Annotated in this window: 41 protein-coding genes (1 of these 41 running past the window's edge); 17 read left to right on the top strand and 24 right to left on the bottom strand. The window is 36.9% G+C overall.

The window, feature by feature from the left end:
- Positions 1-1,214 carry the 3' portion of a CHASE2 domain-containing protein gene (locus tag BC008_RS18430; protein WP_058183726.1) on the top strand. It extends 1,327 nt beyond the left edge of the window, so only the last 1,214 of its 2,541 coding nucleotides appear in the window; its start codon lies beyond the left edge, outside the window; the stop codon is at positions 1,212-1,214.
- A gap of 172 nt (positions 1,215-1,386) precedes the next feature.
- On the top strand, positions 1,387-2,238 hold the full coding sequence (locus BC008_RS18425; RefSeq protein WP_058183727.1) for a DUF928 domain-containing protein: 852 nt from the start codon (positions 1,387-1,389) through the stop codon (positions 2,236-2,238).
- 129 nt (positions 2,239-2,367) lie between these two features.
- On the opposite strand, the gene BC008_RS18420 is transcribed toward BC008_RS18425, so the two are convergent.
- From BC008_RS18420 to BC008_RS18385, 8 genes are all read right to left on the bottom strand, one after another.
- Positions 2,368-5,148 carry a CHAT domain-containing protein gene (locus BC008_RS18420; protein WP_027842940.1) on the bottom strand — a complete coding sequence of 927 codons (2,781 nt, stop codon included), beginning with the start codon at positions 5,146-5,148 and terminating at the stop codon, positions 2,368-2,370.
- A gap of 105 nt (positions 5,149-5,253) precedes the next feature.
- The gene (locus BC008_RS18415) at positions 5,254-7,515 is read right to left on the bottom strand and encodes a two-partner secretion domain-containing protein (RefSeq protein WP_036265242.1); all 2,262 of its coding nucleotides are present in this window, start codon (positions 7,513-7,515) and stop codon (positions 5,254-5,256) included.
- A 344-nt stretch (positions 7,516-7,859) separates the two neighbouring features.
- Complete coding sequence (locus BC008_RS18410) at positions 7,860-8,129, bottom strand: hypothetical protein (RefSeq protein ID WP_027842939.1); 270 nt, start codon at positions 8,127-8,129, stop codon at positions 7,860-7,862.
- Between the two features lie 786 nt (positions 8,130-8,915).
- Complete coding sequence (locus BC008_RS18405; protein WP_027842938.1) at positions 8,916-9,314, bottom strand: ubiquinol-cytochrome c reductase iron-sulfur subunit N-terminal domain-containing protein; 399 nt, start codon at positions 9,312-9,314, stop codon at positions 8,916-8,918.
- A 538-nt stretch (positions 9,315-9,852) separates the two neighbouring features.
- Complete coding sequence (locus BC008_RS18400) at positions 9,853-10,173, bottom strand: hypothetical protein (protein ID WP_153009611.1); 321 nt, start codon at positions 10,171-10,173, stop codon at positions 9,853-9,855.
- Positions 10,174-11,409 (bottom strand): DUF445 domain-containing protein, encoded by a 1,236-nt coding sequence (locus tag BC008_RS18395; protein WP_027842937.1) that lies wholly within the window; start codon positions 11,407-11,409, stop codon positions 10,174-10,176. It abuts the gene before it with no gap.
- A gap of 520 nt (positions 11,410-11,929) precedes the next feature.
- On the bottom strand, positions 11,930-12,619 hold the full coding sequence (gene ubiE, locus BC008_RS18390; protein ID WP_027846780.1) for a bifunctional demethylmenaquinone methyltransferase/2-methoxy-6-polyprenyl-1,4-benzoquinol methylase UbiE: 690 nt from the start codon (positions 12,617-12,619) through the stop codon (positions 11,930-11,932).
- Positions 12,620-12,660: 41 nt separating this feature from the next.
- Entirely contained in the window at positions 12,661-13,605 is a 945-nt protein-coding gene (locus BC008_RS18385) for a response regulator (protein WP_027846779.1), read from the bottom strand.
- 327 nt (positions 13,606-13,932) lie between these two features.
- On the opposite strand from BC008_RS18385, the gene BC008_RS18380 reads away from it, so the two are divergent.
- The 3 genes from BC008_RS18380 to BC008_RS18375 all read left to right on the top strand — a co-directional run bounded on the left by BC008_RS18380 (position 13,933) and on the right by BC008_RS18375 (position 15,569).
- Positions 13,933-15,030: a RuBisCO accumulation factor 1 gene (locus BC008_RS18380; RefSeq protein WP_027846778.1), complete on the top strand. Its 1,098-nt coding sequence runs from the start codon at positions 13,933-13,935 to the stop codon at positions 15,028-15,030.
- Positions 15,023-15,193, top strand: a complete 171-nt coding sequence (locus BC008_RS49555) for a hypothetical protein (protein WP_161938127.1) — start codon at positions 15,023-15,025, stop codon at positions 15,191-15,193. The genes BC008_RS18380 and BC008_RS49555 overlap by 8 nt, the downstream gene beginning before the upstream one ends.
- A 160-nt stretch (positions 15,194-15,353) precedes the next feature.
- Positions 15,354-15,569 carry a hypothetical protein gene (locus BC008_RS18375; protein WP_058183729.1) on the top strand — a complete coding sequence of 72 codons (216 nt, stop codon included), beginning with the start codon at positions 15,354-15,356 and terminating at the stop codon, positions 15,567-15,569.
- 651 nt (positions 15,570-16,220) lie between these two features.
- Here BC008_RS18375 and BC008_RS18370 read toward each other — a convergent pair.
- The 6 genes from BC008_RS18370 to BC008_RS18345 all read right to left on the bottom strand — a co-directional run bounded on the left by BC008_RS18370 (position 16,221) and on the right by BC008_RS18345 (position 20,298).
- Positions 16,221-16,589: a hypothetical protein gene (locus BC008_RS18370; protein ID WP_027846754.1), complete on the bottom strand. Its 369-nt coding sequence runs from the start codon at positions 16,587-16,589 to the stop codon at positions 16,221-16,223.
- 220 nt (positions 16,590-16,809) lie between these two features.
- Positions 16,810-17,811: an LLM class flavin-dependent oxidoreductase gene (locus tag BC008_RS18365; protein WP_027846753.1), complete on the bottom strand. Its 1,002-nt coding sequence runs from the start codon at positions 17,809-17,811 to the stop codon at positions 16,810-16,812.
- A 20-nt stretch (positions 17,812-17,831) separates the two neighbouring features.
- On the bottom strand, positions 17,832-18,167 hold the full coding sequence (locus BC008_RS18360) for a hypothetical protein (RefSeq protein WP_027846752.1): 336 nt from the start codon (positions 18,165-18,167) through the stop codon (positions 17,832-17,834).
- Between the two features lie 1,072 nt (positions 18,168-19,239).
- A complete protein-coding gene (locus tag BC008_RS18355) occupies positions 19,240-19,551 on the bottom strand; it encodes a hypothetical protein (protein WP_027845394.1) in 312 nt (103 codons plus the stop codon).
- A 2-nt stretch (positions 19,552-19,553) separates the two neighbouring features.
- Positions 19,554-19,844 carry a hypothetical protein gene (locus BC008_RS18350; protein WP_036267299.1) on the bottom strand — a complete coding sequence of 97 codons (291 nt, stop codon included), beginning with the start codon at positions 19,842-19,844 and terminating at the stop codon, positions 19,554-19,556.
- Between the two features lie 121 nt (positions 19,845-19,965).
- Entirely contained in the window at positions 19,966-20,298 is a 333-nt protein-coding gene (locus tag BC008_RS18345; protein WP_153009612.1) for a hypothetical protein, read from the bottom strand.
- A 1,026-nt stretch (positions 20,299-21,324) separates the two neighbouring features.
- Between BC008_RS18345 and cysK the strand changes: the two genes are divergently transcribed.
- Positions 21,325-22,284, top strand: coding sequence for a cysteine synthase A (cysK, locus tag BC008_RS18340; RefSeq protein WP_027845392.1), 960 nt, complete (start codon positions 21,325-21,327; stop codon positions 22,282-22,284).
- Here cysK and BC008_RS49550 read toward each other — a convergent pair.
- Together BC008_RS49550 and BC008_RS18330 are read right to left on the bottom strand one after the other, a co-directional pair.
- Positions 22,281-22,442, bottom strand: coding sequence for a hypothetical protein (locus tag BC008_RS49550; protein WP_161938128.1), 162 nt, complete (start codon positions 22,440-22,442; stop codon positions 22,281-22,283). The two genes, cysK and BC008_RS49550, sit on opposite strands and share 4 nt — an antisense overlap.
- Before the next feature lie 144 nt (positions 22,443-22,586).
- Positions 22,587-23,327, bottom strand: coding sequence for a TSUP family transporter (locus tag BC008_RS18330; protein WP_027845391.1), 741 nt, complete (start codon positions 23,325-23,327; stop codon positions 22,587-22,589).
- 830 nt (positions 23,328-24,157) lie between these two features.
- Here BC008_RS18330 and BC008_RS18325 point away from each other — a divergent pair.
- From BC008_RS18325 to BC008_RS18315, 3 genes are all read left to right on the top strand, one after another.
- On the top strand, positions 24,158-24,526 hold the full coding sequence (locus BC008_RS18325) for a group I truncated hemoglobin (protein ID WP_027845390.1): 369 nt from the start codon (positions 24,158-24,160) through the stop codon (positions 24,524-24,526).
- Positions 24,527-25,117: 591 nt separating this feature from the next.
- Positions 25,118-26,725 carry a DUF2079 domain-containing protein gene (locus tag BC008_RS18320; protein WP_027845389.1) on the top strand — a complete coding sequence of 536 codons (1,608 nt, stop codon included), beginning with the start codon at positions 25,118-25,120 and terminating at the stop codon, positions 26,723-26,725.
- A 906-nt stretch (positions 26,726-27,631) separates the two neighbouring features.
- Positions 27,632-28,822 carry a glycosyltransferase family 4 protein gene (locus tag BC008_RS18315; protein ID WP_027845388.1) on the top strand — a complete coding sequence of 397 codons (1,191 nt, stop codon included), beginning with the start codon at positions 27,632-27,634 and terminating at the stop codon, positions 28,820-28,822.
- 334 nt (positions 28,823-29,156) lie between these two features.
- Here BC008_RS18315 and BC008_RS18310 read toward each other — a convergent pair whose 3' ends face one another.
- From BC008_RS18310 to BC008_RS18300, 3 genes are all read right to left on the bottom strand, one after another.
- A complete protein-coding gene (locus BC008_RS18310) occupies positions 29,157-30,422 on the bottom strand; it encodes an RNA-guided endonuclease InsQ/TnpB family protein (RefSeq protein ID WP_058183732.1) in 1,266 nt (421 codons plus the stop codon).
- A gap of 407 nt (positions 30,423-30,829) precedes the next feature.
- The gene (locus BC008_RS18305; protein WP_235595887.1) at positions 30,830-34,255 is read right to left on the bottom strand and encodes a hybrid sensor histidine kinase/response regulator; all 3,426 of its coding nucleotides are present in this window, start codon (positions 34,253-34,255) and stop codon (positions 30,830-30,832) included.
- A 641-nt stretch (positions 34,256-34,896) separates the two neighbouring features.
- Complete coding sequence (locus BC008_RS18300) at positions 34,897-35,667, bottom strand: hypothetical protein (RefSeq protein WP_027845786.1); 771 nt, start codon at positions 35,665-35,667, stop codon at positions 34,897-34,899.
- A 340-nt stretch (positions 35,668-36,007) separates the two neighbouring features.
- On the opposite strand from BC008_RS18300, the gene BC008_RS18290 reads away from it, so the two are divergent.
- The 4 genes from BC008_RS18290 to BC008_RS18275 all read left to right on the top strand — a co-directional run bounded on the left by BC008_RS18290 (position 36,008) and on the right by BC008_RS18275 (position 42,535).
- The gene (locus BC008_RS18290; RefSeq protein ID WP_058183734.1) at positions 36,008-36,262 is read left to right on the top strand and encodes a hypothetical protein; all 255 of its coding nucleotides are present in this window, start codon (positions 36,008-36,010) and stop codon (positions 36,260-36,262) included.
- A gap of 16 nt (positions 36,263-36,278) precedes the next feature.
- Positions 36,279-37,556 (top strand): murein transglycosylase A, encoded by a 1,278-nt coding sequence (gene mltA, locus BC008_RS18285; RefSeq protein WP_027845788.1) that lies wholly within the window; start codon positions 36,279-36,281, stop codon positions 37,554-37,556.
- Between the two features lie 357 nt (positions 37,557-37,913).
- A complete protein-coding gene (gene lpxD, locus BC008_RS18280; protein ID WP_027845789.1) occupies positions 37,914-38,963 on the top strand; it encodes a UDP-3-O-(3-hydroxymyristoyl)glucosamine N-acyltransferase in 1,050 nt (349 codons plus the stop codon).
- A gap of 1,016 nt (positions 38,964-39,979) precedes the next feature.
- Positions 39,980-42,535 (top strand): tetratricopeptide repeat protein, encoded by a 2,556-nt coding sequence (locus tag BC008_RS18275; RefSeq protein WP_027844039.1) that lies wholly within the window; start codon positions 39,980-39,982, stop codon positions 42,533-42,535.
- A 204-nt stretch (positions 42,536-42,739) separates the two neighbouring features.
- Here the strand turns inward: BC008_RS18275 and BC008_RS18270 are convergent, their stop codons facing one another.
- Entirely contained in the window at positions 42,740-43,651 is a 912-nt protein-coding gene (locus tag BC008_RS18270) for a CoB--CoM heterodisulfide reductase iron-sulfur subunit B family protein (protein ID WP_027844040.1), read from the bottom strand.
- 253 nt (positions 43,652-43,904) lie between these two features.
- On the opposite strand from BC008_RS18270, the gene acpP reads away from it, so the two are divergent.
- From acpP to tkt, 3 genes are all read left to right on the top strand, one after another.
- Positions 43,905-44,156 carry an acyl carrier protein gene (gene acpP, locus BC008_RS18265; protein ID WP_027844041.1) on the top strand — a complete coding sequence of 84 codons (252 nt, stop codon included), beginning with the start codon at positions 43,905-43,907 and terminating at the stop codon, positions 44,154-44,156.
- Between the two features lie 477 nt (positions 44,157-44,633).
- Positions 44,634-45,884: a beta-ketoacyl-ACP synthase II gene (fabF, locus tag BC008_RS18260; RefSeq protein WP_027844042.1), complete on the top strand. Its 1,251-nt coding sequence runs from the start codon at positions 44,634-44,636 to the stop codon at positions 45,882-45,884.
- A gap of 547 nt (positions 45,885-46,431) precedes the next feature.
- Entirely contained in the window at positions 46,432-48,438 is a 2,007-nt protein-coding gene (tkt, locus tag BC008_RS18255) for a transketolase (RefSeq protein WP_027844043.1), read from the top strand.
- A gap of 245 nt (positions 48,439-48,683) precedes the next feature.
- Here tkt and BC008_RS18250 read toward each other — a convergent pair whose 3' ends face one another.
- The gene (locus BC008_RS18250; RefSeq protein ID WP_027844044.1) at positions 48,684-50,555 is read right to left on the bottom strand and encodes a sensor histidine kinase; all 1,872 of its coding nucleotides are present in this window, start codon (positions 50,553-50,555) and stop codon (positions 48,684-48,686) included.
- 476 nt (positions 50,556-51,031) lie between these two features.
- Between BC008_RS18250 and BC008_RS18245 the strand changes: the two genes are divergently transcribed.
- Positions 51,032-51,892, top strand: a complete 861-nt coding sequence (locus BC008_RS18245) for a phosphate ABC transporter substrate-binding protein (RefSeq protein WP_027844045.1) — start codon at positions 51,032-51,034, stop codon at positions 51,890-51,892.
- A 329-nt stretch (positions 51,893-52,221) separates the two neighbouring features.
- Here BC008_RS18245 and BC008_RS18240 read toward each other — a convergent pair whose 3' ends face one another.
- The 3 genes from BC008_RS18240 to BC008_RS18230 form a co-directional block, all read right to left on the bottom strand.
- Entirely contained in the window at positions 52,222-53,862 is a 1,641-nt protein-coding gene (locus BC008_RS18240) for a DUF1565 domain-containing protein (protein ID WP_027844046.1), read from the bottom strand.
- Positions 53,863-54,211: 349 nt separating this feature from the next.
- Positions 54,212-55,288, bottom strand: a complete 1,077-nt coding sequence (locus tag BC008_RS18235) for a tetratricopeptide repeat protein (protein ID WP_058183736.1) — start codon at positions 55,286-55,288, stop codon at positions 54,212-54,214.
- Between the two features lie 1,465 nt (positions 55,289-56,753).
- Positions 56,754-57,548 (bottom strand): ion transporter, encoded by a 795-nt coding sequence (locus tag BC008_RS18230; RefSeq protein WP_027844047.1) that lies wholly within the window; start codon positions 57,546-57,548, stop codon positions 56,754-56,756.
- Between the last annotated feature and the right edge of the window lie 123 nt (positions 57,549-57,671).

Below are 57,671 nucleotides of genomic sequence, written 5' to 3'. Positions count from 1 at the left end.
GGGTAAACCTACAAACAGCATTAACTATCGGTGTTATGGTAACTGCTTGTCTGACAGGAATCCGAACCCTAGGATTGATGCAAAAATGGGAATTGTCAGCTTTTGATTCCATGACGCGGATGAAACCCGCAGAAGCTCCGGATAAACGCATTCTAGCGATCACACTCACGGAAGCAGATATTCAAAATCAACGGGAAAGACAAAAATCTTCCCTATCAGATCCAGTATTGCAACAATTATTGAAAAAATTAGAACCACATCAACCAAAAGCAATTGGTTTAGATATTTATCGTGATTTTCCCGTAGAAAAAGAATACCCTAATCTAGCAAATAGCTTGAGAAATAATGACAACTTCTTTGCAATTTGTAAAGCTAGCGGTCAAACCCAGCAATCACCCGGGATTGCATCTCCTCCAGAAATTCCCAAACAACGCATAGGCTTTAGTGATGTTGTTGAAGATAGTGATTTTGTTGTTCGTCGTCAGTTAATTTCTCTTACTCCAGAACCTGATTCTTCTTGTAAAACTCAATATTCCTTCAGCCTACAATTGGCAAAAAAATATTTGGAAAGTCAGGGTATTAACCTTCAATTTAACAACAAAGGTTATTTTCAATTTGGTGATGTTGTCTTTGAACCCATTGATGTTCCTACCGGTGGTTACCAAAAATTTGATGCAGCAGGTCATCAAGTATTACTAAATTATCGGGTTTCACCAACGGTTGGTCGACAAATTACCCTCGCACAAGCATTAGAGGGAGATTTCAATTCTGATTGGGTTAAAAACAGCATAGTTCTGATTGGGGTTGAAGCGGAAAGCGTTAGAGATACTTTTTTAACACCCCATGGAGAATTCTCTGGAGTTATGATTCACGCTCATATGGTGAGTCAAATTCTTAGTGCTGTTTTGGATGGACGCTCGTTGTTGTGGGTCTGGTCTGGAGTGGGAGAGGTTTTATGGATCTGTTTTTGGTCTTTGTTGGGAGGGGCGATCGCTTTATATAACGGCTCCCAATTACAAAAATCTATTTTTATCGGTAATGCACTTTTAACTCAGTTTTTAGTTTGTTTTCTTCTATTGCTACAAGGTGGTTGGATACCAATTGTGCCTTCAGTATTATCTTTGTTAATTACTGCCCTTCTAGTCAACACATACACTGAATTTTCCGTTCAAAAGACCCTATTAGGTTGCGCCCATCAACCTGTACGCTATTGATATAAAAATTGATTTGTAAGCATCACAAGAAGTTCAGTTGACCCTATTTTTATTGCAATTAATTTTTATTGCACTTTCTTTATTGCAATTAATTTTTGTTGCACTTTCTTTATTGCAATTAATTTATTGTACTTTTTTATTGCACTTTCTTTATTGCATTGTGTAATCCCTAATGACTAAAACTAGACTTTCTTTTTTACAGATGCTGCTTCCTTGCTTGCTCGCTGTGACAATTATTAATCTCACGCGAACGCCAGCATATTCTAATCAATCAAATAGCAGCAAAATCCGTTTTATTGAACCAACTTTAAACAAAAAACCAGCAAATAGAGGCGCACCAAAAGACCGCAAAGGAGCAGGGACTCGTAGTGAAGAATGTCCTGCAACTAAACTCGATTTTACAGCTTTAGCACCATTGATGCAGATCGGTAAAAAACCAGTTCCAGTTCCCAAAGAAATTGCAGATCCATCTTCAAAATCGGCTTTGGGATTAACTACTTTAGAATATCCAACTTTTTGGTTTTATGTTCCTTATACATCTAATCAAATCAACTCTCTAAAGTTCATGCTGTTGGATGAAGATGATAATCCTATGATAAAAGAACCAATTCGGGTTGATGTACCTCAAAAACCGGGGACTATTGGTATTGAGCTTTCCAAAAGTGCAAAACCTTTAGAAGTCGGAAAGTATTATCATTGGTATTTTTTAGTAGATTGCAATCCCCAAAGTATTTCTGAGGATATAGCTATTGAGGGTTTTGTTAAAAGGATCTCCCTACAACCAGATTTAAAACAAGAATTGGAAGGTGCTACACCACAGCAAAAAGCAAAAATTTATGCTCGAGAAGGTATTTGGCAAGATGCGATCACGATTTTAGCTAAACTTCGTCGTAATAAACCACAGGATACCCCAATATTGAATTATTGGAAAGATTTATTACAATCTGTTGACTTAGATGAGATTGCTAATGAACCAATTCAAGATTGTTGTAGCAATGCGAAACACATTACTAGGAATAAGTAACAAGTAAAAAGTAAGAAGTAATGAGTAATGAGTAAGGATTAATTGGTAACTGTTAACAGTTAACTGATAACTGTTAACTGTTAACTGATAACTGGTAACTGTTAACTGTTAACTGATAACTGATAACTGTCAAAACCAATTTCCTACCAAAACATATGGAGCCCAAAAATATGGGTGTTTCCTATGCTCTAGAAAAACTAATTTTTGGGCTTCACTTAAAGCTTCTGCTTTGCTGATGTTTGGATTTTTGGCTAATTGCCGGTAAAATTCTCCCATCAGTATAGAGGTCGATTCATCGTCAACTCGCCATAGGGAAGCAACTGTACTACGTGCTCCCGAACGTACTGCAATTCCCGCTAGCCCCAAAGCTGCTCGTTTATCTCCCGTTGCTGTCTCACAAGCACTGAGGACGAGCAGTTCAATTGGATTAAGTTTACGAAATCTTTTTCCTTGTGATTCCTCTCTAGTTTGCAGCACTTCTTTTAATTCTTTAGCATCAATTTTCCCATCCCAAGTAAGAATAAAGGTATCTTCAACTTGGGAACTGAATTTACCATGGGTTGCAAGATGAAAAATGGGATAGGAAACAGAAGTAACCTGTTTTTCGATGCTTTTATTGGTAAATGAATCGTTAAGAAGTTTTTGTGAGGGAATTTTAGATTGGATTTTCTCTAATTCTTTAGCGACATGAGGTAAAGCACGAAAACCTTGATGGGGTTCTGTAATTCCACCGGTTAAAGCTTGAAGTTTTTTGTTTTCCTGGGAAGGTGCTACCAATTGCAAACCAGGGGCTAAAGCAAGGCTATATTTTTCTATGAGATAGTGTTCTCCATCATACAAAGCCGCCATGGGGATATTACGCAATAAACCATCCAAGACAAATACTAAATTTTTAATCTGATTTTTTTGTAAGTCTTTTTCTATTGGTTCGATTAACCAGTTGTATACTTCTTGGGAAATTTGCTCGCGATCGCGAAAGGTATAGCGTTGTTGTAATTTTTGACGCAGTAAATTCAGGGTATATTCGACCTCTGTTTGTGGTTGGTTGGTTGTGTAATGGCGAAGTTCTTTAACACGGGATAATTTAACAATTATTTCGATGCGATCGGGCAAAATAATCGGGTAGATGACTGCTGTGGGGATTTTCCCATTATCTACGATTTGATCAATTCTTTTCGGTTCAGCAATGGAACAAGCATCCTGAAAAAAGTTATCAATTTGAGCTAATTGCAATGCTTCAATGACGTCGCGGGCTTGCTTTAAGTTTTTTTGACTGATTTCTTTGACCGAACTAATATCTTTTGAAGATGTAGAAGGTTGTAAAAGTAAGCTTACTAGCTGTCGATATACCGGTTCTACCTCATCCCGAAAATCAAACTGAGTATCCAGATTCAGGGCTATTAAATCGCTGCGTAAGGATTGGAGGGATTCTATCGCTAGGGTATAAGCTTTGATCGCTCCCTGTGAATCTCCTTGCTTCAAAAGTATCCTTCCTAATTGCCATTCCCACTGATATTTAATATCTGACGCATTGATACTCTGAGCAAAACTAAGGGCTGATTCTGTATATTCACGGGCAATTTCCCATTGTTTATTGTATTCATATACTCGAGCGATATTCCCTAAAGCGTAGGATATAGAACGAGCATCTCCAAGTTCCTTGGCTTGTTTCATTGCTTTTGTTAGCAATCGAGCAATATTTTCCAGATCTGGCTGAGTATTTTCCTGGTTGGGGTTTTCTTGCTCTGCAAAACATACTAGGCTTTGGGCAAAATTCACCTTAGCGTAAACTGCACTTGGGCTGGGGTTTAAACTATCAACTTCTGTTTGTAGCGATCGCAATTCTTCTGCTTTTGGTTGTTGCTGTAGCTCTAGTAAAGCCCTCAAATAATTTAATTTTGCCTGTACTTCGCTGAGTTTTGAAGTTGATTTACTGGCACTTTTTTGGTAAGACTTAGCTGACTTTCGATAATAATTTATAGCTTTAGAGTTTTTAGTTTGAGGCTTTTTGGTAATTCCGCCACAATTAAAGGGCGAAGGGTTATCTCCATTTACAGTATTTCTCAACTGACTCCTTCTTCCAAGAAAGAATTCTGTATTACCTAAACTCAATAAAGTTGCGCTTTCTTGTTCGGGGGATCCTAATTTTCGAGCTACTCCCAAACTTTGTTCTAATAGTTCTTGGGAGTCCTCTAAATCTCCATTTGCACGTTTAACATCACCTAAACTACGCAAACCTGCAATTTGAATTTCAGGTTTGTTTTGTTTTTTATGTAAATTTTGTTGGATTTGGTCGAATATTTTTTGCGATCGTCGATAAAAACCTAAGCTTTGTAATGCTGCTATTTCGTTGATTTGGCTCCTAATCTTACCGACTTCATCATTAACTTCACCGTAGATTTTAGCGGCTTGTTTCCAAGATTCAATCGCTTCTTCTGCATTTCCCTGATTTAATTGCAGATTTCCTTGGGTATTAAGAGTCAAAGCAGTCAAAGCTAATTTAATCTTTTTTGCGGGATCGGAATTAAGCTTTAAACCATTGAGCAAGTTAAAGCTATTTTTCACAATCTCAGTTGCTTGGGTTGAATTTCCCTGTTTTTGCTGGGTTAAGGAAAGATAGTTCAACGCCAAAACTTGATTTAAAATATCTCCTTGGGATTGATAGATATTTGCTGCTTGCGTTAATAATTTTGCAGCGAGGGGAAATTTTCCTGACTGATAGAAATTTTTTCCCTGTTGCAGTAATTGTTCTGGGTTTGCTGTTAATTCTGTTTGTTGTACGAGGTTTGTATGTTCGGAGGAAGAAGTTATTTGGGAATTTGCAGGTATCATGTCGATACCCAAACTAAAAAATAATCCCAATAAAACTAACAGAAAAGCTTTTAATCTAAAAGTCCAGGTTCTAACCATAGCGCTGAAGCGCAACTACGAACCATATTATGAGTTATCTGCTGAACACATATCAATTACGAACTACGTTCGTCCGTCAGGACGCGTCTCACTACGAATTACGAATTATTTACAAGACCCCGAACTCCCAAAAATTGGCGGTGTCCCTGCATCAGCAACAAGCACGACTTCTCCCGCTTCGTTGATTATCGCTCTCTGGGCTTGGACTATTTTATTAACGGGTTTATTAACGGTTTCACTAACAATAATATTATTTTCTGTTTTCTCTTCTTTAACCTTACGCTGCGAGGTTTCCCTGGGTACTGGGTTGAGTCGCCAATCTTCCCACAGGTTTTGACGATCTAACACGGTGTTAGGAGAAGGTGGTAAACCGCCCTTTCCAGTAATTGTGAAATTACTCTTACCTCTGAGAGCACAGAAATTCTGGTTAATTAATTGGCTTGCATCAACCACATCGACGTTTACTTTAAGTAGATTTTGGTCGGGTTCTGCATCGGAGTCTTCAATGGTGATGTTTCCACTTTCCTGCTCATTTGCTCCTGTTGCGGTGATATCGCTGGTATTTGAGTTCTCCTCATCTCGGGGTTCGATTCCAAATATACCTTGGGTGTTGAAGATTCTGATATTACCACCACGAAAATTTAGAGAGTCGGCTCTGATATCGCTATTTCCACTGCCAATGATAAAACCATTCTTAGCATTAATTGTGATGTTACCACCAGGGATATTTATTCCAGAAGCGTTGGTGGTAATGCTACTGTTATTACGTAGGATTGAAAGGAGTGAATTGAGGGTGATATTTCCTCCGCCTCCTATGGTGTTAGCGCTGATTTTTCCGTTGTCCAAAAGTATAGAGTCAGCGTCGACTATTAAGGAACCTGCTTCCCCAAAAGCTTCGATATCGCCTAAAATAACATTATCAGGATCTGGTGTTTGACTGTTCAAATTGATTTGAGCCCTATCTCTAACAATCAATTTTTTTGTTGCTATTATCAAGTTTCCAGCATTTCCAGAACCTCGAGTTGAAGTAAGCAAACTGCTAGGAAAAGAACTATATTTTGAGGTTCCAATTAACTCTACAGACTCTGAGGCGTTTATAGTTATGTTTCCTCCTTTACCTGTACCTTGTATACCTTGAGTAACAAAATCAGGTGTTGCTGTGCTGGAGTTTACTAAGATTGCTGAGCCTTCTTGGACACGCAAAATACCAGTATTTATGGTAATATTACCTGCATTTCCAGAACCAAAAGCTCCTGTACTCAGTGTACTGGGACTGATACTACCCCTTGAAGTTTTAAAGCTACCAATTATTTGTACAGACTCGGAAGCATTCACAGTTAAATTTCCCGCTTCGCCTTCTCCTTGAGTAGAAGCATTTGCTCCTGCGCCATTTCGAAGGATTAATTTATTAGCCTCAATTTTTAAGTGTCCACTATCTTTGGTACCAATTGTTATATTTCTTAAAAATACTTCATGACCAGCTATTTCCACTAAATTACCTTTTACCTGAATATTACCTCCACCTTCGCCACTGGTATCCACAATAGAACCAACCGAAGAATTATTAAGATTTCGCCGGATTAGTCGGATATCATGATAACCTTGCACAGTTCCATACCCTAAAACCCAACCTTGGTTTGTCGGATTTAGGTTTACAAAACTGTTTCCAGCGACCGCTCCTAGTTCAATTCTTCCTTCTGATGCTGTTAAGTTTCCGCCCTCTAGGACGATATCACCTCCTATAAGCGCTAAAGTTTTGCCTGTTGGTACCTGTAAGCCAGCGGCTTGACCAAAAGTATTAGTTGCGCCATTAAGACTAGCTTGGGATTGATGGTGGATAGGCGCAGCTGTAGCTCCAAATTGTAAACCAATGGGAACTTTTACTGTTAGCAAAGGTCTAATTTCAGGTTCTGTAGCGCTAAAATTTATATTATCAGCAAATTTAATACTACTGGCTGTACTTCCTACAAATGAACCACCAAGCTTTAAAGAAGCATTAGGACCAAAAACAATACCGTTGGGATTTATTAAAAATAAGTTAGCTGTGCCATTATTACGGATAATACCATCAATATTAGAAATAGACTTTCCTGTTACTCGAGTAATAATATTTTGAATATTTGCAGCATTTTGAAAGCTTGCTGTCACACCAGTAAGTACAGAAAATTCTTCAAAACTGTGGAATAGATTACTTCCAGAAATGGTTCCACCTTCAATAATTCTGTTATTACCTTGTGGTGTCACACGAGAATTATTGGGTAGACTAGTATCCGGGATAATTTGTGCAATTGCATCACTTGGAGAATAAGTGATTGCAGCAACTGTTATGATCCCTAATCCTTTAAACCAGAACCAAAGAGTATTCATCTCAAATATTATACCCTCGTAAGGAAAGTAGAATTAGCAAAACAATGAGGCTCTTCTAGACTGAACATAGTAAATTAGTAGTTTAAAAGAGCTTAAATCCTTAAATGGCAGAGGTTTCAATAAACTTGGGACTTACGCACAATGAACGTATTTCCTTCATTACGAGTGTTAGCTACGAATCTTACGAGATGCCATGATTGCTTCCCTACAATGCGTTACTGTCGAAATGAAAAACCTTCGTTGCATAAGCCCATTGTGTTAAAAAAACAAAACTCGATTTATACCATTAAAAACCTGTGTTTAATGATATAATTTAGATCGTTTGAGTGTATATATTAAACTATCTAAAACCATGGATTGCACTTGATGCACCCGTTAACTAAACAACAACCAAATAACTTAAGTTCTTCACCTATAACTGTCTGCAAACTATCTTTTAGTTCTGATTGATTTATTTCTCTTATTTTATCCAGGTTAAGTACTAACGGAAAACCTACTTCCTGGTCAGATAGTCCATATCTTTTAAAACATTCATTAAACTCAGGTTGGTTTAAGGCTTTTTCCATTAACTGTTGCATTTCTTTTTTGAACTCTTCTAAAACTGTAGAATCCATAATATTTGCTCCTTGAGTTGATTTGATTGGTAAACGTAAAATCGCACCAATTTATATAAAATTGGCTAATAGCAAAAAGGCAAAAATAAAACAATATCCAACTTAAAATAAACCTACTATTAACAAGTAGGATACTTTCTCAATGTAAATATGCGTAAAAGCAAATTACAACTTCAAATACTATTTGAATTAGTTGAATAGATAACCTATGAAAAATAGGTTTCAATTGTTTTTTGTCTCTTCAATAATTAATAGGTATGACCATAATTAACTTATGCACCAATAAGTCATACATTTATCTACCACGAGCAAATTTACTTTACTCGAGATGCATCCAGCCGTTAACCCGATATTCAATGTATTGCTCTTAGCTTTTATATACAAGAGTCCTAGACTACATTTGGTACTTCTAAATAACTGAAATCGCACGATTTAAATTCTGTCATGAAAGTTTGATAAAATCATTTTCACAGGGATTTTAGTACTAGTGTATTGTCACTATAAATTATCAGCTAAGTTTAGATTTAGTTATTGTTTTTAGTATTATCCGTCTGTGATAGAAAATATTAGTTTAAGAGAAAAAATAAGCCAGTGTGGGGGAAATAGTAATTAATATAGTGATATTTGGCGGAATATCATTTCAATAAATATTTATATGCAGGAATTTTTCGTGTACAGAGATGCGAAACTCACCCCGTCATGTCAGTGTGATGGGAAGGGAGTGAGGTTTTATGGGTTTTGGTTGATATAAAAAGTAGACCTTGAGAACGTAAAATAACTATTTGCCTAACAGGGTAGCCATTCAAGATCACCAGTCCTTGAATCAAGATAAATACAACAATCCCCTATTAGTGTTGAAGTATTATTTCCAACAGATGCTACACTACCTTGAATTTTATCTAGTCTAACTGCTACTGGGATTTCCACTACTCCATTTTCTAAATCATATTTTTTCAAAACAGTTGCTAAATCAGGGTTATTCAGCATCTTGCCAATAACTGGTCGGATTTCTTCTTTGAACTGCTCTAATTTTGCATCATCCATAATACTTCCCACCTCTGCTGTTATTTCTGAGGGAGTATCAGCATGAGAAGTATCATTTTGTAAGACTATAGCTGCAGCAACACTACCAGTAGCGACTGCGGTAGTAATAATAAAATCACGCCGTGTCTTGTTTTCTGCCATGATGCACCTTAATTTTTGATACAGAAAGCAAATCTTGAGAAGTTAAAATAATTAAGCATTCTGTTTGCTGTATGTCCTCAAGTTAACATGGCACCAGATTTATTTTGTGATAAAAAATTATTCTTTTTGTAAAGGGATGCAAAGGGAGTTTGCTTAACATCACATTTTGGCTCAATTTTTTTTACGCTTATCCTAGCTTTTCTCACCCTCAAGCCAAACTAGTTAATGTTTATATAGCAATCATATTTGATTTATGAATAGATAAATCCTGTAGAGACGTTGCATGCGACGTCTCTACAGACCCGAAATCATCACTAAAAAACCTTAACTGAACTGTATTGCACTGTAAGCCTTACCTAGTCTGCTTTAGCAGAGTTTGTCTATTAGCCTGGGAATTTATTCCAAGGCGGTTATTGAAACTATTGAAACTGGTGCAAGTTATTAGTAGGTGCTAAACCAAAATCTGTGAGATTGCTTCCCTACACTGCGTTCCGGTCGCAATGACAAAATATATCTTTCAATATTTGGGATCATCCCATCAGTTACAACCAAATTGCTGGGTGCTAAACCAAAATATCTGAGATTGCTTTCCTACACTGCGTTCCGGTCGCAATGACAAATCTTTATCACTTAATTCCTGATTCCTGTAGATAAGGGAAAAATAGATATCCATTGCATCCGTTACTAATCCGCATCCATTACTATCAAATTGCTGGGTGCTAAACCAAAATCTGTGAGATTGCTTTCCTACACTGCGTTCCGGTCGCAATGACAAATCTTTATCACTACTACCTAATCGCCGATCGCCAATCCCCATATGCCGCTTGCGGCGGCACGCAGTGCTATCGCTGATCGCCAATCAAAAATTCCGAAACAGTAATAAAGCAGTTTGCATCGATCCAACCACCAAACCTAAAATTCCCCCCAAAGTGACAATTGCTTGCAACTCATTTTTGACAATTCCCTCGATCGCATTTTCTAAATCAGCAGGAGAAGTTGATTTAACGCGATCGATAATCACTTGGTCTATGGATAAAATCGGAATTGTCTGGATCACAATTTTTTCTAAATCTCTTTCTAAATATCTTTCTAAAACTAAAGCTAACTCTTTGCTGACAACTTCTAAAGAAGAATTAACAACCTCCGAATTACTCAGACGCTTCACCAACAAAACTGCAATATGCTCCCAGTTAAGAGAATCGCTAAACCCCTTTAAAACATCGCTACCACGGGTTTGCAGGTATTGACGAACAGTATCGCGCGTTGTTTTCCGTAATTGACGAACCGTACCTACCGGTAAATTTTGTAAAGATAAATTTTGTAAAAATTCCTTCAGACGTCCTTTCACCTTTAGATCTGCTACTAATTCCTCAATCCGATTATTTGTAGCGTCCTTCTCATCCAAACAATAGGTACGCAAACGAGTCAAACTATTACGCAAACCAAATAAATTTGCAACTACCCAATAAGTACCACTGGTTTTTTCCCGAAAGCTGTCATCAATGGTTTGAATCGTGCGATCCGTCAAAAAATCAACGATCGCCACCCTAATAGTATTTGGAGGTAAAACAACATGAAGCAACCAATCAGCTAGGCGATCAGCTTGTTCCTCACTCAGGGTAAACTCTAACAGAACCTGGTCAAAAATCTGGTTAATTTGGGCTTCCAAAAAATCTTCACGTCGCGCCAAAACCTTTAACAGACGCGGTACAGACTCCCCCAACAAATCCCGTAAAATTCCCGCAACAATTCTGGCTGTTTTTTGTTCCTTATCTAATTGAACTTGATCCAGCGCCATTCTTAACAACCAAAGAATAGCAGCTTGTACCCGTTCCGTTTGTAATAATCGCCGCGCCAGATTTTGAATTTCATCCGGAGTCAGCAGGGAATTCATGATCGTGTTGGAAATATTTTTCGCCAACCGTTCTTGATTGCGGGGAATTAAACCGGGAGTAAAGGGAACCCTTCGACCACCGATATAAATCGCTCGGTAAGGGCGAAACAGCATTTTTATGGCTAAATCGTTAGTGAAATAACCAATAATCCCCCCAGCAACCGGGGGAGTTATATAGAGCCAGATGTTAGACCAATCCACAATATGTCAGGATCTTTTAGAAACGTAAGATGCGCTCAAAAAAAAAGCACAGGAACATACACTATTTTAGGAAAAGTTCTGACGTATCGCTGTAACAGAGTAAGGAGTAAGAAGTAAAAATTAAAAAGTAAAAAGTAAAAAGTAAAAAGTAACTGATAACTTGCTGTAATCCGGCGTGTGTTAAAACGCACTCTCAGCATACCGTGTCCACAAAATATAACTCTTTCCCAGTCTGATTTATCAGACTTATCTATGAGACTGGGAATTTATTCCTAGGTGGTTTATTGGGTCTGTTGAGAATAGTGCAAGCAATCGAGAGTAAGTGACTTATACCAATTCAATAAATGATTGCAACACATTCCTCGGTAGAGAAGTTCAATCGAACGTCTGTAAAAAAATTTATTTGTCGCATTATTTTTCTAAGTTGGTATTACAAAAAATAATTTATTACAGGTTAAAGATAAGGTAAGTTACGCGATCGCTACTCCTTACTCATTACTCATTACTCATTACTCATTACTCACTTCCTCACCACCAAAACCCCCATAAAATCATTTGCGATCGGGTAGTGGACAGCTTGCTCAAAGCCAACTTGAAGAGATAAATTTACCTGCTCCGACCCAATGGGAAAGCGATCCAAACTCGGACTAATATAAGCGTATTCTTCCTTTAAATTCATATTTGTGGCAACATTTACCACAATATTATTGAGATACCATTCCTGAAAACTTCTCATTAAAGGACTCTCGGGACGATGAAAATCCAAAATAGCCGCAGTCGCACCCGGTTTGAGTACCCGATAAATTTCTTTTAAACAAAGACTAATATCCTTTACATTTCTTAAACCATAACCCATGGTCGCAGCATCAAATTGATTATCTTCAAAAGGTAAATCAAGGACATCAGCCTCGATCCAAGCAATTGAAGGCTGAGGATACTGAGATTGGTAACGTTGTTTAGCAATTCCTAGCAACTGCGCAGAAAAATCAACAGCATAGACCTTTCCCGATTTTCCCACCCGGCGCGCCAGACGAAAAGCTAAATCACCGCTACCACAACACAAATCTAAACAAGTATTTCCCCAACTAGCGCGACTCCATTTAACCGTCATTTCCTTCCAGATCCGATGTTGTCCCAAACTCAACCAATCGTTGAGTTGGTCGTAAACAGGAGCAATGCGGTCAAAAATAGAGTGAACTTGATCGTACATGCGATAAAACCTGTGAAAGACGCGATTTACTTGCGTCTACATTATTTACGATCGTGAGCACAACCGAAAACAATCGCTAATAGTTGGGCTGATATATGGATTATTTTGAGTTCCTCGTCTGGTAAAGTGGAGGGCTTTTTCCACTGCAGGGAAAGAACGCCTAAAACTTGGGTTTTATGAATAATTGGAACAATTAAATGAGCTTGGATACCAGTTGTAGCATAATGCTCTACTTGATTGAGTTTTTCATCCTTGGCGATATTCGAGCAAACTTGGATTGTTCCAGTTGCGATCGCTTCTGCAGCCAAGGGATCGGCATCAAGCCAGTTTTTTAAAGTTCCTAATTGGGAGTAGATAGCTTGAGTGGAGAGGAGCTTACCATCTTCTACAAGTTGCAAAATACAACCATCAGCAGCAAAATTTCTTCCGCAAGCCTGGACAATGGGATCGAGGGTTGTATCTACATTAGGTGCAGATTTGGTAATTTCCACCAAACTTTTTAGCAAACCGATTTGAGCATTTGCACGTCGTAATTCTTCCGTTCTTTGTTTGAGTAGATCGTAAGTTTCCGCAGCACGTTGCACCACCGCTTTGAGTTCGTCCGGATCCCAAGGCTTAGTGATATACTTATAAACTTGACCGGCATTAATAGCATCAACTAAGTCTTCAATATCAGTAAAACCAGTGAGAATAATCCGGACAGTATCAGGAAACTGGGGTAATGTTTTACTCAAAAATTCAGTTCCCTTCATCTCTGGCATTCTTTGGTCAGAGATAATAACAGCAACCTCTCCTTCTGTCGCTAAAACATCCAAAGCGCTGATACCACTATCAGCCTTTAAGACCTGAAAATCACGTCTAAAAGTTCGGTAAAGTAGATCGAGATTGTCCGGCTCATCATCTACTACAAGTATTTTTTGTTTTTTTCGTCGTGGTGAAGTCATTAATTGACGACTAATTTGATCGAGTTGGGGGGAATTATCCATAAAGATAAATCTTTATTTATCTATGCTGTTACTGTGATATTCCATACTAGTATAAAGTAATGATTTACATTGATATTAGTGGAATCTGCGGATAACAGCATATTATTTATAGATATTGGTTACATATTTTATAACCGATTTTATAAGCATGTCATTAGTCACTACTTAATTAAAATTTAATATTTGCAATGTACCCGGTAGTAGAAAATGATGTGGATTACACATTTGAGTCCTACAAGCTTTGAGCCTCACAGGTAATCGTAAAACAGCAAAGCTTTAGTAAAACCAAACAACTTGTAAATTGGAAGAAACTTGTAAATTGGTTCTATGACAAATCTACCGCCTAATCCCCAAGATTCAGAGAATTTAACTGAAGCAGAATCTCAACAACTGCTGCAAAAACTGCGGCAAAAACAAGGTAACTGGGTAGAATGGGGCAAAGAAATCGCCAAGTTACAAAAATCAGGTTATAGTCCCCAAATAATTTTTGAGGCAACCGGTTTTGAACCAATTCAACAAAACCAAGTGATTGTTGGCGCACAGGTCTATCATTCTATAGTAAAAGCGAACGCATCAGAAGCAGTACAATCGCACTATTGGGAAAGGGGAAGCGATGTATTGTATGAATTACGTATGCTTACCCAAGAAGAGCGAGCAACAGCGGCTGAATTAACCCATCATCACCAGCTCGATATGGATTCAGCACGGGAAATTGCTAGAGCAATCAAAGATTTTTCTCGTTTACCAAAATTACCGGCTGGTTTTTCCCAACATCCAGGGGATGCAGTTGCTTATCAATGTTGGAAATTAGCTCGTCAGAAATCAGATTTACAAGAACGTTCACGTTTGATTGCTAAAGGTTTAAAATTTGCAGCTTCAGATAGTGCAAGAAAACAAGTAGAACAATTATTAACTGATTTTACCGTTGTTCCAAAGAAACCGGCTCCCCATTTACCTTTGTATCGTCCGGAGTCGGAATCTGACTTACCCCGGTTAGTTGCTGTTGCTGGGGAACTACCTTTATCCCCTTCAGAATTACAAGCAGTTCCCTCATTTAAAGAGGAAGGTGTTTTTGGGATAGTTAAATCTAGTGGTGAACAAACTTGGGTAGCTTTACCAGGTTGGCAAGTTATATTAAATTCTCAAGATCCAGTAGTTATTATTTGTAATAGCGATATACTCCCAACTGATACTCAAACTTCTCCCGAATCAGTATTAGTAGTAATCGATCGCGCCCAAACAGAATGGGATGCTAATAGTTATTTTGCTGTAGAAAATTCTACAGAGGAGAATTCACAAATTGATTTTCAGTGGTTTGAAACACAGCCAGAAGTATCGATACTTGGGCGTATAGTTGTGATTATCCGTCCTAAGAGAATTTTAGATGAAGAAATTACCAAAGATGCTTGGCAAATAGATGAGTAGCGGTCGGAAATTGGGAATTGGGGAGTTGGGGAAAGTGTGGAAAGTGTGGGGAGTGTGGGGAGTGTGGGAGGATGGGGAAGAGAAAATTACTCATTCTTACTCATTACTCATTACTCATTACCCATTACCCATTACCAATTACCCATTACCAATTGCCCATTAATCATAAATAAGTATTTCAAACAACATTATCTACACACTTTGAAACATAAAAATGTTTTCTTCAAGAATAGTTTAAATAAATATAGCTTTACTTTAATATAACTACGTAATTTATGTAAGATAAACTACTACAAACAGCATAATTAAATAACTAAAATAGAATGGAAACCCTGGACAGCAAAGACATCTTCCCAGTCCCACCAGACTGGGTTTTTTTTTCTCAAAATTCTCTCACAAAAGCCTTATGCAGGAGTGAGGAGTTAGAAGTCAGAAGTCAGGAGTTAGAAGTCAGGAGTCAGGAGTCAGGAGTCAGGAGTCAGAAGTCAGGAGTTAGAAGTCAGGAGTTGGAACCCTTAGGCTTAAAACCCCAGAAATGAAAATCTTTTAGATTAAAACCTTGAGATATAAAACCTAACAGTTTAGAACTTTAACATTTAGAACCCTGAAATTTAGAATCCTGAAATTTAGAACCCTGAAACTTAAAACCTTGAAACTTAAAACCCTGAACTTTGAAACCTTGGAAATAACAAACCTTAAACCTAAAGCCTTTAAAATTAAAGCTTTGCAAAACGACACTCACACCTATAATAAATTAAAGCGATTCTAAGCAAATCTCTCCTGAGACATATGGGATGTAACATTAGGTACATCTACTCAACTGAGATAACGAGTAATGCCAGCATAAGCAGGGCGTGTTAGCATTCGTCGCTCGCGGCGCGGTCTAGCGGGACACGTAAGTGTACACAGCGCACAGTAATGAATAAGCTCTGCACATCAAAGTCTGAACCCATCAGCGTATCACCCAACTTCTTACTCTTTACTCGTTACTCTAGAAACTCCTCACGCTCAACAATACTTAGAAATTAACTAGTACATCGCGGCGGAGAGGAGATAAAGCACCTGTTTATAAAAGGTCAAAACTAGAAAAAACAGTATTTTTGAATTTTGACTTATGTCCAGTGGACACTCTATGCTAATGACTTATATCCTACAGACACGCTTCCGCTAATGATTTCCGCACAGGGGTACTAAAGCCAATCTCCATAAAGTGGAATGTCATCCACTTTGATTTCAAATGGTGCTCCTTGACCTTGTGGAGGATAAACTCGGATTTTAGCCTTATTGGTAAATCTTTCAAGACGATTACCCAACTGTGGGATATCGTTGAGTATGTACCAGTAAGTTTCCATGTCTGGACAGTGAATTATCAAAGTCAGAGGTAATAGTTTAATTGCAATTCGCCAACGACAATGAGATAGTAAAACTCGTGTAATGCGATCGCAAGCTTGCAAGAAAAGTTTGGAAGTGAATTCTTCCAATTCTCGACGCAATAGTTGGTCGTTGAGAGACTTACTCTCTGGTGGTAGATCGTCCGGAGAAAGGAAAGATTTTTCCATCTTAATAACCCCTTGGTAGAGTTAAGGACTAGGGATTAGGTATTGGGGATTAGGGATTGGCGTTAGCATAGCGTGACGCGTTAGCAAAGCGTTAGCAAGGTGCAGGGCGTAACGTAAGCACAGACACCTCTGTGTCTATACCGTCATATAGGGATTGGACGAGATATCATTTTCCCAGTCTCCAGTCCCCAGTCCCCAGTCCCCAGTCCCCAATCCCCAATCAAATATAAGTCCGTACCTGTTGGTTATAGCGTTGGAGGCTTTCAAGGTTTTTTTGCAAACTAACAGAACAAGGTTTAAGCAGTAAAGTCTCTAGATCCAGTTGATCTTTAAGCTTCTTAATTTGGTCGCGACAGTGAGAGACATCACCAATAATTGAATTACTAAGTAAATAGTCCTCGTCGTAACAAATATTGTTGCGGTTGAATAACTTGGATTGATTCCTGTTGTTTGGCTGCATTACAGCAGCATTAGCTTGCATTTTTTTGCTGAAGGAGCGAATAAAAGGTAAAGCCTGAGTTAATGCTTCCTCTTGAGTCTCAGCTACAAAGAAGAAACGCGCCAAGATGAATTGTTCCACACCATTAGAATTAATACTGCGATACTTGGCGATGGTTTGCTTTAATCTCTCCAATGCAAATGGAGGTCCCCCCATCAAACCAAAAGAATACTTTGCAGCAAAAGTAATTGCTCGATCGTCTCCGCTAGCTATATAGGTCGGAATTGGTTTTTGTACGGGTTTTGGATGAACCGTTACTCGATCGCATTGATAATATTGCCCATTAAAGGTTACTTCAGTTTCATATAAAAGTTTATGAACCAACGCCATTGCTTCTAATGCTTTGGTACGAGATTCACTCATATCCGTGGCAAAATGTTTATACTGCTCAGGGAAAGGTCCACCTTTAGCAATACCGAGGGCTAATCTTCCTTGAGATAAATTATCAAGGGTAGCGAGATCTTCGGCGACACGAATAGGGTTATGAAACGCTAGCAACACTGCTGCTGAGCCTAACCGGATAGTCGATGTCATCCCCGCCAAATGAGCCAATAGCACCAAAATCGAAGGACTGAGATTAAAGTCATTGAAATGACGTTCTGCAACCCAAGCTTCTTCAAAATCTAGAGTTTGGGCATATTTTACCAGCGACACCTGCTCCTCTATGGCACGACGGGTATCCTGATGATAATTTTCGTAGTTACAGAAAATTCCGGTTTTCATTATTTGCGATCGCCGTTTTTTTAGACTTCAAGCAAATGCAAATCGAACCACAAACGCGGATCTGCATGTTTTAATTTTGACATTGGATCTCGCAAGAGGCGGGAAGAATTTAAAAAAACTACCTGAGCTAATCCCATATTTTCTGCGATTTCTCTGAAAATATTCTTTTTTGTTTCTATATAGGGCAACATTTCCTCACAACAATAAATCCCTATATATCGCAGACGTTTTTTTGGTCTGCCCCAATAACTAGTTATTACTTTCACATAGCAGCCATCTAGTAACTTACCAATTTTTGGATAATACAGATCGACAAGCCTTGTGAATTCTTTGGCTAGGATGTCTTCTTTAATCATTACAAAACATCTTTATGTAGCGCCTATCACAATATTAATATAGCATATTATTATCTTGAATTATCTACAATTAAATATGTTTTTATGCTTATTTTTTTCTAAATTTTTTATTAAATAGTTGCTTCTCAATATTTAATTATTCGCTCACAATAAAAACTAATATATCCTATTATTTATTCTTATTTTATGTTTTATATTTTGATGGATAATGGTCATAGTTTAATGGGAATAATATAATTTTGTATTGATATTTTTTACACTTTGTCAGCAAGCCTATATAAAGAGTATTCTACAAAATAAAAGTTATATTTAAGGCTTTACAGCTTGAGATAAAATAAACACATAGTTTGAAAGATCCTAGATTTATTCAATAAGTTTATTCAATAAGTTTATTCAGAAATAAAAGCAATTTTTTAGAAATATAAAAATAACTTTTATAAATTTTAAAATTGTATAAAATTCCTCCCTCGGGGGAGGTTAGGAGGGGGTTAGTTATTCTTAGGGAGGCTAGAAGGGCGTTAGTTAGGCTAGGAGGGGGTTAGTTATTCTTCCGGGAATTAGGTCACCTCTATCAATGCACCTACCCAAAATTAATATATCTATAATTTTTATAATTTTTAGGACTTACGCATTGACAGAATGAGGAAAATATGAGGTATGTATTTGAGGTATTAAACATCAATTTTCCGATACCTTTTATGCAATTACTTTAATTATGGAATTATTGACAATAGTCTGAAACAACGTATTTTCGTTCATTTAGAGTAGTAAATTTGTACGATGCGTAAGTCCTAATTTTATTATTCTTACCTTCATAGCAGTGACGAGAAATATCACAAATATTTCTTTAATTATTCCGATATAAATATAAAGTAACTAAAAAAAGCTGTGTAGAGAAATTCAGGTACAAGGCTTATTCACAATAAACATGAAGTACTTATTAAAGCTCCAAATATCATTATGCATCGAAGAACTGAAGTATACTTCATTTTCTTGTCTATTCCCTGTTCCCTGTTCTCTATTTCCCAAACTGAAAAATTTGATATCTTACCTAATTTCAAGCCACTGTAAACTATCGCATATTGCGTTCTGCTGCTAACATTTGCGCAATTAATTCAGGTAAGCTTTCAAGGTCTGTATTATTTTCCGTGACAGGTATAGGAGAATTAAATGTATAGCTTGGGTCACATTCTCCATTATCATATACTTGCAAGTGCCATCTGTCTGGCAAACCTTCTATTCCAAGCTCGACAACATACCAACTAACACCCAAAAGACGAGAACTAAATATGGTAAACCATCCCTGATATTTTTCTGGGATACTCCACTCAGACATCAGAAACTCTAATGCTATTTTCGCTGCGTCAGTTGAATTTAATAGCATTACTAATTACCTTTTTTAGAACCTTCAGAAATATCGGGATATAACCCCAGTTCTTTGGAGAGTTCGCGAGCAACATGAATTAAGAATTTTGCTCCTTCTTGGTTACCCTCATGAGCAAATATTGTTGCAACTCTTAGGGCTGTACGAATAAAATCAGCATCAATTAATCCTGAATTAGCTTGCAAGACTTCTGGTTCTTCACCATTAGGAGCCTTAAGTAATTTATCGATTAATTGAAAATATTCGTTCTGACGTTCTGCTGGTATCTGTAGATTGGGATTTTCTTGTGTCATTTTTTTTGGGAGATTATAGTACTATCGGGTCAAAATTTACATGAAGTAATTGACCAGATAAATAATCGTGATTATGACTGATTATCCTATTTCTACATTTTTGAAAATGTACATTAGTAACTTAATAATGACTGTGGTAAATTCTCTCTAATTTTTCAATTATTTTCTGTCGTTCAGTTGCGCGGTATTCTAAATATCCATCAACTAAAAATACTAATACCCCTAAAAAAAGTAGGGAAAATCCAAATACTAATCCTAAAATATTAATAAATTGAGCATATTGCGAGCACATGAATACCTTTTCTAGAAGATTAGTATTACTGCAAAGTAAACTATTACTCGCAATAAGTTTGAGATGTTGTTGCCAAACTACAGAAAATACTAACAATCCTGGCATACATACCACAAAACTGATAAATGCAACCTTGATAGGTTGTAAAATATTACATTTCATTATGAGCTTACCCCAAAGTATTTTTACTCATAGGTTTGATAGTAGCGAGTAATATTATGAGTAATATTTTCCCTTGAAATATAATCTCTGGAAATATACGAATACAACAAGAATTAATTAAATTAAAATACTGCTTCTTGCTGCCCATACTTGCTATTCAATATACAATAATTATATTTTTAAAAAAAATGGTATGTTAGTCAATAACATATATGACTTCTTAGATATAAATAAGCTTTAAACCATGCCTGTAAGGATTTAACTTAACTTTAGAAGAGAATTAAGAAATCCCCCCCGTAAAGGGGGGTAGAGGGGAATCTCTGCGTAAATCCTACCGTTTTTATATCAGCTGCCTGACAATACAATTTTTTACAGTTGGCAGATTAAGATTATTAAATTAATTAAATCTGTACTCAAAGTTTGGAACTCTCACCAAATAACCAGCAAAAAAAACTATCGGGTATGGGTACTAGTAATTTATCGCTATGGAACTAGTCTTTTGGGATAGTGGTTTGAGAATTACTGTACTCAAGTTGAATAGACCTAACTTATGCTATTTAAGTACTTACGACCCTCTTATCTTCGTAAATCACCTGTACTCATTACATGAATTAAAGTTGTGAATGTACACTCTATCATTAGTAAAAATGTCTAAAGTTTTACGAAAAATATTGAACTATGTCAGCTTGTCTGATTCTTTATACAACATCTATTTTTATATTCCGGCCAAATTATAGTATTAAAGATGAAAAATATTGGAAGTAAAAATAGTGTAAATCAAAATATTAAATTCAATACATCTGAGAAGTCTCGCAAATTTTATATGCATTGAAAGTACTTTCTATTTTAGATTAAATGTTAAGAGTTAACTGTTAAGCAATTTAGATGTTCAAAAACTATACGTAATCCTTACTTGTGGATGTTCTATTATTGGTAGAAATTGCTGTAATGTAAAAAATGATATGAAATAAAAATCGTTTGAACATTAGTTAGATTATTAAATCTATAATTTAAGGGGTTCTAAAAATGCGCATTGCTAAAGACGTAACAGAACTAATTGGAAAAACTCCTTTGGTTGAGTTAGGAAAAATTCCTCAAAGTGAAGGATGCGTCGCCAGAATTGTTATTAAACTTGAAGGTATGAATCCTGCAGCTTCCGTCAAAGATAGAATTGCTGCGAGCATGATTAACGCTGCAGAAGCAGAAGGTTTAATCGAACCAGGAAAAAATACTTTAGTCGAACCAACATCTGGAAATACCGGAATTGGACTCGCGATGGTTGCAGCAGCACGAGGTTATCGTTTAATTTTGACAATGCCAGAAAGTATGAGCATGGAAAGACGAGCGATGTTGCGTGCTTATGGAGCAGATTTAGAATTAACACCAGCTAGTGAAGGGATGCGCGGTGCAATTGATAAAGCTAAAGAAATCGCCGAAAAGACGGACAATGCTTTTATTTTGCAACAATTCCGCAACCCTGCAAACCCAAAAATTCATCGTGAAACCACCGCAGAAGAAATTTGGAGCGATACAGACGGCGAAGTAGACTTTCTTGTTGCGGGTGTCGGTACCGGTGGTACAATTACCGGAGTTGCAGAAGTACTCAAAAAACGTAAAAGTACTTTTAAAGTTATTGCAGTTGAACCAACAAATAGCCCAGTGCTTTCCGGTGGACAACCGGGACCACACAAAATTCAAGGTATTGGTGCTGGATTTGTTCCAGAAGTGCTGCGTCAAGATTTGATTGATGAAGTAGTCACTGTTAGTGATGAAGAAGCAATGATTATGGGTAGACGTCTAGCGCGAGAAGAAGGTTTGTTATCTGGTATTTCTTCTGGTGCTGCTTTATGTGCAGCGATTAAAATAGCTCAGCGTCCGGAAAATGCTGGACGTTTGATTGTTGTGGTTCAACCATCCTTTGGGGAGCGTTATCTTAGTACTCCAATGTTTCAAGATTTAGGGAAACAAGTTACCAGGGTCGTTTAATTGGTAATTGGTAATTGGTAATTAATGATTGCTAGTTGGTAATTGAGAATTGCTAATGGGGGAATGGAGAATAGGTAGGTTAAAGAAGAAAATGAATTATTGTAGATAATAAATAAATTTGTTAAATCTTCTTTCGAATCTAAATTTTTCCTTCTCATTCCCCCGATATATGACAGGTTGGTGAAAGTAAAGTAAGCATTCATCAAGCCTAAGAACTAAATAATAAAATACTTCTAAGTTTTGACTTTTTACTTATGTCCTACGGACACGCTATGCTAATGACTTCCGCGCAGCATTAATATTTATTTATAAGGCATTAATCCTAAACCTTTGATTACTAATAGTATGGCGTAGATTAACATAAATCCAGAAAATAAATTTTTATAAAAGTTTTGGGAGGTATTGGTAAACAAAAATTTTCCTAAAGTTAAGTAGATAGTGGCAGCAGCCAGAGAAAGTAATAATATATCAATGGAAAAAACTTCTGGCTGAAATATTGCCAGGACAATGATTTGAATAGTTGCAAAAAATAAATAACAAAAAGCTACACAATTAAGAACTTTTTCTTTACTGGTATACTGACTGCTGGAAAAAACAGAAAGTAATGCTCCACCCATATTAGTAAAACCATGTACGACCCCCATGATAACCAAAAATGGTTTTTGGAATTTCAAAACTACTTCCTGCATCTTTTTTTCAAAGGAAGGTACTGTTCTAAGTAGTAAAGAAAGAATCAGGAAAATCGCAATCCCAAATTCTAGTTTTAGCTTGACCTGCGCGTACAAATAATAACTTAAAGATAGGACAACAAAGGGAAGACAAAATATTATAAAGTTCATTGCCATTTTCCGATCTATGTTGTCGCGGTCTTTAAACAATTGCAAAGAACTGATGGTAATTGATGGAGGTAAAAGAGTGGCTAAAGTAAATGAAAAGTCATTCCCTAATAGCAACATGGTGGGAGTACCAAATACTAGCAATCCCATTCCAAATAAGGATTGAATCGCAGAAAAAACTAATACAACAATTGCTGTTGTAAACATAAAGCGCCTCTTAAAGTTATAGAAATTACAGTTCTATTACCTTTTGACATATGAATCAATTTTTTTTTGATAAAAATGAACGCCAAAATTTCTAGGTAGGATAGTGGCAAACTTCTCCAAACCACTAACTTATAAAGGTGAGACTTTCTGGAGACTTAGTTGTCAAATTAATTAGTGAAACAACGATACTATGTCTATTTTATACTTATTTAGCGATAATTACTGCTTTTTCTTTCCATGCACTTAATTCTATCTATGCAAATAAGTCAAAGTCTATACCTATCAAGAAATAAAAAATATTGATGATGATAGATGACGCATAATTAGCAGATATTTTCTAGCTACCAGAAACATATCTTGTTATTTGCTATATATAAAAAATAAATCTATGAGTAGATTTTTAAAGTATTTGCTAATATTCAGAATTTATGCTGAAAGGTACACGTAAAAATTTAATTTATATTTTTTCGACTGAATCATATTAAAAATGTATTAGTATGATTCATAGAAAGTATTTTAGCTAAAAATTTTCTTTGGAGTATTAGTATCCCCAGTAAGGTAAATAATAGTCAGATGAAGTTTTCAGCCTGTCGATGCTTGAAGTATTTTATCCGCTTAAAATTTTCATAGTACTGAAAAGGTGGAAAATGGCTTTATTTATTATAAATTAGCAAATTTTGCTGTTTTTACTGATTAATTATTTGTGCTTTAGAGTTTCATCATCGAGTTAATAACTGTTAATAAAAAAAACATAGTATACCCAAATAAAAAATAGTAAAATAGATTGATTCGTTTGTGTTTGTTGCGAGTTTGCAAAACTGACTAATAATATGAGTACACTATTTGAGCGAATTGGTGGTGAAGCAGCAGTCGAAGCTACAGTAGATAAATTCTATCTTAAAATTATGGGAGATAAACGAATCAATCATTTTTTTGCTGGGGTAGATATGAAGAAACAGCGGGAAAACCAGGCAGCTTTTCTAATGTTTGCATTTGGTGGTAGTGCCTACTATAGAGGTCGTTCACTACGGACTGCACACCATAAATTAGTCGAACAATGTGGATTGAAAGACGAACATTTTGATTTTGTATTTGAACATCTAGTTGCAACCCTAAAAGAGTTAAGTGTCGCAGAAGAATTAATTCAAGAAGTTGGTAAAAACCTAGAATCAGTTAGAATCTACATACTTAATAGATAAGTATTACTCAACCAGATTTTTTAGAGATATTTGCATTAATTTTAGGATTAAGATAAATTAAATAGCTGAGTAAATAATCAATAATATAACGAGAGTAAAAAAGTAATATTTACTCTTAAATATCACATTTTCACTTGATGATTTGGAGAAAATTCATCAAAAATAAAACTTGCTATAGATTTTCAATTTTATATAAATAAGCTTATAGTTTTATTCTATTGAAGTTGAATTTATTTTGTAAATAATTCACTTCTAAAGAGATATTTTATAAGTTTGATATTTTATAGGTTTGTAAAGATAAGTTTGAAAGCCAAGCTTGCAATTTAGTGACTTTGGTGTGTATAGTCAAAGTCGCCTATTGCTTTAATGTGTATTTTTATCGGATATCGATTCGGATAAATTTTGATTTAACAAAATCTTGAATCTTAAGGTTGAATATTAAATATATTATCCAGTAAGTGCTTGTTTGTTTTTTTGTCTATTTCTCCGCGCGCCAAAATTGTCATACTAAAAACTGTCGCGCTGTTCTATAGTTACTAACGAATGAAATCTGTATAATCCAAGATCGCTATAAAAATGTGAGTGTGAGTGATGTTGTTGAAATGGCAAAAAACACCGGGTTTGAGACTCGCGGTGGTTACAACGATCGCATTTTTCATTATCTGTTTAATTTTGACAGTGCATCGTTATTTCAGTTTTTATGCTTCTTTCGATCAGGGAATTTTTAATCAGGTTTTTTGGAATAATCTTCACGGTCGCTTTTTTCAGAGTTCTCTCTCTTCAAGTCTTTCCACTAATGTTGTCCATGCTGGGGAAATCGCAAAGGTTTACTACCACCGTCTTGGACAACATTTTACCCCAGCTTTATTGATATGGTGGCCAATTTATGCGTTATTTCCCACAGCAGCAACTTTAGCAGTATTACTAGTTGTGTTAATTACTGCTGGGGGTGTGGTTTTATATTTTTTGGCGCGGGAATATTTGGAACCACCATTAGCGGGAATGATTACTGCTAGTTACTATGCTGCAAATGCAGTAATTGGTCCGACCTTGTGTAATTTCCATGATATTAGCCAGATTCCTCTATTTATTTTTAGCCTACTGCTAGCGATGGAAAAGCGTTGTTGGTGGTTATTTTGGCTGCTAGCAATTTTAATTTTGGCTGTGCGGGAAGATGCTGGGGTGAGTTTATTTGGTGTTGGGGTTTACATGGTTTTGAGCAAACGCTTCCCTCGCGCTGGACTAGCTGTTTGCACCCTTAGTTTTGGTTATATGGTATTGCTGACCAATGCAATTATGCCAATATTTTCCGAGGATATTTCCAAACGGTTCATGTTGGAAAGGTTTGGACAGTATACCGACGCTCAAGAAGCATCAACTCTAGATATTATCTGGGGAATGGTTAGTAATCCTTGGCGATTAATTGTAGAACTAGTTACTCCAGTTGACAGAACTATTAGATACTTGCTCGGTCAATGGTTACCCTTAGCTTTTATCCCTGCAATTTCTCCACCTGCTTGGGCGATCGCTGGTTTTCCATTACTAAAACTATTTTTGGGTAAGGGTCAGTCAGTATTAGCAATTACTATTCGTTACGCTTTGAGCGTGGTTCCTGGTTTATTTTATGGTGCAATTATTTGGTGGTCAAAACATCCCAATAAATTTAAACAACCATTGTTTCGTCGTTTTTGGGTTGCTTGTATTTCTTTATCCATATTTTTTAGTTTTACGTCTAACCCCAACCAAACATTTTATTTTGTTATCCCCGACTCAATTAAACCTTGGGTGTACGTATCTTTACCAGAACAATGGCGTCATGTAGCTGCTATGCGTCCTTTGATAGCGCAAATTCCTGCAGAAGCGAGCGTTTCTGCTACAACTTATATTGTTCCTCATCTTTCCAGTCGTCGAGAAATTCTCCGCTTACCCATGCTCAAACTGGAAAACGATGAGCGAAAAGTGATACAGGTTGATTATGCCATAGCCGATATTGGGCGACTGCAGAAATATCAAGTAGCATTTAAAGGCGATCGCCATCAGCTAGAAAGAATAGTTAAACTTATCGATCAAGTAACGACGGATCGGGAATACGGGGTAATTGGTTTTGAAGACGGTGTTATTTTACTGAAAAAAGCTACCGTAGATAACGAGCAAGCACGCGTTGCTTGGAATGATTTTCGCCAAAAACTATCGGTCTGATAACGCAAGTTGCTAGTGCTTTATTCCATTACTTTTGAGGAGTTTGTAGTTGGGCTTTAACCCATTAAAGCCTTAGCATTACGGTGCTAAAGCACTACTACGAACCTTACCTTATCAAGCAAGATTAATGCGATCAAGTATTAGTAAAATCTTGTAAAGACTTACCATACTAAGTCTCTATAAAATTTTGCAACTAAACAAAGCCTGAATAAAATCGATAAAGTTTACATAGCCCCAGAATTACAAGTACTAAGGTTTTATAGAGTCAGCCATAACAAAGTAACAAATGAGACGTATTATAACTATCTCTCTATACTTGTCATTTTTTACTCCTGACTCAAATTTTTCATCATGAAAAGTAGAATATTACTTTTAGTAGTGTTAAAACTACTTTTAGTTATGCAAGATTACTTACTCACGGGAAGAAAATGCTTTTGTAGAAATTAAATAATTTAGACTTTCCATTCTCTTCATTCCTCCCCTAATGCTGAGGTATCGCTTCCGCTAAGGGGAGGTCAGGATGGGTTAGCTTTGGGGAGGTTAGAAGGGGGTTAGCCTTCTGGAAGATTAGGGGGGTTGGGGAGTTTAGGAAGAGGTTTTACTTACGAATATTAGTACAACTTCAGCGCTAGCCTAAAACTTTAGGTTTTATATTTCCGTGTTTGGCGAAGCATGCCGTGATTATTACTACAAGCTATCGAAAATACTTGTAGAAAAGGCTCTGTACTTCTAGGTCAAGCTTTGCAACTAATCTTGTTTCAGTTTGTATTGACCTTGTTTTGAAATTGTCTGGAATTTTGAACTTGTCTGGAATTTTGAACTTGTCTGGAATTTTGAACTTGTCTGGAAAAATTCTTGGTTCGGATTGGAAATGAGAGGTCTTGAAAGTTAGGGGATAAGAAATATATGAAAATACTAGTACTCACTTGGGAGTTTCCACCGCGTATTGTTGGGGGAATTGCTCGTCATGTTGCAGAGCTATACCCAGAAATAGTCAAATTGGGACACGATGTCCATTTAATTACACCAGAATTTGGTCATGCACCGATGTACGAGGTAGTGGAAGGGATCAAAGTACATCGAATTCCAGTTGCTCACGGTAATGATTTTTTTCACTGGGTAAACAACATGAACCAGAGTATAGGTATTCATGGTGGTAAAGTAATTCTCGAAGAAGGTCCATTTGATATTATTCATGGCCATGATTGGATTGTTGGAGATGCAGCAATTGCTCTCAAATATCATTTTAAAATTCCCTTATTAGTAACAATTCATGCCACAGAAGCCGGGCGTCATAACGGTATTTACACAGCAACTCAACGTTATATTAACGGTAAGGAAAAATCATTAGCCCATGAAGCCTGGCGAATTATTGTTTGTACCGACTACATGCGTCGGGAGGTAGAAAGAGCGCTCCATAGCCCTTGGGGTAAAATGGATGTGATTTACAACGGAATTCGCCCGGAAAAGAAACAACACCAACAAACCTTTCATCGTCAAGATTTTCGTCGCCAGTTTGCCGAAGATGGTGAAAAAATTGTTTATTATGTCGGTCGTATGACTCATGAGAAAGGTGTATCGGTATTATTAGATGCAGCCCCCAAAGTTTTATGGCAAATGGGAGGTTACGTCAAATTTGTGATTATTGGTGGTGGTAACACCGATCGCCTCAAGCAACAAGCTTGGAATTCGGGTATTTCTCATAAGTGCTACTTCACTGGTTTTATTACTGATGAATATTTAGATAAATTTCAGACAATTGCTGATTGTGCTGCGTTTCCCAGTCTTTATGAACCATTTGGTATTGTTGCATTAGAAAGTTTTGCAGCTCGCGTACCTGTAGTCGTATCTGATACCTGTGGCTTGCCGGAAGTGGTGAAACACACCAAAACAGGTATAGTCACTCATACAAATAATCCAGATTCTTTAGCTTGGGGAATCTTAGAGGTTTTGAAAAATCCTGGTTATCAGCAATGGCTGATAGATAATGCTTATGAAGATTTAGAAAGACGGTTTAACTGGTTTAAAATCGCTCAACAAACTGAAGATGTATATCGTAGATTAGTGGAAGAAAGGAAAGAAGTGCAGTGGTTGTAATTGGTGCTCGTTAAAATAATATACTTTCAGCATGATTACTCCGTACTGCGATCGCAGCGAACGCGGTGTTAGCATAAAGCCTAAACGGTAAAGCCTCTGGCTCCGCTTACGCCGTTAGGCGCAGTCTAGCGTGATGCGTAAGCGTCATATGGTAGTGGTAATTTGTTGCTTTTTAACCTAATGATTCTACTACTTACTTGTTCCTCACTTACTTTTTACCTTGATAACCCCACCATGGACTAGCGCTGACTATAGCTGCTGTCAAACCAGCCATTACTTCTGGAATTATGCTTGCACCGTTCACAGAAATCTATACAAAACTGCTCAAAAGTGATCAATGATAGTCTTCTATGTTTGTAGCCGGCGTCCAAAGGTCTAGAGCTACAGGGATAAACGGCAATCCCTCTATTCCCTTAAAAATATCGGGAATTACTTTACGAATAATATTCATACTGCCATTAGTATCTGCATTGATTAGCTTACCAGTGGCAGTTTGATATAGTCCTCTTTTAATGCGTTTACCACTAAATTTATATTTAGTATCTGGACTATATTTTGGCAGCTTGTCTCCATCTATAGCACTAGCTTTACTGGTGTAACTTTCCTCAGTGACAATAACTTCAATTCCAGATAATTTAGCCTTATAAGTTATTAAATTGATTAATCTGGAGTGAGGGATTTGAGTGAACTGCTGGTTATTAAGCCTACCAATACTGATATTTTGTTTCCAACCTTGATTATTACCAATAATCAAAGTTGAAATATTGTTTTTCAAGCACCAGTTAATTGCTCTACGACTAGCTGTGTGTAAGTAATTATTAACTCTATTATCACGTTTGTAATTTAACTGTTTAATTTGTCTCCAAGCTTCTTTAGATTGGGCATTTGCCAATTTTTTATTGAAAAATTGATTGATACTTTTCAATGGTCTACCGTTAACCAACAAAGGTTTTAAACCTGGTTGATTTGAAGTTATAGCCATCAAATTTGTCAATCCCAAATCAATACCAGCTACCCATGGGGATTGCTTTAATTCTATTGGAGCGTAGGTGTAGATTACCTCGATTACATAACAGTTAAGTTTTGGAACTATGCGAACTTGGTCTACTTTTTTTACTTTAGTGGGGAAACAAATATCAACTTGTGATCCGCGTTCGCCAAAGGCGCTTCTTAGCACCACCGCAGGTGACAGTTTAATTAAGCCTTTTTTTAGGGCAGGTTGTGATATTGCGTCACAAGGATAAATAACCACATACCTCCCACGTTCTTTATGTTTATAACCTGGTATTCTTGGTCTACCTAAATACTTGTGGGGATATTTCTTGAAGTCCTTTAAAGCTGATAACCAAGATTTCCAAGTTTCCGACACTTTCCTAACTATTTGTTTACTAACTTTAGTTGGTAAATACCTGTATGATTCTAAATTTTTAGTGGCGTGGTAAATATCAACACTGTTGTAGTATTTTCCTGTTTGAAAAAAGTATTGGCGTTGGGTATAAGTAGTGGCATTATATAAATGTTTTGCCTGTAAACTTAAATAGTCACAATCTTTCCAGAACTTATGCTTTCTATTAATTACATGCTTTTCTACTAGCTGCATCTTACATAACTCTTGGCGACCCCATTTGTTTGAGTTCTTAAATTTTTAAGCATTATACTCCAAGGATGAACAATATAGGAATAGTCAAGCTCTCAGGTTAAAAAATCTGTAACTTTTCTCCATAGTCAATTTACTTTTACTTTGATATTAAACAGATCTTCAATCCTTGAAGTGTAAACAGCAAAAATTAGGTGTAAGTAGCATGCAGGCATGTTTTTGAGTTGATGACAACAAATAAACCTACTCAATAAAAGTAGATTTGACTAGTTACGAATAAATATTACCTAACTGTTGCTAACCCACTTGGATTACTTGTATCTCTTTCACTGCTAAAAGCTATAATCTGTAAGCTTTTGGTCCTCGTCCTACGGACACGCTATTCTAATAGCTTGCATGCAGCGTTTATATTATTTATTTTTTACTCTTTGAGATAAATTTGCTACAACCATAGCTAGTTCAGTGGGGTTTACAGGTTTCGGTAGATGTAGCTGATAACCTTCTTCAAGAGCGCGAATTCTGTCTTCAGTTTTACAAGACATAGTTAAAGCTGCTGCTGGTATATTTGAAACTACGGGACCTTCAGGAAAATCATTACCAGTCAATTTGCGATCACGTAATTTTTGGAGCAAGGTAAAACCATCTCCGTCTATCATTTTAATGTCACTAAGCAGGACGTCTGCTTGCCAATGGCTTAAAATTTCCACAGCCTCTGAAACTGAATCTACAGTTCTCACGATCGCTTGAGATTTTCTGAGGATAGCGTAAATCAATTCACGACTCTCAGATTCGCTATCCACTACCAGAACTTTCAGTTCTTTTAGGGAAGAAGAGACGAACGAAGATTTGGAGTGGGGAACTGCTAACGATCTATCAGTAATATATTTATCCCGCTTGTTAACTTGCTCTTTTTTTCTTGGCAGTAATGGCAATTTTACGCTGAAGATTGTCCCCTTTATCTTACTGCGACTTTCAACATCGATAATACCACCATGTAACTCTACTAGATGGCGAACGATTGCTAAACCTAACCCTAAACCTCCGTAAGACCTACTAATGGAGATATCACCTTGATAAAAAAGCTCGAAGATGTGGGGAAGTCGCTCGGGACTAATTCCAATACCCGTATCGATAACTTGAATTTGGATATATTCAGTAACTGGTAATTCTTCTTCCTGGTGAATTTGGACATTTTTTTGCCCCATTACCAAAGACTCAGAAGCTGTAATTTGTGAAAGCTTGATCGTCACCTTACCACCTTGAGGGGTAAACTTGATGGCATTGGAAAGTAAATTCCAAATTATTTGTTCTAAACGATCCGAATCTCCTGGAATTGTTCTGATATCATCTTCCAGTATAGTTTTGACCTGAATTTTCTTTGCTTGAGCAGCAACACTTAGGGTTTGGACTACTCTTTGAATGATGACAACTAAATTACAATTCTCTACTCGTAAACATAGTTTACCCCTGAGAGCCCGAGAAACATCAAGTAAATCTTCAACAAGTTGTGTTTGAGTTTTAGCATTGCGCTCAATGATTTCTAGGGCTTGTGCTTTTTTCTTGGGGTCTAAGTGTTGTCGGGAACGTAACAATTGTGCCCAACCAAGAATAGCGTTAAGAGGCGATCGCAACTCATGGGAAAGAACAGCTAAAAAATCATCTTTAAAGCGGTTGGTGGCTTTTAGTTGTTCGATTTGCTGTTGATGAGAATTTATTAATTGTAGACGCTCCATTGCAACAGTAATTTGGTCGCACACGGTTTGCATCATTACTAACTCATCTGGCTGAAAATTTGAGCAACTATAACTACTTAATACGAGGATTCCTAGTAACTTATTTTGGATGATTAAAGGATAAATATAACCAGACTTAATACCTATTTTTCGCAGTTCTTCTGTTTGTGTTTCTGTTGATATTTGCAGATAATCTAAGACAATAGCCTCGCGTTCTGCTGCTACTGTACCATAAATTCCTTCATCTATCGGTAGCTTATCAATTCCCTCTGCTATCTCTGTACTAATACCACTATGAGACAGTAAGCGTAATACCTGAGATTTATCATCAACTACATAATAAAAGTAAGCATTTAAATCTATAAATTGAGTCAACTTAAAGAATAATCGATTGATAAATTCTTTTGGCTCTTGCTTAAATAATAAATTACTGCTAGTTTCTGCTAAAACTTTAAGTTTTTGGTCATCTAAGGATAATGCTTTTTCTGTCTGTTTAAACTCAGTAATATCTTGAATAAATACTACTCCTGTAGAATTGTAACCCTCTATAGCAGGTAAAGTATCTGCATAAATCATCAATGATTGAGTATATTCCGGCGTATGCCAATTAATTTCCAAACCATCTAATTTCTTGCCGTTAACTATTTTGAATCCTGGTGTTTCTTCTGGAGGAATAGAATTTCCAAATATATCAGTAAAGTAATATTCACTTGTATTTTTAGAATTTAAATTAAAGTTAAAAAATCCATTATAAGCAAATTTTTCTGCTGATTGATTAGCAAAAAGTATTTTTGCTGTTTTAGGTTCTATTAATAACAAAGGTATTGGGGTTAAATTTAATAAATCTTCTAACCATTTTTGCCTATGCTTTAAAGTTGCTTGAGCCTTTTTTTTCTCGCTCAAATCTAAGACAAAAGTTACAAATTTATTTTGACTCGTACCCTGTCGTACATGATTAATTAGAACAGGTATATGAGTTCCATCTTTGCGAATAAATTCTTTCTCATAAGGCGTACAAACACCTTTATCCCTTGCTTCGATTAACCTTTGTCGATCTAAATGTAAATATTCTGGCGGTGTGAGTTTTTGCCAATTAATTGTACCTGCACTTATATCGGAACGCTTATAACCAATTATCCGCAGAAACTCTGTATTGGCTTGCTCGATAGCGCCATTACTATCGCTAAACAAAATACCCATAATGTTTGCACCAACCAAAGTTTTGAGTTTTGCTTCATTTTCTTGTTCGCTTTGCACCAGTCCTGCGGGTCGATCGCGTTGATGAATTATTCTTTCGATGTGGGTTGCACATTGCCAAATCAATAGAGTAAATACTAATACGATCGTGACAACAAATAAGGATATGGCGAACTCTGCCTCATACCTATTGGTGTGGTAACCCTTCAGAATTAACCACCCAGTACCAACCGGAATGACTGCGGTAAGCACTATTAATCTACGTATAAGGGAGCTTTCATCGGTGTTTTGAGTAATTAACCGCATTATCCCTAAATCTGCACGGGCTGAGAGAATACCAGCACAAAGGACTGCAAAGCCAACTGCCGTACCTAATGCCATAGAAGCATAAGCAACGGTGCCATCAAGCCTTTTAACTTGATATGCATAGCTAACTAATACCAAAAAAGAAACTATTGTTGCGAGCAATGCCAAAATTTGGACGTACCAAGAATTTTGATCTCGATTCTTTTTACTTAGATTTCTTCTACTTAAAAGCTCTAAAGCAATTCCAACGAGTGTAAAATTTAATGCCGATGTTAGTTCCATGGTCGATGAAACTTGAAAACTCTTATCCCATGGCAAATCAATATTTTTAGTCAGAGCTAACAGATATTGAATCATGGAAAATGAAGCTATTATTAAAACCCCACAAGCAGAAAATCTGGCAATCTTTCTCAACAATAACTGCGAGTAAGAAACCTTAAGTAAAGATAAGTAAAGCTTTTCCCCTATTGTCCGCCTTCTTTGGGTGTCCCATAATCCCCCATCAACAGTAAGCTTACTCTTGGAGGCGACAACGGATAGCCACAGCGAGATGCCGGACAAAATAAAACAAAGTGCTATATCCTGTTTTATTGTCATCATAATCGCCCTCCAATCACTTGGAATAATTTAAACTTCAAATCAAGCTTCAAATTAAAAACTTCACCTTACAAACTTCACTTTACAAATTTCACTTTACAAATTTAAGAATACAAAATTAAGATTAAATACTTAAAATTAAAAATTTAAGAGTACAAAACTAAGATTATAAATTTCAAATCACAAACTTAAGATTATAAATTTCAAATCATAAACTTAAGATTATAAATTTCAAATCACAAACTTACACTTGAATACCCAAATCATTTATTTATACATCCTAAATAGCTAAAAGCGAACCCTAGGGCGCATACTGTTCGGGCAATTATAATTCTCGAGGGGAAAGGATCTGCATTCCGTCGAGGCAAGCGATTAGCGAGTGACATCAAATATCTTTGTTACCGCATCTATCTATCGCCGTAAACTAAAGTGTTTTTGGTAAATTTCTACCCTCTTTCACCTGTATTATATTTTACGTAACTCCCGATTTTACATCTATCTATATGCATATTTTCGATTATTGGTGTTAGGACTTTGATTTTGAGTCATAAGTCAATTCCTGATAGCACTAAGTACAGCTTTGGGATAATATATTGCGTCCTAACATCGGTAATTAATACGACCTATCAAGAACTAAATTTGTGTTAAGAAAATAACTTAAATCGCATTAATTGTGTTTCTATTGCTTCTGGCAAAGTTTTATTTAATTCCTTACTATTTTTAAACTGTAGAATCTGAGTTTGGGGTAAATCAAATGGAATTTGTCCTGGAAATTCTGGACGTTGCATTTGAACTATCAAGATTTGTTCGATACGTTTGCTTTGAATGGCATAACCAATTTCTATACAAACATTAGGGCTAGGAATTAATTGAATTTTTTCCTGTTTTTCTAACTTTGTAATTGGCGTAACATCAGCAATAAATAGCAAACTTTTCCGGATTTTTCGTAACTTCGTTCGGTTAAGTCTTGTAGGGTTATCTTTTGGTCGAGACGATTCCACCAAAGAAATTGGTAGACGCGATCGCAAGTTCAGTTTTTCTAGACTTTTAAGTAATCCATCTCGTAGCGAGTCAGCTGCTGCTTCAAACTCATTTTGCGAGGAGTAGAAAATAATTGGTTCTAACTGTGATAAGACCGATTGCTTAGTAAAATAAATTTCGTGACTAATCAAATCAATATTAGATACGCAATAACTACCACTACCCTCAATGTAGAATTCTATATTTTCTCCATCCAGATAACGCCAGAACCAAGTTGATTTTTTGATTTCCTGGCTATCTTCCAAAAAGTCTGCTCTCAACCCTGATTTCAAAAGACTTTTCTTGCTCAAACGTATATCTGGAGGACGTTTTTCCAACTCTTGAATTGGCTCATAGTCTTGAAGATACCACCCTCTCAGAGCAATGATCGACATAAGGCGTTGTTTATGACGAATTCAATTTAACTTTGTACAAGCTTACACCCAGCCGGACTCCCTCGAACAACCATAATCGAGTAAATACTCAACTGGGTGCTCAGTCATTATATGCTTTGATAATTTATTCTTCTGTAATTTATTCTTCTGCAATTTATTCTTCTGCAATTTATTCTTTTTCAGTAGTTGGGAACTGCAATGAGTATCAGAAGCGTCATAAGCAACTGACAAGGAAAAAATCATTAGTGGCATTTTTTTGCCTTGCGCTTTTTATTACCTCTTCCCATTCCGGGGTAACGTAGTTAACAATGGGTTGATATGTTTCAAATAATTCAACCTTATGCCTAGAAAACCTAGTGAATACTTAGTGCACGTGATACTTGAAGGCGGACATAAAGAAGAGGTCCGTTTTCCCACAATTCAGGAATTTCAAAAGTGGTACAGTGGGGAGCTTGTGCCAAAATCAGCTTCCAACGACTTTATCAGCGTGCCGATCAAAAATATTCAGGGAGAGTATATGGTTATACGTCCATCCCGAGTATTAGGGTTGCGAGTAGAACCAGTATTTAGTTCTAGTGTAGAAAGATTTACATAATTTCCATAAAAAATCTATGAAAAAAATGTTTGCTTTGGTTTCTTTGAGTCTGGGAATTACTCTTGTAACCCCTGTTTTTTCGGCATCCGCACAGGTCCGGCTACCCAGGAGATTACCGCGTTCATTACCAGTACCGAGTCAGTCACAGGAGTTGTCACCCCAAATACCAAGCAAACTAGAAACACCACCACCAGCCCTCAAGCCAATGGATATGGATTTTGAATGCAGTCCCCGACATGCTTGCTTGGGTTGGGATTCTCAATTATTTTGGGGTAGATTTGGCAAAACTGCCGATCGCTGGTCTATGGTAAGGTCTATCGACCACAGTTTGCGCTATCTCAAAACTCCTACAGCGGCTAGGGTTTATGCTGATTATCCTATAGAAGGAATTACCCTCGAACGGGTACGTCGAAGTTTATTACGTTTTCGCCAACTACTACTAAAGTCCAAAACTCCCACACAGTTACAAGATGCTGTTCGTCGGGAATTTGAATTTTATAAATCTATCGGCAATGACGGTCAAGGAACAGTTAAGTTTACCTCCTACTACGAACCGATATATGAAGCAAGTCGTCAGCGAACATCTGTTTATAAATATCCGTTATATAGACTACCACCAGATTTTGCACAATGGCCCCAACCCCATCCCAAACGCTTAGAACTGGAAGGTAAAGATGGTTTATTGGGGGATAAAAGTCCCCTCAAAGGTTTAGAGTTATTTTGGTTCCGCAATCGTTTAGATGCATATCTAATACATATTCAAGGTTCGGCAAAGTTAAAGTTAACGGACGGTACCACAACATCAGTCGGTTATGCAAACGGAACCCAATATCCTTGGACGAGCATTGGTAAGGAATTACTAAAAGATGAGAGAATTACTCGCAAAAGTGCTTCTATGCCGGGTATTTTACGTCACTTTAAACTGAATCCCGAGGATATGAACGAGTATTTACCCCGTTGGGAACGTTTTATATTTTTTAGGGACAAAGGTAATACACCGGCTGTAGGTAGCATAGGTGTTCCGGTAACTGCAGATCGTTCCATTGCTACTGATAAGTCGATTATGCCCCCTGGCGCTTTAGCGATTATTAATTCTTCATTTCCTTATCCTACTAAAGGGGGAGGATTAACTTATCGTCGGGTGAGTCGCTTTGTGCTGGATCAGGATACCGGTAGTGCAATTAAAGGTCCGGGACGAGTGGATTATTTTGCCGGTCGTGGAAAAATTGCTGGCGATCGCGCCGGGGTTACCGGTGGTCCCGGAACTTTATATTATCTATTGCTTAAAAAATAATTTTATGTTGAAAGGGAACAGCGTGGGAAGTGTGAGGAGTGTGGGGAGTGTGGAAAGTGTGGGGAGTGTGGAAAGTGTGGAAAGTGTGGAAAGTGTGGAAAGTGTGGGAAGAGAGTAAAAACGCTGTAACCTGACAACCCGATCCAAAAAGTTTTGTTTTTTTCAGGACGCGATTTTTGCGTCCTCTATTATTTTTGATTTTTATTTATTCTCCTAATCCCCAGTCCCCAGTCGCCAGTCCCCAATCCCTAATCGCAAAAATAATCCCTACAAATAGTTGCGAGTCATTTAAATTGCATTATGCTATTTACGCAACATGATTTCAAAGTAATTCTATTAACAAAATTATTGTGAGTAATGAAATTTAGCGAAATTGTAGAAAAACTGGGTGAAGCTGCTGTTTCCAATAGTTTGACAATCAATAAAGAACTCGATCCGGAAATTACAGGAACCGCAGCCATTGATGATGAATCAAGTTCTAGCACCATTAGTTATGTTGAAGGGGTAAAATTTAAAACTTTTGTTAATGCTACTAACGCCAGCGCTTTAATTTTACCGAAGGACAAAGACTTACAAACTCAAGCCTTGGAAAGAGGTATAGCTTGGATTGAAACCTCAAATTCAAGACTTTTATTTGCCAAGACTATTGCTATTTTCTATCAACCTTGGCGTCCGGCGGCTGAAATTCATCCCACTGCTGTGATTCATCCCACAGCCAAAATCGGTCTTAATGTCTATATTGGTGCCCATGTTGTTATTCAAGCAGAAGCTGAAATTGGTAACGATGTGTGTATTCATCCCAATGTAGTAATTTACCCCAATTGTAAAATTGGCGATCGCACAATTTTGCACGCCAACTGCAGCATTCACGAACGAACCCAAATTGGTATGGATTGCCAAATTAATAGTGGTTCGGTTATTGGTGCTGAAGGTTTTGGTTTTATCCCAACTGCAACTGGTTGGGAAAAGATGCATCAGTCAGGTTACACAATTTTAGAAGATGGTGTAGAGATTGGTTGCAATACCACCATAGATCGCCCAGCAGTAGGAGAAACAAGAATTGGGCGGAATACAGTTATAGATAATTTAGTCCAAATAGGTCATGGCTGTAAGACCGGTGTAGGTTGTGCGATCGCTGCTCAGACTGGGATGGCTGGAGGTGTAGAGCTTGGAAATCGAGTTATACTTGCCGGACAAGTGGGAATTGCAAACCAGGTAAAATTTGGTGATGGGTCCATCGCCTCGGCAAATTCTGGAGTTCATTCTGATGTTCCTCCCGGAGAAACCGTTTCTGGTTATCCAGCGGTATCCCACAGTCAATATTTGAAAGTATCGGCTATTTTGAACCGTTTACCAGAAATGTATCAAATGTTCAGAAAATGGAAACGAAAGCTAGGAAATCTTTGACTTTTCCTAATGAAGTCCTTCTTACTTAATGTTTGCTTAAGCTTTTTTGTTTGATGCCAAATCCGATTTTTAAAACCCCTTTATATTTTTTGGGATTTCCCCCCACACTTTCCACACCTCCCACACTTCCCTCTCTCATTTTAAAAAGGGGCAATTAACCCGGATTTAGTATGAGTTCCAGCAGCCCCAATATCCGGGGCATTTTAATATTTTGGGGGTACATTTTGGGAATATATTTTGGAAGTAATATCTTATAAGAAAAACTTTATGAATAAAATATTACAAATCAAACTTCTGATATTTTGTTATTGTCAATTGTGCGTGTTAATCTCACCATGATGTTAAAATTTTTCGATCTATATTCGATTTATCAACTTGAAAATATTTTGTATTCCAGCACACATTACAAAATGGTTTAGAACAAAAATCAATTATTTCAATATGTGAAAAATAATCTAATTTTAGCCTGATGTGTTTGACGCACACAAATTATCAATTTCAAAAACTAGTTTTAAAAAACTACAAAAAGATACAAGACATAACATCATAACCTAAAATTAATGGTTATGCTTAACTTTCTCTATTGTGACTAACCTGTCAGAAATTTGCTGAGGCTAATATCAAAAAACACGTTAGAGTATTAGTGAAATTAGTTTGTGTCTATAGTAAATTTTTTTTCATTATGAGATACGGTTGCCATTTCAGGTTATTTAGACAACAATTTATATTCGCATATCTCAATAAATAGCTGAGCACACTGAAAATAAGCTTGCTCCTCTCGGAAATTTCGAGTTAATTAAATTGTATTTGATTCGTTTTGACTTCTCAAACAAAAGAATTTACATAACACACACACATTTTTAGGGGATTTATATTTTACGAGTACGTTCTGCGAATATATCCTTTAATCAAATGGCTATTTACATAAGCTCATGTAGAATTTATAGCGATTGTATTCGTAATTTTATTTATAGCTGATAGAGAAGCATCGGCTAAATTTGTTTGGAGAAATCACTATGCCTCAAATTAATCTTGCGGAAAATATCCGGGGCGAAAAAACGAGTAACTTATCCGTTGGTAAATACACCATTGAACTTAGTAATATCAATGGTGCTGTCATTGAACAGGGAACTAAACCAGAAGTACTTCTAATAGATCCACCTTCCCCAAGCGATGGGGCGCTTACAAAGCTTAAGGGAGATGATGAACTGATAGACTTGGAAAGCATAGTTGAGCAAATTGCTGCAATTCTCCAGTCTAGTCAGTACGTGGAATTACGTAGTAAGCCGGGATTAGAACAAACAGCTTTGTTGCGTTGTTTGGCAAATCACAGTCAAATCAATTCCCTGTTTTCCTATAAGGTTATCTACTTACAGGTATTTCATCCAGAAGTTGAAGACATACTTCAGCGTATTTGGGAAAATTTTTATCGCACCGATATTTCCTATAAACCCACCCCAGAAGAAATTCAGCGAGATATTGCACAGAAGGAAGTATTAGTCGTACTCGACGAAAATAAACTAATACAAGATGAATTTAAAGAACTGTTTAAAAGCGCAGCAAAATGTAAATTTATTTTCACTTCTTCTCAGAGAAAAATCTTAGAGCCCAAAAATGTTATTGATTTAACTGGGTGGAAAGAAAAAGATACAATATTGTTTTTGAAAAATTACTTGCAGCATTCCTTGAATGATGAAGAGCTAGAAGCGGCAAGAGTTTTACATGCAAAACTAAAAGGAAACCCAACATATATCAAGTTAGTAGTAACCAATATTACTCAACGTGGTTTGGCACTAAGTCAATTAGTATCCGAGTTCTCTGATACTGCACCCGAACAGCATATTATTAAATATATCCTTGCATCTCTAACACATCAACAACGCCACATAGTGGATTTACTCACAGTGATGGGAGATGTGGGTCTAGATGGGAATCAAGTAGTATCGATAACCACATCTTCAGAATATTCTCAGATTCTGAAAGAGTTGTGTGAGGTTCATATACTAAGATTCGATGGTTCTCGCTACACTCTCACGCTTGTAATTCGAGAATTTTTGTCTCCTCCAAGTAAATTAATTGAACCCCTAGAAAATGCATTAAATTACTTTAAAAAGGTAGGGCAGAAATATCAATCAAAACCCGATCTCCTATGTCCAGAAATCGATGCCATACTACAACTGTTAGAAATTGCAGTTACAGCGAGTCGTTGGCAAGATGTAGTATTTCTGGGAATGTCTGTAGAAAGTTCCTTAGTCTTAAATAAATCTTGGGGCTTGTGGAAACAAGTACTACAAAGAATATTACAAGCATCGCAAGCTAGCCAAGAAAAAGCAATTCAAGCTTGGGCTTATCACCAGCTGGGTACTTGTTACCTGTGCTTAGAAGATGTTAGTACAGCAACTGATTACTTAAACAAAGCATTAGACATACGTACATCTTTAGACGACCAAACAGCAATTATCGCCACCGGTCATCATTTAGATTTACTCCAACTGAATTTTGATTCCCATTTATCTAGCACTCCAATAGCCGATACCAACGTATTCACAAACGATACGACCTTACTTTATTCGCAACTAGAATCCAATCGGGATGAAACTCAAATTCCTTCTGATACTCATGTTGCAGATAGTAATTTACAGCGGAATGAAGATAAAGAATTACCAACTCGAATATATCGAAAGGGATCGTTCGAATTTTTGAAAAATTCCCCTCCTGAAAAAACTTCTTCCCCATCAAAAGGAATTATTGCTGCAGGGGTTTTCCTGTCTGGAGGATTGGTAGGATTACTCAGTTGGAATCGTATAACTCATACACCTGAAAATTCAACTTCTGATAATCCTCCGGATAATTCCCAATCCATTTCACCTGTGGTAGATTCAGTCCCAAAACCCGTTTCAACTCCTTCCTCGGTTAGTAAGCCTGAGCCCATATATTTGCCTCCAATTCCAGAAATAGCGTTACCAACATCGTCCCAGCTTGGAGAGCCTCCCGCTCCTGAGCCGCCTTTGGTACCATCAGCCGAACATCGGCATCCCCCCAATCAGAGAAATATATATAACTTCAATCCAAAGCTACCCAAAGAAATTCAGAAGAACAATTCTAAGAAAAATCCTAAAAAGTCTAAATCTTCAACTGAATCAACTACCGAATCAGATTTTCCAGGATTGGAATCTCCATCTCCTCCACTTCCCCCCCTGTCACCAAATATAGAACTCAGTCCCAACATCAATCAATCTACTTCCCAAGTTCTCTCTAGTCCTAAAGCTATATCCACACCCAGAGCAAATATCACCCCCACTCCCATTCCAACTCCAAAACCTAATCCGACTCCCAAACCGAATCCAAACCCAAAACCCAGTTCTGCCGATTCAAATTCAGATCATTCAAATTCAGATCATTCAAATTCAGATCATTCAAATTCAGATCGTTCAAGTTCAAAGTCTACAGTTTCACCAAATATCAAAACTGCTCCAGGTAAAAAAAATAAATCTTTACAGAATTCGGGTTCAAACCAAGTAATACCAGAACCTATGGTAGTACCCGGTTTTACACCGATATCTGTGGAATGATTTTGGGTCGTGGGTAATGGGTAGTAGGTAATAGGTAATAGGTAATGGGTAATGGGTAATAGGTAATAGGTAATGGGTAATGGGTAATAGGTAATGGGTAATGGGTGGTAATAGGTAATGGGTAATGGGTAATGGGTAATGGAATGGGTAATGGGAATCATAATTTTTTCCAATCCCCAGTCCCCAATCCCCAGTCCCCAATATCTAATCCTTAATTCCTAACTTTTCTAAAACAGGTTTGGTATCAACTACATGGCGAGATAAACCTAATTCTTTAGGACTTACGCCAACAGCTAAAGCAACTAGTTGGGGGAAATGCAGTACAGGTAAGCCGAGCTTTTCGCCGATGACTTTTTCTACCTCCGGTTGGCGAGAATCTAAGTTCAAGTGACACAAAGGACAGGGAGTTACCAAGCAATCAGCCCCTGCTTCTAAGGCTTCTTGAATGTGTTTCCCAGCCATTTGAAAAGATTCTTTTGCTGCATAACTAGAAAGTGGCCATCCACAACATTGGGTACGACCTCGATAATAAATTGGTGTAGAACCCACAGCACGAAATACATTTTCCATCGCTTCAGGATGAAAAGGATCATCGTTGGTCATGGATTTTTGTGCCCGGAGTAAATAGCAACCATAAAAAGCCGCACATTTTAGGCCCGTTAATTTACGAGTAACTCGTTGGACAATTTCTTCGACACCAAAGTCAGTAACTAAAGCATAAAGAAGATGCTTGACTTGCGTTTTTCCCCGATAGGGCAAACAACCTTCTTTCTCTAAAAAATTATTAACTCGACCTAAATACTCAGGTTGTGTTTTTTGGTATTCTTTAAGCCGTTCATCTACATTGCCAATAACACCTTGACAAGTACTGCAATGGGTTAATAAAGGTAAATTTAATTCCTCCGCTAAAGCAATATTTCGGGCGTTGACAGTATCTTCTAAAAGTTGGGAATCTTCTTTGAATGTACCAGAACCACAGCAAGCTGCTTTTTTGAGTTCAAACAGTTCAATTCCCAGAACTCGGCAAAGAGCAACGGTTGATTGATGGAGCTCGCCACAAGCTCCTTGAGCAACACAACCTGGGTAGTAAGCATATTTTAGTGTCCGCGATAGCATAAAATTCTATTAATTGGGAACATGAAGACTTGACCGAACAATTATCGATCGCAGCTTGTTATGATGGATGATTAATTGTATGCACTGAAAAGTATGTAGTTGAAAAATAGGCGCTAAAAAATTTCATAATAATTGGAAAATAGAAGCATTCTTACGGTGTACCCGATCGCGCTTTCCGATAAGATGTATATGCTCAAAATTATGGCATCATTCAAGAGCCAATTGTAGCAACCTCAAACCAGGATTTTTATCTATGAGTCAAACAGAAATTTTTGAAAAGGTTAAAGAAATTGTTACCGAACAGTTGAGTGTTGAGGCAGAAAAAATCAAGCCTCAATCCAATTTTGCTAACGATCTAGGGGCAGATTCTCTCGATACGGTTGAATTGGTGATGGCTTTGGAAGAGGAATTTGATATTGAAATTCCTGACGAAGCTGCTGAGAAAATTACAACAGTTCAAGAGGCAGTTGATTACATCAACGATAAAGTCGCTGCATCTGCCTAAAATCTGCAGCAATCGAGTATTGGGTGAGGAGTCATGTTGTAAGATAGTCTGATTTTTCCTAACTTCTCTTCTGGGGGAACGCCAGTAAAACCCCGCTTCCTAAAATTTATTTTTTCTGGAATTTATTTTTTCTGGAGTTTATTTTTTTCTGGAATCTATTTCCCTGAATTCTGGAATCTATTTTCCTGAGATTTATTTTCCTGAGATTTATTTGTGGAAGACTTTGGTAAAAATAAAGATTCCCTCAGTATAGTAAAGCGAGCTTACCGGAACCGGGCAAGCTCTCCCAAGTCAAACTTACATCAGTCAGACTTAAAGATTTACAGAATGAAAAACTATAAATCGGGAAAGTAAAAATTAGGAAAAACATTTCTGAGGCTGACTCCTCAGGACTCATAACTTAATAACTCATAACTCATAATTCAGTAGGCAGCTTGGGACTCTGCCTCAATTTCTAGGTAATTTTTTTCTACCATCATGACAGATTATAAACGTAAGCGCGTTGTTGTAACTGGTGTGGGCGCGATTACGCCGATTGGAAATACACCAGATGAATATTGGGAAGGCTTATTAACCGGACGTAACGGAATTGGTGAAATCAGTGCATTTGACGCATCTAAACATAATTGTCGCATAGCTGGTGAAGTAAAAGACTTCGATCCTCAGAAATATATGGCTCGAAAAGAAGCCAAGCGCATGGATCGGTTTTCCCAATTTGGGGTTTCAGCGGCAAAACAAGCTTTGGCAGACGCAAAGTTAGTTATTAACGAACTGAACGCAGAACAAATTGGCGTGATTATTGGTTCTGGTGTTGGTGGTCTAAAAGTAATGGAAGACCAGCAAACAATTTACTTGGATCGCGGACCAGACCGCTGTAGCCCTTTTATGATTCCAATGATGATTGCTAATATGGCTGCGGGCTTGACAGCAATTCATACAGGAGCAAAAGGACCAAACTCTTGTTCCGTAACAGCTTGTGCTGCAGGTTCTAATTCCATTGGTGATGCTTTCCGCGTAATTCAAAACGGTTATGCCCAAGCCATGATTTGTGGCGGATGTGAAGCTGCAATTACACCTTTAGGGATAGCTGGTTTTGCTTCAGCAAGAGCACTTTCAACTCGTAATGATGATCCTCAAAAAGCTTGTCGTCCTTTTGACAAAGACAGAGATGGATTTGTCATGGGTGAAGGTAGTGGAGTGTTAATTTTAGAAGAGCTAGAACACGCAAAAAGCCGTGGTGCTAAAATTTACGCTGAAATTGTTGGTTATGGAATGACTTGTGATGCCTACCACATGACTTCTTTGGAACCTGGTGGAGCAGGACCAGCGCGTGCGATCCAGCTGGCTCTGAAAGATGGTGGACTTACCGCAGAAATGGTGAGTTACGTTAATGCCCATGGTACTAGTACCCCTGTGAACGATCCTAATGAAACTGCTGCAATTAAAAAAGCTTTGGGCGAACATGCTTATAAAATCGCTGTAAGTTCCACCAAGTCAATGACAGGACATTTGTTGGGCGGTTCGGGCGGGATAGAAGCAGTAGCGACAGTATTAGCGATCGCTAACAGCAAAGTTCCACCAACAATTAATTTAGAAAATCCCGATCCAGAATGCGATTTAGATTATGTTGCGAATGAAAGTCGCGCATTACCTGTAGAAGTTGCACTCTCCAATTCTTTTGGATTTGGCGGTCATAACGTCACGTTAGCATTTAGGAAGTACAACTAATTCTTAATATTTAAGTCTCAAAATTTGAGTTGCACGTTTATTTTCTTCCTAGTATTGAAGGAATTGGCAAATCGGTAGCGGGTCACAGTAGCAGGTTCCAAATGAATGAAATTCTGAAAAAATTGTGAAGTGCAGATCCAAAGCAATTTGTAGAAAAAAACAGTTTAGGGAAAAGTGCGTTTCACACTTTCCTATGGCTTTAAGCTTCTCAATTCAGAACTGTGAATCCTGAATTATTTCTGGATTCTGGCTCCTGACTCCTGTTAGCATAGCGAGGTAACTGCGCACAATCCTGCTACATATCTCTAGGCAATACTAGGAGTGAATTAGCCTTCATTTTTCGGTGTGACTGACAACGGAATAACGACTGTTACACTTCGTAAAATGAATGTGAATCTGAAAGGTCGAGATATTAATCCCAAATTTTCGCTCCTTGTGAGAGAGCAAGTCACAATGGGATGATGGATATGCAGTCTTGGGAAAATTTAAAACAAACCCGAGCAAGATGCTCATGAGAGTACTAACCCGTCGTTAAGAATAAGAGATTATGGCTGTTGCAACCCAATCCCTTGAACAACTTTGTATTAATTCGATTCGCTTTTTAGCAATTGATGCTGTAGAAAAAGCGAAATCTGGTCACCCTGGTTTACCAATGGGTGCAGCACCGATGGCGTTTGTACTTTGGGACCGTTTCATGCGGTATAACCCCAAAAATCCCAAGTGGTTCAACCGCGATCGCTTTGTTTTGTCTGCTGGTCATGGTTCCATGTTGCAGTATGCTCTACTGTACCTGGCTGGTTTTGACAGCGTGAGTATCGAAGATATCAAACAATTTCGTCAGTGGGGTTCTCCAACTGCTGGACACCCAGAAAACTTTGTCACACCAGGGATAGAAGTAACCACCGGTCCATTAGGTCAAGGAATTGCTAATGGAGTTGGTTTGGCGATGGCGGAAGCACACCTTGCTGCTAAGTTCAACAAACCGGATGCAAAGATTGTTGACCACTACACCTATGTTATTTTAGGTGATGGTTGTAACATGGAAGGCGTTTCCGGTGAAGCTTGTTCTTTTGCTGGACACCAAGGGCTAGGTAAACTGATTGCTCTGTACGACGACAACCATATTTCCATCGACGGTTCTACCGATCTTGCATTCACCGAAGATGTTTCTAAGCGCTTTGAAGCTTATGGTTGGCATGTTCTTCACGTTAAAGATGGTAATAACGATTTAGAAGGAATTGCTAAAGCCATCGAAGAAGCAAAATCTGTTACCGACAAACCATCGATGATTAAGGTAACAACTACCATCGGTTACGGTGCGCCCAACAAACAAAATACATCGGGAATTCACGGTTCTGCTCTTGGAACTGATGAAGTTAAAGCTACCCGTGAAAATTTGGGTTGGGAATACGAACCCTTTGATTTACCAGCAGATGCTTTATCTCACATGCGTAAAGCTGTAGATCGTGGTGCTGGCTACGAAGCTGATTGGGAAAAAGCCTACGCTGACTATAAAGCTAAATATCCCCAAGAAGCAGCTGAATTTGAACGTCAAATTAACGGTCAACTTCCCGATGGTTGGGATAAAGTATTACCTAGCTATACTCCTGCAGATAAAGGACTTGCTACCCGCAAACATTCTGAAACCTGCCTCAATGCTTTAGCATCGGTAATACCTGAATTCATTGGTGGTTCTGCGGATTTAACCGGCTCTAACCTGACCAAAATCAAAGATAATGGAGCATTCCAAAAAGGACAGCACCAAAACCGTAACGTCCACTTTGGCGTGCGGGAACATGGTATGGGTGCAATTTGTAACGGTATTGGATTGCATGGTTCGGGATTAATTCCTTACGGTGCAACCTTTCTGATCTTCACAGACTACATGCGTGCAGCCATCCGCCTATCTGCTCTATCCCAAGTTGGAGCCATTTGGGTGATGACCCACGATTCCATTGGACAAGGTGAAGATGGTCCTACCCACCAACCCATCGAAACTTTAGCTTCACTAAGAGCTATTCCTAACTTGACAGTATTTCGTCCTGCAGATGGAAACGAATGTTCTGGCGCTTACAAAGTAGCGGTCGAGAATGCTAAGCAAAATAAACCCACTTTGTTAGCCTTCACTCGTCAAGGTGTACCTAATTTGGCTGGAAGTTCTGCAGCAAATGCAGCTAAAGGTGCATACACTGTAGTTGATTGCGACGGTACTCCCGATATAATCCTAATTGGTACTGGTTCTGAATTACAGCTCTGTGTGGGTGCAGCTGAAAAACTCACCGACAAGAAAGTTCGAGTTGTTTCTATGCCTTCTTGGGAAATGTTCGAAGCACAGGATGCAGCTTACCAAGAATCTATTTTACCGAAAGCTGTCACCAAACGTGTAGCTGTAGAAGCTGGTGTGAGCTTTGGTTGGGAAAGATACATCGGTGCTGAAGGTGGTAGTGTAACCATCAACCGTTTTGGTGCTTCTGCTCCTGGCGCTGTTTGTATGGAGAAATTCGGCTTTAGCATTGATAATGTAGTTGCCAAAGCTAAAGAAGTTTTGGGTTAGTAGTAAATAAATAATCTCTGAATAAAAGTTTGGGGTGGGCGAAGATTAGCCCGCCTTTTTTGTGTTTGAAGGGAATGGAGAACAGGGAACAGATAATAAAAATTATACCAATTCAATCAATCATTGCAATAGATTCTCCCGTAGAGACTTACCACGGTACGTCTCTACAAAAATTTATTTGTCTCATTATTTTTCTAAATTGGTATAAGACTACACTTTAGTCAAACTATTCCATATACTCGTATTTACAAGTAATTTTCTTGATTCATTAAAGTTGGTAACATAATAATAAATTCTGTACCTTTACCAGGTTCAGATATTACTTCTATTTCGCCCTTATGTTTTTTAACAATACTGTAGGAAATCGATAAACCTAAACCGGTACCTTTACCTATGGGCTTGGTTGTAAAAAAGGGGTCAAATAACTTTTCTTGAATATTTAAAGGGATCCCTGGACCATTATCTTTAATTCTTATACGTACAGATTTATTTACTTTAGTTTCAAGAACCTCTGTCTGAATTCTAATCTGTTTACTAAATTCCTCCGGCTGTTCTTGTAAAGCATCCATTCCATTGTTAAGGATATTCATAAAAACCTGGTTTAGTTGTGCTGGATAACACTCAACCAGCATCAAATCTCCATATTGTCTTACCACCTCAATTCCTTTTTTGATTTGGTGATTGAGTAGTAATAAAGTACTCTCAATACCTTCATGAATATCAATAGCTTTAGCTTCAGCTTCATCCAAGCGAGAAAAATTACGTAATGAGAGGACAATATCACGGATACGTTGAGCACCTATTTTCATTGAAGAAAGAGTTTTGGGTAAATCATCGGTAACAAACTCTAAATCAATGTTTTCAATTTCCTCTAAAATTTTTGGACTGACATCAATGTGTTCTTCTTGATAAAGCTTTAACAAAGCTAACAAATCGTCAACGTAGCTATTAACATGCCGAATATTGCCGTATATAAAGTTTACTGGATTATTTATTTCATGAGCTACCCCAGCTACCATTTGACCCAAACTAGACATCTTTTCAGTTTGAATTAATTGGGATTGTGTTTGCTGGAGATTTTGTAAAGCTTGGGAAAGTTCCTGTGTTCGTTCTTCCACTCTTTGCTCTAATGTTTGTCGAGCAAGCTCTAACTCATGGATATACTTGGAAACTGTCTGAATCATCTGGTTGAAGGAACTCGCTAATAATCCTACTTCATCTTTGGTAGTAACTGGGACTATAAGGTCAAAATTAGACTCATTAGCAACTTTTTGAGCAACTTTTGTAACTGCTGTTAACGGATAAGTTATGAGCCAAGTTGTAAAAAATGCTAAGAAAATAGCGATAGCTACTGACAGCAAAATACTATATTTGGTTATATCTGCCTGTAATTGTATAGCCAGATTCAAGTTAGTGTTTGCTGCTCGTTTTTTATCTTCCGCAAAGGCAATTAATTTATTTAGTTCTTGAATATCTTTTTCTAACTGTAATGCTTCTAGGGACTCAAGGAAATTTACCAAAAGATTTCTAGAATTTCTGGTATCTATTGTTTGGTTGTCGGAATTAATAATATTGAATTTATTAATGGTAGTGACTAATTTTTTTCTATATGTTTGTGTTGTGTCTTTATGTTTTTGAATAAAATTTTGCAAATCTGCTAGGTTTTGCCGTTGTAATCCTTGATTTTCATGACTTATCTCATTTTCTAATTCAGATAAAACAGCAATTATCTTATCAGAGTGTATCAATAAATAGCTACTGTAGTTTTCTAATAAATGGGGATTTGTGATGTAAGGAATAAACTGAGATTTTGTCTCTAATAAAGAATCTTTCAATTGCATCAGCAAAGCTGATTCTCTGTGACTAATTTCTTGTTGTTTTAAAGCAGGTTGTTTCCAATAAACATCTCCTACGAATAAACCAACAGTTATTCCCATAGCAGCAATACCAATGGTAATTCCATAACCTATGGTAATTTTATGACCAATCTTGGTCTTATCTATTATTCTTTGGAACCAGCTGTAACTATTTTTTTGGAATATATTTTCTGCTTGGGAATTCATCCAAGAAATTTTTAGTCTATTTCCCGAGAGTAAACTTGATTTTATAGATTTCATAATCAAGATTTAAAAGTATGTAAATATATTTATAGACTTGCTTGTAAATCCAGTTAATAAAAACTCCTGTAACATTTAAATGAATATTTAATATTCCATTAATCATTAACGAGTCTTTTATTGCTGTATTGAGTCACTAAAAAACTTTAGATCATAAGTGATTGTTGTCTTTGTTTATGTTTTTTGGAAAATTAAAATTAAATAATTACTTTGATATATAACTTATGATATAAATGTTGAGCACAAAATATAAAAACTATTATTACTTAAAGCGATGGTATATTATAAATAATTCTATTTTTATCATTAAGCTAACTGTTTGAAATCAGTATTTATAACATAAAAATATTTTTGGTGATTCAAAACAGGCTAATTAAATAGAAAGCGTAGTTGATTTCAGTTATTTTGCTGGTATAAATGGGAAAAATATAAATAGATAAATATAATATTTTTGAACATAAATTGCTAAAAATAAAATGATATATTTAAAGCAATCTGTATTAATATCACTAACTTTATTTACTGCTTCATTTTTACAAGCTTGTAGTCAATATCCATCAAAAAATACTATTTCCTATGCTCAAGATAATTTGACGTTAACTGGATCCAGTACCATCAAACCTTTAGTTGTAGCGATCGCTAAGCGTTATCAAGCTAAATATCCCAAGGTACGAATTAACATTAAAACTGGTGGTTCTTCTCAAGGAATTAAGGATGCTAGCGAAGGAAATGTTGATATTGGTATGGTTTCGCGTTCTTTAAAAGCAAAGGAAAAACATTTATTACCATTTACCATTGCTAAAGATGGTATATCGGTACTAATACATAAAAACAACTCAATTAAAAGTCTTACGAATAAACAAATCGTTGACATATACACTAATAAAATCAACAATTGGCGACAAGTTGGTGGTAAAGATGCGCCAATTTTTGTTGTCAGCAAAGCAGAAAATCATTCTACTGGTAAGCTGTTTGCTAAATTCTTTCAAGTTCCGATCAAAGATATTAGTGCGGATAAAATTATTGGTGATAATCCAGAAGCGATTGTAGCAGTTAACGAAAATCCTAACACTATTGCTTACGTATCTATTGGTGCGGCTGAATATGATATCGTTCACGGTGCACCTTTAAAACTCTTACCGATTGAGGGAGTCGCTGCTACGATCGCAAATGTCAAAAATGGTATCTTTCCCCTTTCCCGTCCTCTAAATTTAGTGACGAATTCTAAACCAACTGGATTAAAAAAAGACTTTATTGACTTTGCTCGTTCTGAAAAAGTATATGACTTAGTAAGGGAGCAATCCTTTGTGCCAACAAAATCAGAATCTACGCTTTAAGGGAATCTAAATTTTAATAACCCATCAGATCAGGACTTACGCAACTGTCACAGTGCGCTCGCCAATATATAGTATTTATGTATTACTTTGTTCAGAGTTTCGAAGCTTTAGAATCTAATATCCCGATTTACACTACATTTGTCCAAGCTCAAGTGGAAATAGAACTTGAGCAGCAGGTAGAAATTAGATAAATTTGTGCTGTATCTGGTGTGTTCGCAAACCCCAACAAGCACCAAAAACCTCTCCCCAAATTTCTTTTCGTAAATGGAGAGAGGTTTGAAGGTCAAAGAACCGCAACTTCAAAAAACCACAAATTCAAAAAACCACAATTAAATATTCACAATATAAGGAAAATTGATCGCTCCAACCCTAGCATCATTGACTAATGCTTGATACACCATCACCGCAACTTCAGCCCTTGTTGCATCGCGGGTGGGGTTAAGCTGTTTCAAATTGGGATAATTCACGATCAGTTGTTTTTCAACTGCTGTAGCTACTTCATCTTTAGCATATTGAGGAATATTCCCTCTGTCATTGAAGTAATTTAAATTATTCTCTACTCCACCAAGGAGTTTGAGTCCGTTAACTAAAGAAACAATTACTTGAACCCGTTGGATATTTTGATTGGGGTGGAAGGTTCGGTCTGGAAAACCTGAAAGGAAACCACCTTCATAAGCTTGTTGAATTACTCGATTAGCCCAAAAATTTTCCTTAACATCTTTGAATTTAATCGCTTCCCGTTTCGCAGGTGGGTTAAAAGCTTTGACAAGTAAAGCAGCATATTGCGCCCGTGTCATCGTAACATCGGGTTTAAAAGTAAGGTCGGGATAACCTTTGACTATATCTATTCTGACCAATTCTTGAATAAATATTTCCCCCCAATGACCAGAAATATCCCTTAATCTAGTAGGGTTTGGTAAAGGAGTTGGGTCTGGTACGGGAATAGGTACAGGCGTAGGATCCGGTTCTGGTGTGGGGTTTGGTACGGGAATAGGTACAGGTGCAGGATCTGGTTCCGGTGTGGGATTTGGTTGTGGTGTTGGGTTAGGTGCGGGTGTTGGGTTAGGTGCAGGTGTGGGATTCGGTTCCGGTGTTGGAGATTGATTATCTATTAGTTCCACATTACCTTTTACTTTGCTCGGATCGATTTGATTCCCGATCGCAATCAGCTTATTAGAAGTTGCATTTTGCAGGTCAAATTTACCGTTGTTGCGTAGGATGTTACCACCAGGGTCATTGCTACTACCCATATCGGGGAGAGAGTCACGAATCATTGTCAAACCATCATCTGTATTTCTTTCACAGATGTTTTGACGCAATATGGGACGAGCGCTACCGGAAATAACAATTCCATTTCGGTTCTCAGAAATTTTATTATTAATTATTTTCGGTGCAGCGCGATCGCTAATAGCAATTCCGTAACCAGTTCTTATACAGGTGTTACCGCGAATCTCACCAGTACTATCTCGAGCGATGGAAATACCGTTAGCATCATTTTCAACAAATATACTATCGAAAATCTTCGGATTTGCATCGCCACTAGCAAAAACACCCTCGCGTTTGCATTTGGTAAAAGTACAATTAGCTACCGTGGGTGCAGTTGACTCAATCCAAACGGCAGTACCACGAGTATCGGGACTAGTAACTGTTACTCCTCTTAATTCAGTATTATCATCAAGAATGATCGTGATATTTTGACGGGCAAAAGTACGACTGAGATACTCTCCACTACCTTCAATTAGAATACCTGCGCCTTTGTTACTTTCATTACCAAAAACAGTGACTCCACTAGGAATATTTAAAGGAAATTCTTCACCAGTATCACCGTTATATTTACCATCTGCCAGTTGGATTTTAGTTCCGGATTTTGCTATCTTAAGGGCTTGAGTTATAGTTTTTAATGGTGTTTGTTGGCTACCACTTGCACTATCGCTGCCAATAGTTGAATTTACGTAAATAATTTCAGACATACTGATATTCTTAGACACCACGACATCTTAGCGTACACATCATAGATATCTAATAATTTTGGCAACAAATAATACAGATAAATAGTAGACTAATATATAACCCGCCACTACCGATTTGAATGTAGCAGTAAAGATATCGGTTAAGACACTAAGGAAAAGTAATTTTCTCAATTATTACTAAATTTTCATCGTCAAAGCTCAGCATTACCCGCAGCAAAATTACTTATGTTTCCCACATCGGCAGCACATTATAATTTTCACGGCGTTTATTTCTATCCAATTCATAGTGGTGCATCACGCAATACCCACGGTACTCCTTCGCTAGTTGGGACAACACACCCTACCTCCACTAAGCTTGCTCGCTTTTGATTTCCTCAATAAGATCGATCCCTTTTTGAACTTCCGTAGTTTGTCCTTGTGTTTTAAAGATATCTATAGCTTTTTGTAGATCGGCGATGGCTCCATCAATATCGTCTAAACTATAACGTGCGATTGCTCGATTTCCATACGCTTGAGCATAATCAGGATTGATTTCTAAAGCTTTAGTGTAATCTTTGATAGCTTCCTCAAATTCTTGTAACTCAGTACGGAGATTACCTCGGTTGTAATATGTATGAGCGCTATTGGGATCTATTTCTAAAGCTTTAGTGTAATCTGCAACCCCTCCTCGATAGTCTTGCATCTGAACGCGGATGTTTCCCCTGCGGTTATAAGTTTCAATATCATTAGGTTTAAGCTGTAAAACTTTTGTATAATCTGCAACTGCCGCGCCATAATTTTTTAAACCATGATAAGCAAGAGCGCGATTTAAATAAACAGATGCATCGTTAGAATTGTCGCGTAATACTCGATTATAATCTGCGATCGCAGCTTGAAATGCTTGTAGACGGTAATGAGCGATCCCGCGATTTAAATAAGCATAGGAATGATTGGGATCGATTTTTAAAGCCCGAGTATAATCTTGTATTGCTCCCGCTCCATCTCCTGAATCATCACGAGCATTACCCCTACTAATATAGATATCCGCATGGTTCGGACTTATTTTTAAAGCTTCGCTATAATCAGAAATTGCACCGCGATAATCTCTTAACTGATAACGTACAAGTCCTCTTTTGTAATAAGCATCAGAATTTGAAGGATTCATTAGCAATGCTCGATCAAAATTAGCTATTGCTTCTTTGAGATTTCCTCTTAAGTAATGCTGATTTCCTCTGCTTATGTAATATGAGACTTTTGTATTACCATTAACTGATGCTTCGATCCCAGAACCTCGAAGAGTTTTTATTGATAAATTTGCTGTTGCTGCTACCAATTCACGCTCTGTTGTTTTTGTAGCTTTAGCTTGTATGTAATCGGGTACAAATACATCTACCGCAGCAAAAGCACCCAATACCAAAAGCATTGAAGCAATTCTCGATCCTTTCATCTTGACTTCTCCGGGCTCTACCTTACTTTCCGTAATTAAAATTGATTTAGTTTTTCACATGTAATCAATCGCTATCAGGTCAACTTTCCGCAATTAACTAACCATTAATTAGCTATATACTTAACCTTCACGACTGAATTCACACATCAAGTCAACTGATTGATGTATGAGATATTTTATTTTTGCTCGAATAAAAGCACTCAGTTCTGCTTAAGGGTATATCAACTCTCTTTCTTGGATAAGAAGAGTTTAAGTCTTGCTGTTTTCCTTTGATTTCGGAGTTAATAAAGTTTTGAAACCTTTATTGTTCTCCGCTTACAACAAATGGTTATCCCTGATTTTATTTATCTGGTATTCAAAATTTACGACTGACAGTAAATAAATACCAAAGCCTAACAAGCATTTCCTGAAACAGTCTGCTGAAAATTACTATTTAAACTGTTTTACTGGTACGTAAAGATAATGCAGTTAGTTAAAACTATTCAGTTAAGTCTTAAATAAAGACAACCCTTCTCTAATAAGTTTCAATAACAGGGTTCGACACTAAACTATATTGTCTAGGGAACTACTATGGAACGATTCGGGTTATATATTACTCTTTTATTATAGGTTTTTTTGTGATTTGCAGCACACTTTTTTATACTTAGATAAAATAGAAACTAGTGATTTAAAATTCCCTGAGATGCGATCGCGATCGCAGACAAATCTAAAATAAAGCACTCTCTAATTTAAAAGAACCGATTTTTTGGTTTGCAACATCTATTTTTTCTTATGTTTGGCATTTGAGGAAAATAACAAGCCCCTACTCGATTTTGTGTTTTCAAAAGTCATAGAAAAAGGGTGACTGTAAAAAAAACTCCGCATAGGACGTTATTTGTAGCTAAAATTGTTATTTATTACTTGGATAGTACTTAAATGCTAATCAATATAGAGTATGTATCGTAACTTCATTAGCAAGTATTTACCCTACTGTATAGTAATTTCAGCATCCTAAGTAACTTCAATTGCGCATACAGCTATTATTTCGTTGTATGATGTCTACCATATTGACTATTAAGAAATATATTTATATTCCCCAGTAATTAAAAATTTTTGCAGAAGTACAGTAATAAAGTAGGCCACAAATTTTTACCGAGCATCATAATTTTTTAGTCTGTGTCGGTCGTATTTTATTTCTATAGCGATCATAAATTATTTATAATAATCAATATTATTTATAACAATCAATATTATAAAGACGTGACAGAACTGAATCCGCGCACCTACAGTGAGCTAAGTTTTGTCTGTTCACAAATCTAATCGGATTGCTACAGTGAGTTAGGTCGTCAGAGATATATCTCATAATTTTCTATTATGAATAATGTATTCATGTATTCATGTATTTATAATTATGATTCTATATTTATTTGATATCTATTTGATATTAATTATCTTATCTTCACTGACTTTAATTATTTACAAAAAATTATTGTCTGTTTGGAACTTGCTGTAACTTTTTACCACATATTTTACAGAAATTAGCATCTGGGTCGTGAAAAGCTAGACCACAGTTATCACAAAGTATTTTTATTTTATTAGATATTTCGATTAGTCGTTTTACGAGATCGCCAATTTGCCAAGGGATTAAAGTGATCCCTGTTAAAATCATCAAAACTGTTAACAAACGACCACTATTAGAAATTGGAGTAACATCACCAAAACCTACGGTCGTCATAGTTACAATAGAAAAATAAAATGCATCTAAAAAATTACGAAAATTATCAGGATTTACTGAATGTTCGACTTGATAAATTAAGCCCGAATAAACAAAAATAATTGCAAATAAAGTAAATAATATGCGGACAAATATCAATAAATCTTCATTACTAAGAATTCCAAATAAAGACTTTTGTTCTATAAACCGAATCAAACGCAAAATCCTAAACCATCGCAGTATGCGAATAAAACTAATATCAACAAATCCAATAAAACCAGGTAATATAGCTACCAAGTCAATGATTGCATAAAAACTGAATATATATTGAAATTTATTTTCCTGACTCCATAAACGTAATAGATACTCAATAGCAAAGCAAATTAAAATAGTTGTATTTATGATGCTAAGTATAAATTGTATGTTAGCCGGAATTGAATAAGTTTGGATGACAAAAATCCCTGAAGATATAATAATTAGAAAAACTATTACTAAATTAATTACTTGGTTTTTCTGTGCGTCTAAGTTTTCGATTAAAAATGTAAATCTATCTTTATTTAGTGACATAGCTAAGTTCACCACAAAGTTATTTGTAATATTACTTTTAATCTCTGATACTATAGGAATCATATTTGATTTATGAAAAAAACTACGAGATAATACGGGCAAAGATATCGGTCTAACAACGAA

The sequence above is a fragment of the Mastigocoleus testarum BC008 genome (assembly GCF_001456025.1).
Lineage (GTDB): Bacteria > Cyanobacteriota > Cyanobacteriia > Cyanobacteriales > Nostocaceae > Mastigocoleus > Mastigocoleus testarum.
The sequence above is the reverse complement of the archived record's forward strand: the minus strand, read 5'-3'. Positions and strand labels throughout refer to the sequence as shown.

Excerpts from the sequence above, each read along its gene's own strand:
- BC008_RS18380 (WP_027846778.1), top strand. The coding sequence starts at position 13,933 with ATGACAAATCTACCGCCTAATCCCCAAGATTCAGAGAATTTAACTGAA.
- BC008_RS18355 (WP_027845394.1), bottom strand. The coding sequence starts at position 19,551 with ATGCTATTAAATTCAACTGACGCAGCGAAAATAGCATTAGAGTTTCTG.
- BC008_RS18320 (WP_027845389.1), top strand. The coding sequence starts at position 25,118 with ATGTTGTTGAAATGGCAAAAAACACCGGGTTTGAGACTCGCGGTGGTT.
- tkt (WP_027844043.1), top strand. The coding sequence starts at position 46,432 with ATGGCTGTTGCAACCCAATCCCTTGAACAACTTTGTATTAATTCGATT.
- BC008_RS18375 (WP_058183729.1), top strand. The coding sequence starts at position 15,354 with ATGGAAACCCTGGACAGCAAAGACATCTTCCCAGTCCCACCAGACTGG.
- BC008_RS18370 (WP_027846754.1), bottom strand. The coding sequence starts at position 16,589 with ATGGAAAAATCTTTCCTTTCTCCGGACGATCTACCACCAGAGAGTAAG.
- BC008_RS18290 (WP_058183734.1), top strand. The coding sequence starts at position 36,008 with ATGCCTAGAAAACCTAGTGAATACTTAGTGCACGTGATACTTGAAGGC.
- BC008_RS18330 (WP_027845391.1), bottom strand. The coding sequence starts at position 23,327 with ATGTTTACAACAGCAATTGTTGTATTAGTTTTTTCTGCGATTCAATCC.
- BC008_RS18300 (WP_027845786.1), bottom strand. The coding sequence starts at position 35,667 with ATGTCGATCATTGCTCTGAGAGGGTGGTATCTTCAAGACTATGAGCCA.
- BC008_RS18250 (WP_027844044.1), bottom strand. The coding sequence starts at position 50,555 with ATGAAATCTATAAAATCAAGTTTACTCTCGGGAAATAGACTAAAAATT.
- fabF (WP_027844042.1), top strand. The coding sequence starts at position 44,634 with ATGACAGATTATAAACGTAAGCGCGTTGTTGTAACTGGTGTGGGCGCG.
- lpxD (WP_027845789.1), top strand. The coding sequence starts at position 37,914 with ATGAAATTTAGCGAAATTGTAGAAAAACTGGGTGAAGCTGCTGTTTCC.
- BC008_RS18405 (WP_027842938.1), bottom strand. The coding sequence starts at position 9,314 with ATGGCAGAAAACAAGACACGGCGTGATTTTATTATTACTACCGCAGTC.
- BC008_RS18350 (WP_036267299.1), bottom strand. The coding sequence starts at position 19,844 with ATGACACAAGAAAATCCCAATCTACAGATACCAGCAGAACGTCAGAAC.
- BC008_RS18415 (WP_036265242.1), bottom strand. The coding sequence starts at position 7,515 with ATGAATACTCTTTGGTTCTGGTTTAAAGGATTAGGGATCATAACAGTT.
- BC008_RS18240 (WP_027844046.1), bottom strand. The coding sequence starts at position 53,862 with ATGTCTGAAATTATTTACGTAAATTCAACTATTGGCAGCGATAGTGCA.
- cysK (WP_027845392.1), top strand. The coding sequence starts at position 21,325 with ATGCGCATTGCTAAAGACGTAACAGAACTAATTGGAAAAACTCCTTTG.
- BC008_RS18235 (WP_058183736.1), bottom strand. The coding sequence starts at position 55,288 with ATGAAAGGATCGAGAATTGCTTCAATGCTTTTGGTATTGGGTGCTTTT.
- BC008_RS18425 (WP_058183727.1), top strand. The coding sequence starts at position 1,387 with ATGACTAAAACTAGACTTTCTTTTTTACAGATGCTGCTTCCTTGCTTG.
- BC008_RS18385 (WP_027846779.1), bottom strand. The coding sequence starts at position 13,605 with ATGGATAATTCCCCCCAACTCGATCAAATTAGTCGTCAATTAATGACT.
- ubiE (WP_027846780.1), bottom strand. The coding sequence starts at position 12,619 with ATGTACGATCAAGTTCACTCTATTTTTGACCGCATTGCTCCTGTTTAC.
- BC008_RS18270 (WP_027844040.1), bottom strand. The coding sequence starts at position 43,651 with ATGCTATCGCGGACACTAAAATATGCTTACTACCCAGGTTGTGTTGCT.
- BC008_RS49555 (WP_161938127.1), top strand. The coding sequence starts at position 15,023 with ATGAGTAGCGGTCGGAAATTGGGAATTGGGGAGTTGGGGAAAGTGTGG.
- BC008_RS18410 (WP_027842939.1), bottom strand. The coding sequence starts at position 8,129 with ATGGATTCTACAGTTTTAGAAGAGTTCAAAAAAGAAATGCAACAGTTA.
- BC008_RS18230 (WP_027844047.1), bottom strand. The coding sequence starts at position 57,548 with ATGTCACTAAATAAAGATAGATTTACATTTTTAATCGAAAACTTAGAC.
- BC008_RS18360 (WP_027846752.1), bottom strand. The coding sequence starts at position 18,167 with ATGATTAAAGAAGACATCCTAGCCAAAGAATTCACAAGGCTTGTCGAT.
- BC008_RS49550 (WP_161938128.1), bottom strand. The coding sequence starts at position 22,442 with ATGAGAAGGAAAAATTTAGATTCGAAAGAAGATTTAACAAATTTATTT.
- BC008_RS18315 (WP_027845388.1), top strand. The coding sequence starts at position 27,632 with ATGAAAATACTAGTACTCACTTGGGAGTTTCCACCGCGTATTGTTGGG.
- BC008_RS18310 (WP_058183732.1), bottom strand. The coding sequence starts at position 30,422 with ATGCAGCTAGTAGAAAAGCATGTAATTAATAGAAAGCATAAGTTCTGG.
- BC008_RS18325 (WP_027845390.1), top strand. The coding sequence starts at position 24,158 with ATGAGTACACTATTTGAGCGAATTGGTGGTGAAGCAGCAGTCGAAGCT.
- BC008_RS18305 (WP_235595887.1), bottom strand. The coding sequence starts at position 34,255 with ATGATGACAATAAAACAGGATATAGCACTTTGTTTTATTTTGTCCGGC.
- BC008_RS18420 (WP_027842940.1), bottom strand. The coding sequence starts at position 5,148 with ATGGTTAGAACCTGGACTTTTAGATTAAAAGCTTTTCTGTTAGTTTTA.
- BC008_RS18275 (WP_027844039.1), top strand. The coding sequence starts at position 39,980 with ATGCCTCAAATTAATCTTGCGGAAAATATCCGGGGCGAAAAAACGAGT.
- acpP (WP_027844041.1), top strand. The coding sequence starts at position 43,905 with ATGAGTCAAACAGAAATTTTTGAAAAGGTTAAAGAAATTGTTACCGAA.
- mltA (WP_027845788.1), top strand. The coding sequence starts at position 36,279 with ATGAAAAAAATGTTTGCTTTGGTTTCTTTGAGTCTGGGAATTACTCTT.
- BC008_RS18245 (WP_027844045.1), top strand. The coding sequence starts at position 51,032 with ATGATATATTTAAAGCAATCTGTATTAATATCACTAACTTTATTTACT.
- BC008_RS18365 (WP_027846753.1), bottom strand. The coding sequence starts at position 17,811 with ATGAAAACCGGAATTTTCTGTAACTACGAAAATTATCATCAGGATACC.
- BC008_RS18345 (WP_153009612.1), bottom strand. The coding sequence starts at position 20,298 with ATGAAATGTAATATTTTACAACCTATCAAGGTTGCATTTATCAGTTTT.